This is a genomic window from Citrobacter freundii complex sp. CFNIH9 (assembly GCF_002903305.1).
Lineage (GTDB): Bacteria > Pseudomonadota > Gammaproteobacteria > Enterobacterales > Enterobacteriaceae > Citrobacter > Citrobacter portucalensis.
Genome location: NZ_CP026242.1, coordinates 111,601 through 168,083 on the forward strand (window position 1 = coordinate 111,601; position 56,483 = coordinate 168,083).

Sequence of the window (56,483 nt, forward strand, 5' to 3'; positions counted from 1 at the left end):
CCGTTGAATCCGTAGGGACGGATCGGTGGCTGCCCATGTGGCAAGCTTGCGTTGCATTTCGCTGATTATCAAAGGTCTTCACCTCGTTAGGTCAGTTAATTCACGTCGCAAACACATTCAAACTGCTTCCCTTCGCCATGTAATGGGCTTTCCCCATCGCGGACTACTACGGAAGCTCCGCCAGCCAGCGCGTCATCGGAGCCATGCCCCCTTAACATCCGTCGCTGACCTTCCCCGGTTTACCTGCCTGGACTCAGGCATACTGAGGAGGCTGCCCGTCGCACTCTTTATCCTTGCTTGCCGCAAGTTGGCAGAAGTCAGCATCGCAAGCGTGATAGACGCTGCTGCCCCGGTGTTTCGCATACATGTCAAAACACCTTCGACCGGCAGTGCTTACGTATCACTGCCAGTTCCTCCTGCACGGCCTGTCAGATCACGTAGGCCGTGGTGACGTTTTCAACCCACAGAGGCGGATTAACGGGTTCATGTTCTTCAGCCTTTCAGTACTTAACCTTGAGGATCATCTCGGCTTAGTGATCTCGCCTCAATCCCCGTTGTCAGCGGGTTACATCACCCTGCGGGCATGCCGCAGGTCACTGCCGCTCAGGTTCTCCACCGTCACACCCGGTGGGATTGTTGGGTTTCTCATCGTGAGTTACCGGTTCAATATTCCAGACAGACTCGCGGTTCATTTAAGCATCCATGCCCGCCCTGAACTCCGGGCACACTATAAGTAATATCGGTGACCCAGACCTGGGTGGCCCGGACAACGGTGAACTGCCGCTGCACGAGATTAGGAGCAACGACTGAAGGCCTGCCAGCGATACGACGTGGCGCTTTATAGCCGCGCACAGCTTTAATCCGGTCCAGTTGCATGATCCGACCCACCCGGTTTCTACCACAGGTTTCCCCGATTTCGTTCAGATCGCCATGAACCCGCCGGTAACCGTATACGCCTCCGCTCAGGGAATATGAGTCGCGGATAAGCATCAGCAGGCGCTGGTTATCTTTATCACGCGCCGAGACAGGGTTATGCAGCCACGCATAGAACCCGGCCCGGGCGACATTCAGTACCCGACACATCGTCATCACACCCCATACAGTTCGGTGCTCATTGATAAAGCGGTACTTCAGTCGGGCTCCTTTGCAAAGTACCGCGCGGCCTTTTTCAGGATATCCCGTTCTTCTTCGGTGCGTTTTAGCTGCGCCCGGAGTTTCAGGATCTCGCTTTTAGCTTCCAGTAAATCCCGGGCATGCTGCTCGCTGTTATCAGGTTTGATAGCCCGTAGCCACTTGTAGAGGCGGTGTGCAGAGACGCCCAGACGCTCAGATACTTAGGCGACGGAATAACCGCGTTCCGTTATCTGACGGACGGCTTCTTCCTTAAATTCAGGTGTAAATCGTGGTGTGCCCATACGCTCCTCCTATACTCAAACTATAGGGCAGGATCGTCTACCGGGGCGGGGTCAGTCCAGGGAGCCGTTAACGACCTGATGGCGGTTGTTCTGGAAAGCTATCTTCGGGAGGAATTCCCCGATACGGGCAAACGAAATGAGTCGCAGAAGAGGTCAATCGACGACACCATTTCGATAGTCCGCTCCTATCTCCGTTAACTCTGCCAGGCAGATGTCTGATGGGGTCTAAAACTGTAATGAAAGGAAATGACATATGAAATCACGTGCATTATTCATCTGTATTTTTTAATTGGTACCCGAAACCGCCTGAGTGTCGCCATCAGCTGGGTCTGGAACCACAGCGTCGCGTACCGGGGAGCCCGCATTATCACGGGAGCCAAATCTCCGGTCCCGGGTACGCCGCCAGCCAGTTCTCATACAGAAGGCGGATCCGCAGGGTACCGCTGAAACTTCAGCGGTGTCCCACATGGTACCACCGGGCCCAGCTTCAGCAATCTGTTTCCAGTCACACAAACGCTTTTTTCGACGGGCTTTCTGATCGAGCGGTCCGGCACACCAGATACCGTCACAAGAGGTGGCCTTATTAAGAGCGGACACACCTAGCACAGGAAATTCTATGGCAAAGAAACTTTTCGGTTATCATCCCATCCTGACTGACGACAACAATTCAGTTGTGATTCGCGGTGCTCGCGAGAACAACCTTAAAGAGGTGGATGTTTCCATTCCGCGCAACGCATTGGTTGTTTTTTCGGGTGTGTCAGGCTCGGGTAAGTCTTCACTGGCCTTTGGCACCATTTATGCTGAGGCGCAACGGCGCTACTTTGAATCGGTTGCCCCCTACGCTCGTCGCCTCATTGATCAGGTCGGGGTTCCGGATGTGGATGCCATTGACGGACTGCCGCCAGCCGTTGCGCTTCAGCAACAACGCGGTGCCAGTAACGCGCGCTCCTCTGTCGGCAGCGTGACCACCTTATCCAGTCTGGTGCGAATGATGTACTCACGGGCGGGCGCTTATCCTGCCGGACAACCGATGCTGTATGCCGAGGATTTTTCTCCCAACACGCCGCAGGGGGCATGCCCTTCTTGCCATGGTCTGGGCCATATCTATGAGGTAACTGAAACACTGATGGTGCCCGATCCCTCACTTAGTATCCGTGAAAAGGCTATTGCTTCCTGGCCCCCGGCCTGGCACGGACAGAATCTGCGGGATATTCTGGTGACGCTGGGGTATGACATCGACACTCCCTGGAAAAATCTGCCAGCGGAAGACCGTCAGTGGATCCTTTTTACCGAAGACACCCCCACTGTACCGGTTTTCCCGGGACTGAGTCCGGAAGATACGCGCGAAGCCGTCAGGAAAAAAATGACGCCGGGTTATATGGGGACCTTCACCGGGGCACGTCGTTATGTGCTACATACCTTCGCCAGCACGCAAAGCGCGTTGATGAGAAAACGAGTCTCCCGTTTTATGGAAGGCAAGCTGTGTCCGGTCTGTCACGGGAAAAGACTGAAGTCAGAATCATTGTCCGTCACCTTTGCCGGTGTGGACATTGGTGAATTTATGCAGATGCCCTTAGACCAGCTGGCGGAATTGCTCCTTCCAATCTCCCGGGGGGATTTCAGTGCCCACCACGCCGGCGCAGATGCCGACAGGGATATCACCCGTCGGGATCTGACAGAGCGTGCTGCATCCGGAAAAGCGGTCCATTCCGATAACGCCGATGTCTGCCGGACATCGGCGTTATCGGAAGAGAAACGACTGGCGGCACAACGGCTGACCGGTGGTGTCATGGCCCGGTTGTATCAGTTGCAGAAGCTGGGGCTGGGTTATCTTACGCTGGACAGAGCAACCCCAACTCTATCTGCAGGAGAGCTTCAGCGACTGCGTCTTGCCACGCAACTCAGTTCGATGCTGTTTGGTGTGGTCTATGTTCTTGATGAACCGTCTGCGGGTCTGCACCCCTCAGACAGTAAAGCGCTTTACGATGCGCTTGAGAACCTTCGTGATGCCGGCAACTCGGTGTTTGTCGTTGAACATGATCTTAACCTGATGCGACGGGCGCAATGGCTTGTTGATGTGGGACCGTCGGCTGGTGAACAGGGAGGACATGTTCTCTACAGTGGTATTCCTGAAGATCTGAAAGCCGTCACCCAATCTCGTACCGCGCGTTATTTATTTGATGAAGTCCGGCCACCACAATCTTTTGCCCGTATCCCATCCGGGTGGCTGAAACTGCAGGGGATCCATCGCCACAATCTTAAGTGGATCGATGTTGATATTCCTCTGGGTGTGCTGACAGCCGTGACGGGAGTCTCTGGCTCCGGTAAATCCAGTCTGATTGCCCAGGCCTTACCGGAACTGGTGCTTTCTTCACTTGGCGGTGAGCCAGAAGACGTGCTTTCCGAAGCCAGCGACGCTGAGGGGCCATCCGTAACGGAGAAAACGTACGGTACCCTGACCGGTGATACCGGACTGGTAAAGCGTCTGGTTCAGGTTGACCAGAAACCGATAGGCAGGACCCCCCGTTCAAACCTGGCGACATATACCGGGTTGTTTGATCCTGTTCGTAAGCTCTTTGCCGGAACGACTGACGCCAAACTCCATCATTACGATGCGGGTCAATTCTCTTTCAATGTGGCAAAAGGCCGCTGTGCAACCTGTGAAGGTGAAGGATTCGTCAGCGTGGAGCTGTTGTTTATGCCGAGCGTGTATGCACCGTGCCCGACCTGCCATGGCGCGCGGTATAACCGGGATACTCTCAGGATCTGCTGGCAGGACAAAAATATCGCGGAGGTCCTGCATATGACGGTGGATGAAGCCAGTCAGTTCTTTGCGACTGAAGAACCAGTGGCTCGTCCCCTCCGTCTGCTGAGTGAAATTGGTCTGGGCTACCTGCGTCTGGGACAACCAGCAACCGAGTTATCCGGAGGGGAGGCGCAAAGGATCAAGCTGGCAACCGAACTACAACGTAGCCAACGTGGCCACACGTTGTATATCCTAGATGAACCGACAACCGGCCTGCATGCTTCAGACGCCGACCGCCTCCTTGTGCAGCTGCAGCGGCTTGTTGATGCAGAAAATACGGTGATAATGATTGAACACGATATGCGGGCGGTTACTCAGGCAGACCAGGTTATCGACATCGGTCCTGGAGCGGGACATGAGGGAGGACGCCTGGTTGCCGCAGGAACTCCCGAACAGGTATCGCAGGTCAAAGAAAGCCGTACCGCACAGTATATTGCCAGGGAACTCTCACGGAACGGTTAAAAAGGGCTGTGTCGTCATTGCGTCAATGGCGGCACATTCCCGGCGTGTTCTGTATCAGTAATCTCCCGCAGGTATAATTTCAGCGCATCCCACTGGTTCAGCGCGTACGCGAACGCCTTCGACAGCTCCGAGTGCCGTGACAGCGTTTTCTGCTTTTCACGCAGCCAGCCCTCCAGCGCGGTCAGCAGCGGTACCGCTTTTTCCTGCCGAATGGCCAGCCGTTCCGCCGCGCTTTTGCCCCGGATGCCCGCCTCGATGCCATACAGCTCGCCGATACGGCACAGCGCTTCGGTCGTGGTGTCAGAGGGCGTCCGCACGTGCACGTCCGCCTGCAACACCCCGCTGAACCCCGCAAGATGCGACTGCGGATGTGTAACGCTGGCGTGATAGAAATTTTAAGTCAGTCATCAGGTGTCCACCTAATTAGGGGTCAGTTTGGATATCGAAAATTATTGTACGTCAAGGTTATTTTTTGACCTCTCTACTTTAGCGGGCCTCAGCCGACGAAACTTATCGGAAGCCGGTACCGGCCAGTCTGACTGAAGATGGAAGCAAAATTAATGCTGTGGGCTACCATACCTTCTTTAACAGGTGATTTGTGAACTGCAACTTCTCGGAACGGGAGTTTGCGCAAGGACCGGAAGTCCGCTTCACGCCCTGAGACATTCGACAAGCTTTTTATGGCTTCAGTAAGGGCGAGTGGCGCGCTTCGAGAGCCAGCAAATATTTTGCTTCATCGTACTGGGTTCTGGCCTTCCAGCAGCGGTAAATGATCCTTATCCATTTGAACGCCAGTGCCCGGATCGCAGACTGATGAGATTTGCCCTTCTCTCTGAGGCCCTGATAATACAGTCTGGCCCAGTATGATGAATTAACCGTCTTGGCAGCCCATTCAACAAAGGTTTGCCTGACGAACTTGGCACACTGCCATCGCCAGTGAACCCAGGATTTCTGGCCACTTCGTTCTGTCACCGGTGCAATACCTGCGTAGTTTTGAATTTCTTCAGCGCTGTTAAACCGGTCACGGTTATCACCAAGTGCAGCAAGCATTCGTGGGCCCATACACGGCCCCATGCCCGGAAGTGATTTGAACAGCTCCGCATCTGGCAATGTGTCAAACAACGCTTCGATTCGTTCGTCATAGGTTTTGATGATTTCACTCACGACTTTAATTTGTGTCGCCAGTGCTGTTGCCATCAAAGCATTAGCCTCTATAACGCTCGGGTCTGTAGTCAATGGGATCGCGTTATCAATACTCGCAACACGTTGCTCGGTAAGAGCCATTGCGCGGCCACCTTTGGCATTCAGAAAGTTGCGGATCGTGTCGCGCCTCGCTCGTTTCAGTTGTTGCAGACTGGGCCACCGGATAATCAGCTCACACAATAGTAAGCTACCCCGATGTGAGAACCACTCCAGTGGCTGAGGATAATACTGTTTAAGTGTGTTGATTATCCGGTTCACAAAACGGCGTTTATCTTCAACCAGCTGACGGCGCTGCTCAACCAGTTGCTGGAGTAACCGGATATCCGCATTGTCGGGTTCAATGGCTTTTATCTTTTGGGGATAACGCAGCATTAACTCTAATGCCAGCTCGGCATCCTGCGGGTCATCTTTAGCGCCGCTGGGCGAGAAGGCCTGCCGGTAACGAGCCAGGGACAAAGCGTGGACGGGGAAAACGGTGATAAATGGATATTTCTGAAGAGCATACACCACGGGACCTTTCTTCAGCTCAACGGCGATAGCGATCCTGCCTTTTACCTTCTGGTGTAACTCGGTAAGCCAGACATCAAGTGCTTCCGGCGTATGTTCAATCACATGGAATGTGCGTTCACCGTTTTTAAACTGAACACAGACATCGTGCTTTTTATCTGCCCAGTCCAGACCAACGTGCGCAGCAAATTGATTAGTCGCAGTCATCACCAACTCCTTTTTATCGGGGATTGGTATGCATTCCACGCTCTTCGAAAGAAATATAGCCAGCAGTTTATCTGCATGCCCTGAGTATTCGTTAGCGAACGTGGAGCACCCACTGGCTCGAAAGAAAAGCGGCGATCATCACGTGATTCTCGCTCAATATTCGTAACCAGTAAGCGCATACCCTGAATCACTTAAAGTGTAATTCTCAGGGTGCGAATGACTATATTTCGCTCATAGCGGACCGTTCCTGCGCACATGTCTGCTATGTGGTAGAGGCAGACAATACTTACAGCACAGGGCGTTAATAAATACGGAACAGATCAACCGCAGATGCCTCCTCCTGAATGTATTAATTTTGCTATCTCGTCGGCAAAATCAGGGAACAAGTCTGGATATGGAAGCGCCTGGCAGCTGAAAGTATGAATAATAACGCCCTGACAGGATATTTTATTGCACCCTGTCAAAAGTCATACATTCTTTCCCGGTTTTTGCTTTCTCATACCGGATAACTCTATTTAAGGCTTAAGGATAACCTTCGTCCATCCTTCATCCCGCTCATCGAAGTGCTTATATCCGGCAGGAGCCTCTTCAAGCGAAAGACGATGAGAAATTATTTTGCCCGGACTGGCTTTATCGTGATGGATGAGGCGAGACAGCTGACGGTTATAGGCCTTAACGTTCGCCTGGCCGGTACGGATTGCCTGTCCTTTAAACCAGAAACTCCCAAAATCAAATGGCATCTTACCCTCTCTGGCAAGCTCCGATTCAGCCCCCGGATCCTGAGGAATAAAGACGCCAACCACACCAATTCCCCCGGTTGCTTTCGTCGACGCAACAAGACTGTTCATGGTAACAGAGTTATCTTCATGGCCATGTTTGTTACAGCACTGATAGCCAACACATTCGCAGCCACAATCCGTACCGCGTCCATCCGTCAGGTCGAGAATTTTTTGTACAGCTTCATCGCCAGTAGCATTGATGCCCGTCGCCCCCATTTTTTCAGCCAGAGCCAACCGGTCTGTGTGCGTATCAACCACAAACACCTGTGAAGCACCTTTAATGATCGCCGAATGAGCTGCCATCAAACCGACCGGCCCCGCGCCATAAATGGCCACGCTTTCACCAGGCTTCAATCCGGCAAGTTCTGTTGCATGCCAGCCGGTAGGAAAAATGTCAGAGAGCATCACATAATCATCTTCTTTTTCTGCCGCATCAGGGGGAAGAACAAGGCAGTTAAAGTCGGCAAATGGCACCCGAAGAAGTTCCGCCTGACCTCCCTCCCAGGGACCCATTTCAGCAAAACCATAAGCTGCGCCTGCCGTACCCGGATTGGTAGTGAGACAAAAGCCGGTCAGACCTTTTTCACAGTTTTCGCAAAAACCACATCCCACGTTAAACGGCAGACAAACATAGTCGCCCACCTTAATACGTTCAACGCCTGAGCCAATTTCGACCACTTCACCCAGGTTTTCGTGACCCAGAATCCGTCCCTGTTCAAAGCTGGTCCGGCCCTCATACATGTGCAAGTCCGACCCACAAATGTTGGTGGTGGTGATGCGGACGAGTACATCCGTGGGGCGGACAATTTTCGCATCCGGTACGTCTTTTACTTTTACATCATAAGGACCGTTGTAAATTACTGCTTTCATGATCTTCTCCTTCTTGCGTGCGGAAAGGAAATGCTGCCCCGCGGATTGGGGTATCAATCGAGTTTAGCTGCCATAACAGATCTCGCGATCGGCGAAAGGACGATTAGGATGTTTCTTAACTAAGTGCATTGAAGTCTGTAAGACAGGTACTTACCGATGAAGGCTGCCTGGAAAACGTAAAAACATCACACGTTAATCCGGTTTTTTTAAGCAGGCAAGGGATTACGGACAGCTTTGAGCGAGAAGCGGATAAAGTAAATCTATCTCATTTCTGCATTGTGCCAGAAGTAGACATAGGTGAATTAGGTAACCCTAGAGATGCACTTTGAATCAATGATATGAAATGCTGAAAAGGTAATTAACTAATTCAAAATTTGAATAATCAGTTATCTCTTCCATGCTTAATACGTAACCTTAGCTAAGGAGAAATTATGTTAGACGAATACAAAAAATGCATCGAAGCCTGTTATCTATGTGCAACGGCATGTGATAACTGTGCGGCTTCGTGTCTCGACGAAGAGAATCTGGAGATGATGCGCGAGTGCATAAAACTGGATATGCAGTGTGCAAATATCTGCCGTCTTGCAGCTCAATTCATGACACTAAATAGCGGGTCTGCCCAGGATCTTTGCCGTCTTTGCGCTGATGTTTGTCAGAAGTGCGGTGACGAGTGTGGAAAGCATGAACATGACCATTGTCAGGATTGCTCAAGCGCTTGTCATCACTGCGCCGAACAATGCAGAAAGATGGCCGCCTGAGAAAAACTCAAATTACCAAACCCGCTTCGGCGGGGTTTTATATTCCCGGTAATAAGTCGTAGAAGGATGAGATAGATGAGTTTAAGAGTACGGGCGGGAAATAGATCTACTCGAAAGTACTAGCCTCAATGACAAATTCTGGCACAGATTATTTGATTGGCTCAATGTCCGTTTTCGCTGACAGCGGACTGCACCCCGCCGGGGTGACCGCTTCGTGCCAGAATTGGACGTTTCCAAAATCTGCATGCACTAATCGGTGGAGAGCAGATCTCACTGCATAGCCATGCAGACGCGCAGAAATCATCAGGGGCGTTTGAAAGGTGCCGGAAACAGGCGGGAGGCCGCAGAAACGTGCTGAGGGCGCCTGCGGCGGTGCGCCCAAGGGTTGTTATGTTTAATATGGCAGAACTTTCCTGTCGCTATCATTTTGACGCCCGCTTCACGCCCTGAGACATTCGACAAGCTTTTTATGGCTTCAGTAAGGGCGAGTGGCGCGCTTCGAGAGCCAGCAAATATTTTGCTTCATCGTACTGGGTTCTGGCCTTCCAGCAGCGGTAAATGATCCTTATCCATTTGAACGCCAGTGCCCGGATCGCAGACTGATGAGATTTGCCCTTCTCTCTGAGGCCCTGATAATACAGTCTGGCCCAGTATGATGAATTAACCGTCTTGGCAGCCCATTCAACAAAGGTTTGCCTGACGAACTTGGCACACTGCCATCGCCAGTGAACCCAGGATTTCTGGCCACTTCGTTCTGTCACCGGTGCAATACCTGCGTAGTTTTGAATTTCTTCAGCGCTGTTAAACCGGTCACGGTTATCACCAAGTGCAGCAAGCATTCGTGGGCCCATACACGGCCCCATGCCCGGAAGTGATTTGAACAGCTCCGCATCTGGCAATGTGTCAAACAACGCTTCGATTCGTTCGTCATAGGTTTTGATGATTTCACTCACGACTTTAATTTGTGTCGCCAGTGCTGTTGCCATCAAAGCATTAGCCTCTATAACGCTCGGGTCTGTAGTCAATGGGATCGCGTTATCAATACTCGCAACACGTTGCTCGGTAAGAGCCATTGCGCGGCCACCTTTGGCATTCAGAAAGTTGCGGATCGTGTCGCGCCTCGCTCGTTTCAGTTGTTGCAGACTGGGCCACCGGATAATCAGCTCACACAATAGTAAGCTACCCCGATGTGAGAACCACTCCAGTGGCTGAGGATAATACTGTTTAAGTGTGTTGATTATCCGGTTCACAAAACGGCGTTTATCTTCAACCAGCTGACGGCGCTGCTCAACCAGTTGCTGGAGTAACCGGATATCCGCATTGTCGGGTTCAATGGCTTTTATCTTTTGGGGATAACGCAGCATTAACTCTAATGCCAGCTCGGCATCCTGCGGGTCATCTTTAGCGCCGCTGGGCGAGAAGGCCTGCCGGTAACGAGCCAGGGACAAAGCGTGGACGGGGAAAACGGTGATAAATGGATATTTCTGAAGAGCATACACCACGGGACCTTTCTTCAGCTCAACGGCGATAGCGATCCTGCCTTTTACCTTCTGGTGTAACTCGGTAAGCCAGACATCAAGTGCTTCCGGCGTATGTTCAATCACATGGAATGTGCGTTCACCGTTTTTAAACTGAACACAGACATCGTGCTTTTTATCTGCCCAGTCCAGACCAACGTGCGCAGCAAATTGATTAGTCGCAGTCATCACCAACTCCTTTTTATCGGGGATTGGTATGCATTCCACGCTCTTCGAAAGAAATATAGCCAGCAGTTTATCTGCATGCCCTGAGTATTCGTTAGCGAACGTGGAGCACCCACTGGCTCGAAAGAAAAGCGGCGATCATCACGTGATTCTCGCTCAATATTCGTAACCAGTAAGCGCATACCCTGAATCACTTAAAGTGTAATTCTCAGGGTGCGAATGACTATAATTCGCTCATAGATATGCCTGTCGCGTTTGCGGCTTTACTTGTTATACCCAACCTGCCTGATTTTTATCGCCAGCATCCCGGAATTGAAATTATCCTGAGCAGCTCAGACCGCCGACGGAATATGCTGCATGATGGCCTGGACTGCATACTGAGGGTGGGGGAGCTGGACGATGGCGACTATATCGCAAAGGAGGTGGGAACCGTTAAAATGACGACCTGCGCCAGTCCTGCGTATCTTGATCAACACGGCACCCCGGAAACAATGGACGAGTTGCAGCAGCATCAGGCCGTCAACTGGATTAACAGCAGCAACAGACAAGTTATGCCCTGGACATTCGGGACGTCAGAGGGCTCCACCGAAATTGAACTTCCAGGCAGGCTTGTCGTGGATAACTCAGAAGCCTACATTGCAGCAGGCCTGGCGGGGCTGGGAATACTACAGGGCATGAATATTTTTTTGCAGCCTTATCTCGATCGCGGGCTGTTGGTAGAGGTTCTGCCAGATAATACGTCCCCGAATCGCAAACTGTAACTTCTGTATCCGCACCGCCATCTCTCCCGAAAAGTACGGGCGTTTACCGACTGGCTGGAAAGTTTATTGTAAACGCCTGGGGGCCTGCAGCCTGCTGGTACGTGCGCTGCCTTTTATCGGCCCGCCAGCTTCTGTATGGCTTCACGGACAGGAGCATCGCCAGACGTCAGCTCAATGATGACGCGGCTGACGGCAGGTTGCTCAATGAGTTCAGCCAGCGTAGCCGCCACGTCATCACGGGGCACGTTACCATACGGGATGGCCAGGCCGGCACGTACATAACCCGTACCAGTCTTATCCTGCAGCGCGCCGGGGCGCAGGATCACCCAGTCAAGCTCGCTTTGTGCTAGTTCCACATCGGCCATTTTTTTAACACGCATATAATTTTCGAATGATTCAGAAGTGGTTTCTCCCCGTGCGGACTCCGGGAATGCAGAAACGAGCAGAAAGCGAGACACACCGGCACTGAGGGCGGCAGCTACCGACTTTTTCAGCCCTTCGCCGTCGACCGCATTGGTCATCTCCTGTCCCCCCTTACCGCCGGCACCGGCAGTAAACACCACTGTATCACTACCTGCAAAGTGCATCGCCAGCGCAGCTGCATCCAGCTCTGTCAGGCTCCCACTGACGGGCTCAGCACCCAGCTCGCCTAGCAATGCCTGCTGCTCTGGCTTACGGTAGAGGGCACGAACAGCATGCCCCCTACCTGAAAGGATCCTGCACAGACGCTGGCCGATTTTGCCTGCACCACCGATAATGAAAACATGAACCACAGTTGTCTCCTTCTGGGGTTATGATGTGTCCGAAATTATAACCTGACATCAGGTCAGTTCCTTTGAGCCTGACCGATTGCACTGCATGCTGCTGCCAGCACCAGACAGCTGGTCAGATACTCAGTTGTTCTTATAGCTGAGAACAACAGCCGTACCGATTTAGCTCTCCCGTCACGATGAGAACTCCTGAACCGGTTACACGCAATGCCGGCCAATATCTTCCGTTATATTCGAAAGATCCACGCAAGTTACTGAAGTGCGAGGGACGCAATGTGTACCTTGAACGAACTGAAGTCAGCGGAACCCTGAAGGTTCGATTCCATAGCGTTCAGAAAACTGCTTGCTGAAGCTCGATAGTGAATTGTAACCCACCCGCCCCGCGACCGTTTTTACCGGCAGCGTCGATGTCATCAGCAGGCGGAGAGCCTCCGCGATACGTGCATCGGCGATAACTGAGCGTAAGCTGGTTGACTCACTGGCCAGGTGGCGCCGAAGCGTGGGGCCACTGAGTCCCGTCAGATCTTCAATTTCAGCAGCACTCCAGGGATGAGCCGGTTTGTCCGCTACCATCTGACGGATTTTCATGGCCAGACTTGGCTGCCGGGCTCGCAGCAAAGCATGGTATCCCATGCCATAAAGCCAGAGCACCACTTCAACCATGGCGTGCAGGGAAAGCGGACGCTTCCCTTCCCGCATTGCGGCTGTCCAGCGGTTAAGGGGTGAAAGAAGAGCTGATACGGAAATGGCTGCGATGCTGCCGGTGTCCTGTGGTGGTGGTGCGGCAAGTAACAGCCTGGCTGCTTCAAGCTGTTCCTCCGCGAGCACCACGCTCAGGGCAACAAACTCACCACTTTGTTCTGAAGGGGCATATTCTATATCGATGCTACGGGCATTCGGGACGACCATAATCTCGCCCGGGATCACCCGGTGCCATTTCTCATTTTCACGATACCGGAATTCTCCTTCCAGCGGGAAGGAAAGGGTCGCACCTTCCACCTCGAACTTCTTTACCTGATGCGTCTGTTCTGCGCGAAGGCAATCGCAGGGAAGTGGAAAACGGGAGCGTGCCAGGGTAAGAAGCTCAGCGAGGAGATCATCAACGGGAGAATCGGAAAAGCTGACTGTTTGCATATTCATCCGGAATTTGACTTTGACCGCTATTATACGTCGCCATATACAAAAGCATACAGCGACGCGTGCGGTTGTCTATTCCCGGATGACAAAAATCAGGCCGATTATAGTTATTGCCATACCCACAAGCATGGGCAATGTAATGGCCTCTCCAAACAGCAACCACGCTTCAGCTGCCGTGAGAATGGGAACCAGGTAAAAGTAAGTAGCGACTTTGGTTGCTTCACCGCTTCGTATCATAAAAATCAGCAACATAATCGCCAGAACCGATACGCCAATAACCAGCCAGCCCAGACCCAGCGCAAATGATAAGCTCCACTGCGTCGGAGCAGATTCGAACATCAGGCTAATTGCACCCATCGATATTGTCAAAGTGACGTACTGTAAAAACGTGTTCGCAAAGATATGTCCATCTCCCTGAGCACGGCGCTGATAAAGCGCTCCGATCGTTACGCCAAATAACCCCAGCATGACCGACCCAAAAGCCACAGGATCCAGTGCAAAACTATGCTGGCCTGGCGAGAGCACCAGGAAAACGCCCGCAAAGCCAATCGCAATACCCAGCCATTTCCGGGGATGCAGGGACTGACGGTGCATGAGTGAAACCAGTATTGCAGTCAGTACCGGCTGCAGGCCGGTGATGAGCGCCACAATGCCTGACGGCATGCCACGATGGATGGCATAAAAGCATCCGCCCAGAAAGAAGCTCTGCAGGAAAAGTCCGACAATCAGGTTGCGAACCATTCCTCTGCCGGACGGAAAACGGGCCCTGAACCCCAGTGTAAGCAGCAGAAGGACCAGACAGGAAAATGCGCCACGCAGGAATAAAAGATGAAACGGCGCGCTGTACTGCACGGTAAATTTGGCTGCGACAAACCCTGACTCCAGAGGAATACAAAAAGCCAGGGCGCAAGAGTAATGAGCCATTTTTTTGTGAGGCAGTGATATTCATAGTATTGCAGGTGGGTTCTTGTCGGGCGATATGAAAGGGGATCTTCCCGGTCACTATTGTGTGCACCGGGAAGGAAGGTGATCAGACTGCGGGTGACCACAGGTCGTAATTCAGTGCGAAGCTGTTACCTTCACGGATAACCTTACCGGTAGTAGGCAGGTTGAAGTGCATACCACTGACAGCCAGGTTATCGCTCGCTGCGCGGTCAAGCACTTTGCTACGGATGGCCGCCGCCGCCGCAGGATCGCTGTCGAACGCGATAGTAACGTCAGGCTGAGCAACCTGAATGTGCGGGAAGTGAACAATATCACCCCAGATGAGCAGCGACTCTTTTTCATCACCCAGCAGATAACCGGTATGTCCTGGTGTATGGCCGAACAGCGGTACAGTCTGAATACCTGGTAAAATCGCTTCCTCGCGGAATGGCACCAGTTTGTCGTCATAAGCGCTGAAGGCGTTCCTTGCTACTTCAAAGAACGGCTTGAATGCGTCAGGCGCGCCAGCGGAAATGGTTTCATCACGCCAGAAAGCGAGTTCTTTCTCATGCACAAACAACTGCTGAACATTGCGGAAAACGGGAGTCTGCAGGGGGCCTGCAAGCCCGCCGATATGGTCAGGATGCGCGTGAGTCAGGAGAAGGGTATCAATCTGAAGCGGGTCAATGCCTGCCGCGGCCAGGGCTACCTGAAGCCGACCGCCCCAGCCATTGATACCTCCGGCACCACTGTCAATCAGGATGGTTCGCTCAGGCGTCTGGATAACGTAGACGTTGATATTAATACGGGGTACTGCTGGCACACCGCGCTTCTGCAGTAAATCCTCGGCACGTGAGCCGTCAATACCAGACAGCAGCTCAAAAGATACGTCCAGATAGCCATCACTCAGCATGGTCACAGTCATGTCACCTACTTTTTTGCGATTGATAGCCGGGGCCTGCCAGTTCAGTTGTGAAGTCATATTGGTCTCCGTTACGATTAGAGGTCATCAGGTTTTACTTTAGCAATAGTAACGAAATTTCTGGTTCGAACTGCTCATCCTGCTACGTAAACCGCTCATTCTTAAAATCCGGAGCACAGCAGGTTATATTGCTTTTGCCTTTCTCATGTAAGGTGTCGGTATTATCTTTACCGGAGCCTGTAATGGACATTATTGGAATTATCATGTCGGCGGGAAAAGCCTCTGACCAGTCCTCAAGCACCCGACAATAGTGTCCCGCCTCAATCCCCGCCAGGGCAGAAGACTCCGGCAGGTAGGCCAGGCCGTAGCCATCTTTTACTGCCTGAAGCATTGGATAAATGCTTGAAAAAGTAAGCTGCCCGTCCACTTTTTTCACAATCTCCCCCTGCCTGACAAATTCCCAGCCATACAGCGGGCCTGTGGGTGACAGACGTATATTGATGCAGTCATGTTTTTCCAGCTGAGAGGGATGTAGCGGCAGACCTCTTTCTGCAAGATAGGTGGACGATCCAATGACGACAAACCGTATGTCCGGTGCGATTCGGACGGCCACCATATCCTTTAATATGTCATCACCAATTCGGACTCCGGCATCAAAATTGCCCTCAACAATGTCGACAAAACCGTTCTGCTGCGACATTTCCACCTTGATATCCGAATATTTTTTTAGTAACGGTGATAATCGTGGCCAGAGACATTCATGAATCATGTGATCTGATACCGTAAGTCTGACCAGCCCAGCCGGTGTATGGCGCAGTCTCTGAAGAGCTGTCACGCCCGCTTCAATGCGCGCAAGACCGGGTTCAAGCGTCAGTAATAATTGTTTACCGGCTTCGGTGACAGCCACCCGCCTGGTTGTACGCATAAGTAACGGCATGCCAACGCGCTCCTCGAGACGACGTATCGTGTGTGAAAGCGTGGATGCCGAGATCCCGAGGCGGACAGCAGCCCGTGAAAAACTGCACTCCTGTGCTACTGCCATGAATGCAACATAGTCATTAAAATCGTGACGCATACCGTTCCCGTTCAGGATCTCCGATAACATTATCAGAACCATTTAGGTTCATGATGCCGATTCTGTGAGCCATCAGGCAACCCCCCCGTTCCGCTCATCCGATCATAATTTTTATAAATCTAGATATTGGTAAATCTCAATATGTGGAATAAAGTGTCGTGGTTCTGCGGCTACATCGGCCGAACGACGACATGCCAGGTCGTAAATGCTGAGACATGGCGTTTCAGTGATATTGAAAATTCGCTATATCAGGATATGTAATGAAGACGAAAAACCTGTTCTCTCCCACCAGACTAGGTCCCTACACCCTGAAGAATCGTGTTGTACTTCCGCCTTTAACCCGCTCACGGAGCTCACAACCGGGTGATATTCCGAACGAACTGATGGCTGAATATTACGCACAGCGCAGCAGTGCCGGGTTTATGGTGACCGAAGGAACACAAATCGAACCTCGTGGGCAGGGTTATGCGTGGACCCCGGGGATCTACAGCTCACGGCAAGTGGAAGGCTGGAAGAAAGTGACGCGGGCAGTGCATGAAAAAGAAGGCATCATTTTTGCCCAGCTCTGGCATGTCGGAAGAGTATCCCATAACTCCCTGCAGCCATGTAACGCCTCGCCTGTCGCTCCGTCGGCGATACCGGCAGGGGAAAACGTTAAGGTATTCATCGAAACCGGGCCGGGAGAGGGTGCGCTGGCTACCGCTTCCTGCCCCCGCGCACTGGAAAAAGAGGAAATTAGTGAGATTGTCAGGATGTACGCCGGGGCAGCTCAGAACGCCCTTGATGCCGGTTTTGACGGTGTGGAAATTCACTGTGCAAATGGATACCTGGTTAACCAGTTCATGTCATCCCATAGCAACAAAAGAGAGGATGAATATGGTGGCTCATTACATAACCGGCTGCGGTTTCTGCGCGAAGTGACGCAGGCTGTCGCTGATGTGGTCGGTAAAGACCGTGTGGGAGTCCGTTTTGCTCCGCTCTTTCAGACCACGGATGAAGTAAGGGTCTATCTTGGCCTGGTGGAAGATGATCCCCATGAAACCTATACCGAAGCCGTTAAAATTCTTGAAGAAATCGGAATAGCCTATATTTCTCTTGCTGAAGCCGACTGGGATGATGCTCCCGAATTGCCTGAAGCATTCAGAGCTGAAGTCCGTAAGTTATTCAGCGGTGTAATTATGTATGCCGGGCGATATACGCAAGAAAAAGCCGAACGGATTATCGGTGCTGGCTGGGGAGACATTATCGGATTTGGCCGCCCGTTCATAGCTAATCCGGATTTACCGCAGCGCCTTTATCATGAATGGCCACTGAATCCGGTCGATCCAACAACCATGTATGGTGGAACGGCAAAAGGCTACACAGATTATCCCGCCTTTGGCTAACCATTCTTATGAGCATCAGCTTTTCAAAAGCTGATGCTTAACGTAGAGAAGTATCGTAACATTGCAATTCCTCAATGCGACAAGTGACAGAGTTTATGCCTGATATTGATTTGAATGACGTGATTAAGGCGCTGGGAAACCCTGTTAGAAGAAAAATTCTGCATATGCTCAAGGAACCGAAAATACACTTCCATCAGCCTTATGCTGATGCGGACGAGTTCGGTGTGTGTGTCAGTATCATTCAGGAAAAGGTCGGGCTCTCACAGTCTACCGTTTCTCTTTACCTCTCAGCTCTTCAACGGGCACAACTTGTTACTTCTCAGCGCATCGGTCCCTGGACGTACTACAAACGTGACAATGATAAAATAAGGGTTGTTCTTGAGTTGCTGAAAAATACAATCTGATACAGGACTGAGCACATTCAGTGTAACAGTACCGGGGGTTCGTACTTGCGATCCCGGCAGGCATTCCATGAAAGCGCACTAATTCCTCAATATCAGGCTGCAGACCGGTCATAAGAGGCTAATAGTTTTGCAAAATATCCACCAGTTTGGGTCAAATCACTCTGTCGGTTGGTGTGCATACTCGGTGCAAGGACCTGCAGATATTTAAGATGGCGGATAGCTTGTTACAGTGCCGCTGATGACATTCCGACCCTGTTGCCGTCCGGGTAAGATAATACCTCTGACAGCGGTCATAAAAGCCCAACATAATTGTCTTTCGAGCCATATATTAATCGCTCATCGCGCTCTCTTTTTCGAAGAGGTGTCACTTAATCATGATCGGTCAGTACAAAAAGACAGTGCTTTTCCAAATTCCGGACGGTTGTATGCGAAAACGGTGAAGCTCAACAAATGGTGTCATCGCTGTGCAATGCTCTGCGGGCTCATTCTTTCAGTTAACTGTTTGGTTACAGCTTCAATGAAGTATTTCAGTTAATTCACAGCGAGGGTTTGAGGAAACCACGCTGTGATTACCCAACGCTCATCCGGAGCATCCGGATTGAACTGTCGCTGGAGCTTGTTGGGCGACACGATACTGGCCTCGCCTTTACATGCCCTCGGGCTCCGGTATCCGACCTGAGCCTTTATCCCGACACGTTTCATCAGTCGCCAGACTCTGTTCACTCCGCACTGTTGCCCGCTGTCCCGCAGATCCAGATGGATTTTGCGATAACCATAGACGCATCCCGATTCCAGCCAGAACTGTTTAATCTGTCCTGTCAGTCTCAGGTCTGCCTGATGGCGTTGTGAATGCGGCTGCTGAAGCCAGGCGTAAAAACCACTGGGATGTTCATCCAGCACCCGACAGAGCAGGCGAACAGGCCAGCAATAGGTGTTGTCACGAATAAAGGCGTACCTCAGTCGGACAGCTTTGCGAAGTACGCCGCGGCTTTTTTTAATATGTCCCGTTCGTCGGTAACCCGCTTCAGCTCTTTCTGAAGACGGCGGATCTCGGCCTGAGCATCTGACTGTTCTTTATTAGTGGAAGAATCCGGACCGTAGTTCTTTATCCAGGCGTAAAGGCTGTGGGTGGTGATATCGAGACGCGTTGCAACGCTGGCAACAGAATAACCGCGATCAACAACCTGTTTGACTGCTTCAATTTTAAACTCTTCAGGATAACGCTTACCGCTCATGGGCACCTCTCTTTAAGTCATCTTAAATGACTCTGAGGTGTCTGTTAAACCTGTGGCGATTCACCTCGCGTCCTTCCGTTCAGTATAGCCTCAGTCCCTGACACCACCCGAGAACGGAATGACGTCCCCTTTCTCCCTCCCGGTGTTGCGTTCAAGCTCCCTGACATACTGCTGTAAAAGTATAAGGTTATGTAACAGCTCTACATTTTCAGCCATCATCTTTTTGATTTCTTCCCTCAGCTCATTTCTCTGACGGCGATACTTTTCTTTCAGCTTGATCTGCTGCTCAATGCCCTGCTCATCAACCGGCGCGGTGCCCTGGCACGTTTTTTTCAGACTGCGGATAGCCTCCCTGACCTGCCTGTACTCAGGACAGTTATAATTCAGGGTGCCGTTTGCCAGCCCCGCTCGTTTTTCCACAGCATACTGGCTGATACGCTCCCCTGATAACATCAGTTCCCTCAGGGCCTGCTCTGCTCTTGCCTGTGTTTTTTTAACCCCCGACTGTTCGTTCGTCATGCTCTATTCATCCTTTTCAAAAAAACGGACAGCATCTGCATAAAAATCTCTCTCAAGCATCAGAAAATCCCTGTCAGCCTGAGGAGCATTATTTCGCACGGCAATCTCCAGAAGGTTGTCATAATGAGCCATCCTGCGTTTCCACACGGGAACAGAATCAGCTCCGGCCAGCATGTTCTCACATCCCGGATTGCAGGACGCTGACTGAACAACCGCCTTAAACTCGCAGTCATGGCCATTCATGCAATAAAAACCGTTTCCAAGAGATACCAGTTTTTGCCCGCCTCGTTTAGCCATGCTCATCGCTTTTTTCAGTGTAGGAAACGTCATCTGATGTAAGTGCCCACCTCTCTGGGACATCAGTAACTTCCCGCCTTCGCCATAAAGCAGGCCTTCATGCTGATAAGAAACAGCCCTGGAAGCTGAGAGTTCGGTATCAACCCTCTCAATCTCGGCAGCGAATGCCTGAGGGATCGCCCGGCTAAAATGCGAAGCGTTGAGTGCACCGGACATATACCACTCCGTCATGCCTCTGATTAAGTGCTTAAACTGCCGGATAAGATCATTAGTAGAAATCAGATCAAGACGCCTGAGGTGTACAGCAAGTGAACGGCGAAACTGATGGGTTCGCAATGGCCAGAAAGCCCCCTCCCGAATCTCCATCGCAACGCGTTCATCATCACGTATGTTTGGATTTAAAAGCCTGAACTCATCAATATGGTCACGTCGGATGAACAGATGGTGTCTTTTCACAAATTTCTTTGCCCACTCAGTCTGGCGCTGCGTCCCCATAAAAGAGAGTTTTTGCTCCGAGAACCACGACCTGATATTTAAAGACAATGGAACATTGTCCAGCGTCTTCCCGTCCAGGCCTGTCATGATTTGATTAATTCTGCGTAAATGCTGAAAAGGCTTTTCCACATAGCGACAAACAACCCAGTCTTCGTGACTTCCACCTTCCGGGGCGAACTTATGCAACACCGAACGAAGTCCCAGGATATCACCATCATAAATCAGTGAACCGTGCATCACGCCAAGCACTTCGCTGTGTCTCATCCCCGACATGGCCTGTATCACATTCATGACTTTTAACGTCAGCTCAAAATGCCAGGTGTTCAGCTTTATGTGATCAACGCCAATAAAATCAGATCTCCAGCGCTTATTTTTATGTACCGAGAACCAGCCCTGCATCCCGGGGCCAAGTGTCGCGAAAAGCGCCCGAATTTCCCCGGCAACAATATTGTAGTAATACGCGGCCCGGTAATCCGGTATGCTTTTTGCTGTCCCTCTTTTACGGGCTTCCAGCATCGACGTATAGTAAGGCGAATCATAAAAACCGTTTATGATAGCGCACAGCCGGGAAAACCCGTCAAAATCGAAATCACTGATTTCAGCATCCAGTTCAGTAATCAGCCCTTCCCAGACAGACATCATAAGACTGAAAGGCATACAATATGTCTGGTTTGAATCATCCACACTGTTGTAACTGTCGAAGCTAATATCAGGAAAGTAACCGTATTTTCGAAGACGGGTATGACCTGTCAGCGAGATATCCGCCAGGTCCATAAAGTAATTACGTAATGTTCTTTCAGAACGCTTCCTGCCGTGCTCATCCTCCTCCTTCATCTTTACAATGAAAGCATTCCGGACAAGCGGAAAACGAAGCTGAAACAGACTGCGATACCCCATAGACTCAATAATACGGGCTCCCGCCACAATGTTTGCACATTTCCGGATCAGGGACTGCGTCTTCGCGGTCCTGCCGACAATCCAGAGCAGGCTGGCTGAGATGATTTTGGCTTCAAGACGCAGTTCAGGATCCCGTATGCCTGAAAAATTAACGGTTCTTAACGTTTCACCAATATGGGTTCTGACATAGCGATTGGTCCAGACATCATCCCTGAAATAAATATTCAGCGTCTCCTCATTGATAAAACGCATATCATGTTCATCTGAGCTGGCGATAACCAGGCAGTTATTCAGACGTTCAAAGCTTTTGTTTTCTAGTGCCTCACAGATGATATCCTCAGTCGGAAACTCATCCCCTGAACGAAGCGGCGTTCCGGCAGGAAACTCCGCCATTCGACTACGGCTTACCTCTTTTTTCTTCAAATCTGCCATACCGGAGCCACACCTTCTCGCTGAAGTTTAACGCGCGCTTTTTTCAGGATCGCCTCATCTACCAGCCCAAGCCGTAAATCAATCTTCAGGAGTAACGTTTCATAACGCTCCACAGCATTGACCGAACCGATGTACAACGGTTTTCCATACTCGATAGCATGCCTGAATGACAGCAGGAGCCATACAGACTCCAGCGTTTCCACAACGCAACTTTTTGAACATTCGACACAATGAGAAAAATCCGCACAAGCCTTTGGTGTCCGGCCAAATCGTTTTTGCTTTTTTATAAAGCGCAATTCAATATCTGTAGGCGGCTCCTGCGATCGACATCCCAGGCCATTCAATAAAAGATCCACACCCTCATCGCTTCCACGCAGATCGATCCCCAGCTCATCAGCAACTTTTACCCGCTCGGATAACGCACGTGTCGCAATCCCCTGATTCATAAGCGTATCAAGTGCAGCACTGAAGTTTTCCTTCGCCCCCTGTGGGTTACCTGCAGCATAATTCCGCCTGTAAGTGCCCCAGTTATGCTGTGCTTTTTCCGCCGTAATCAGACCATTCTTTAATGTTCTGTCCGTATACTGCTCAGACGTTTTGCGCAAGCCAGAAACGGTAATTGATGGAAGCGAGGGATTAAGCTGCCGCATCGTGGCCCACGCCCCCTCAGAGTTAGAAAATTTAGTCAGATGACTGGGATTAAGAGAATAAAGCTTATGGAATTTCACCTGCGGCTCACTCAGAAACAGCGCCTGTACCGGAGGGAAGTTATCTGCGGAAACCAGATAGTTAACGATGTCGTCCCTGAGCCTGATAAAAGACAGAAACCAGTAATAGCCCGCACGTTTGGTCACATACTCCGATTTACCTATCGTCAGACGTATATACTTATTCGCTCTCCCCTTATAAACATAATCAGTGCTGATACCCTTTTCATCCAGATGTATATCATCCCGCGTCAGACCCAGAACCTGAGAGGTGTTTCCCCATGTGTGGTAACAGAACAGAAAAAAAGAAGTAAGAAAGTAATTTTCCAGAACGTCCCTGATGATGATCTCTGCCCTGCTGACCCCGTTCTCTCCCGGATACCGGAAATACGCTTCATAAACAGGTGCCAGCAAAGACGGTGAGAAATGCCGCACCCCTTTTTCCGATTTAGCGATATGCTCCCGGATACATCCCGCAAGGAACTCATTCATGGATGACAACTGCCTCAGGATCTCGGAAAGTTCATTCCTGGTATAGCTATCCCTTCCCTGCTGCTGATACGTTCCTTTCGGTAAGAATTCATATTCATACCGCCTCTGAATCTGCCCGCCCGTAAGCAAAAACCGGTTGACCACGGACAAGTAGTGTCTTGCCATCCTGACTGAAATTTTTCGCCGACGAATATCGTTCATGAGATGTTTAATATACATTTCAACGCCTTCAGCCGTGCCATAGTCATACTGATTGACTGACTGCCATATAAAAAACATATTGAGATAACGGAAAATGGTTAACCTTCCGGCGGGACGGTAAGACAGAAGAAATCGTTTCAGAGAGGCAATAAAATCGCGTTTTTCAGGGCGGGCAAGATGCGAATGTTCACTAAACCATCCGGGGAGCAACACATAATCTGAAAAATGAGCCTGAAGATAAACGTCAAGTAAATAATATCGGTTCAGATCCCGCTGAGTGATGTGTCCGCTGACCGTCTCCCATGACAGCACATTTTCGGCCATCCACGTTATCTGCGTTTCACTCCGGCTCATATATGGCTCCATCGCGACCTGCAGCACCGTCAATCAATGCGTCCATGACCCCGGCGACTGCATCAGAAATCTGGTTTTGCTGAAGAAAGACGATGTATTTCATCGTCGTATTTTCGCTTTTATGGCCCATCCAGTATTTTACTGTACCCAGCGCATTTGCGGCCTGATCGGGATAGCAACTCAGTGCCGAGCGTAAAAAATGGGTCGCAAACGTTGCCCGCAAATCATGGGGTTTATGTCTGAACACATTTCCCGGAGCAGACCGGGCCAGGCGATGGCGAAAACTGTACCAGCGGGAGTAAAAGGCTTTTTCAGACATCCGTTTCCCGTTTGCCATTAAAAATAAAGGCTCGTGCCGCCCTTCCCCACCCTGTCGTGCACGCCATTTTTGGATCTTCTTTTCATACTCCTCATCCGCCAGATAATCCAGAACCTGCTCGTACAATCGTCTGGTGATGAAGAGTTCTCGCGTCATCCCAAACTTCGTATGAACTCCGCATCTCGGACCAATATGAAGCCCCCTGATGGTCAACTCAGATACAGGGACACTGGCAAGGTACTCTTCAGTAAAGAGTGACGACGGCAGGGTCAGCATTTCATCCAGCCGTAACCCACAATTTTTCATCAGCACAATCATTAAACTGAACAACCCGGACTCAGATTTCAGTGCCTCATCCAGGATATGAACCTCTGCATCATTCAGTGGGTTGATTGTCCTTTTTGTTGTGCTGGTTATCCTGATGGCAAGATCCGAACTTATCACCTTGCGTCGCCCGTCAACGACTTTTTCGACCAACGTAAAAAATGAGCTGGCAGCCAGCTCACCACACTTGCCCAGAAATACGTAAAACCGTCGGATAACGCTGATGTACACCGCCGCGGTGGATGAGGCGATGCGCCCCTGCCTTACGGCCCCCAGAAGATACTCCCTGAAGCCATATGTAGGGCTTTGGTATTTCAACGTTCCCGGGGTGAAAGGGTCAAGTCCGTTATCCTCCAGCCACCTTATCCAGCGTAAAAATGCCCGGGCTAAAGGCTTTAAATCCCTGGCCTGCAGGATAGCTTTATCCATAAGATAAAAGTGTACATATCGGCTCAGTTTTCGATTCTGGATGCCGCTAATATAAGGTATTTCAGCATACAGAAATCCGGGTTCAAATTTCAGTTTCGGCTCTGTTGCATCCAGTTTGCTGACACGCCCATAACGCGCATGAATGTTAGTGATTATCCTCACAGTCTGTCGCCCTGAAACGCCACCTCATGCCTACACTATAAATCCGGAAGAAGAAAAAACAAACAACCAGGTTGCCGGGAGTGAATATGCAAATCAGGAGGAAAGTAAAAGATGTAACGACACCATCACGATGCAATACATTGACCTCAACACGTTACCCGGACCATACGTGATAAACATCACAAATCCTTTGAGTGAAGAACTTAAGATGTGATTTTCATTTCCCGGCACAAACCGTGCCCTTAAAAAACAGGCAACGGATACATCTTAATGCCAGAAGTAAACCTTAATTGATTGAATACAGCCTGAGTCCATTGCAAAAATAACACACAGGGTAAATTCGCATATACAGAACCCAACGAAAAGCAAAAGAAACCTGTAACACATTTCGTTTACCTGTCACTTTCAATTGTAAAAGCCAGCAGAAAAAGCGCATATAACTATATTTATCCCTGCGGGGACTTTTGTTTGTGCTATATATTTTTTACAGAGAACCGCAACGCGTCCAAACACAAGAATATATTTACCTCTGGAAAATGGTCTGACTCCCTTTCACGTGGTTGTAGTGACCTGTTCTGTGATTCATGTAATGTCTTTTCTGGATGAGGAAAATATGTCATCACTGATATTTTATACAGACGAAGCACAAGCACTGATTGTAACAGATACCCTTGCCGTCACCGATAATGGGGAGCCGTTATCTTTTGTTTCCAAAGCAGGTTACATCCCCCAGCTAAGAACCATCATAGCAGGTACGGGGGCAGGTGGATTTTCTAACACCTGGTTGCTTGAAGCATCAACCAGAATGGTCGTATCAGGTATACAAAATCTCAATTATCATACATCGGCCTGTCTAAGGAGGCTGTGGAAACAATACAAGCATGACCATGCAATTCCCTCTTCTTCAACGGTGACAACCAGTGTTTATCAGTTCGCAATTTGCGAGGAAACAGGAAATATCGTTTCGTTCGCCTATCGCTCAGTCCATGATTTCGAATCAGAGCAATTACAATACGGAACAGGAGTAAAACCTGAGTGCCAAATCCTGGATGGGGATTTGTTGCAGACAATTCCTGTAATGATGAATGAACAAAGGGCTATACAGGCGACATACTCACACCCGGAACGGATCCATATTGGCGGTGAGATGATTGCGCATTATCTGACATCATCTATGTATCAATGCTTTAAGATTGGGGAATTTGAGGATTTCAGAACTCAGGGAGAGTATATATTGAGCAGGATTTAGGCAAAACGCGGTTCAGATAAAGTGCTTTTAACAGGCTTGCTGAACATTAAAAGGATATCTCTCAATTACGATGAATAGCTTGAATTCTAAAAATAGAAAAGTAGAGTTTAACTCTAAATACATAAAAACAAGAGTAAGCGAGCATCCATAGCGAGCGCCGCAGGCAGAAGACCGGGCCGTGTATTTCTCCGGCGTCCAGATACATTCCCCGGTCGCGTCTTTGTAAAGCGTGGCGAGGCTGAAGTTGTCCGGCAAAAAGCTTGGCAGCGGAAATCGCGCCAGCGAACCACAGGCCATCAGAAATGACCAGATATCCTGTGTCCGCCACTCTTTCACCGGGTACAGTTCGCCGCCGAGCTCCGTGAGCGAGACGCTGTCCGACTGCCCGCCCATTCTGAGGATGTTGCCTGCCCGACGGGCGCTCTCATCATCGCGGGAACCCAGCATCAGGCACACTTTGTTGCGGACGGAAGCTGGTGCATTTTTTAAATAACGGGCTTTGGCCTGGCGCAGTGGAGAGCGTTTGAGATCTGTAGAGCATTGACGCGTATTGGAATTTGTCCAGGTCGGAAGTCCGCGCCCGGTCAGAATGCGTCCGACCCAGCTCTGGGTCATGGACGGGTGGGCCACCAGGACGGTCACGGGCAGTTGCTGTTCGGCAATAAAGGCTCGGAGCTGGCTGAGAACCTGCGTGGACTGATGATGCATCTCAGGGTTTTCAATCAGGGTGTTGGAGATCTGAATGAAGTGGTGCTGGCTGACGTTCGACCCGTTCCGTACGGCACGGATCAGGGCCATGAGGAACAGGTGCAGTAGCGAGTGGGAGTCTTTCCCGCCGCTGTAGCCGACGCACATGGTCCAGCCTTCGGTAATCGCATGATAAATGGCACTGGTTGCCGTCGTCACGCGCGATGCGAGACTGACCGGCTCACCGGCATCGGTATAATTCAGATCCGCATCGGTCTTCAGTGTTTGCCAGACATCGCCCCATTTATCCTGCGTCAGAATGGCAGCGTTAGCCGCCTCAGAAAATTGAATTTCTGAGGGTAATTCAAGGAATGTTTCTTTTATTTCGATATACATATTATTTCCTGAATTTTGGCTTTCGCTGCATTATCGCGTTATTTATTAAACCCATCTAATATCTTCAGTGCAATATGTGAAGATAAATTTAGTTAAATTGGAATTATGCCAATTTAACTAAATAGCACTGAATAAATAGAATTACGCGGCAATAAATATATTATCTTTACCACGCTCTCACGAATACTGCTGGGTAATTAAAACCGTCGTATTTGATTCCAGCTCTGCCAACGGAATTCTGGGGGTATTGAGCATCATGTCATCACCGCAATGGCGGGGTACAGCCGTCAGTTGAAATGATTCTTTCATGACCCGGATGGAAGTTGTTTCCGTGCGAGAGGACGGCATGACGTCCCGGAGCATGGTTTCCTGCCCGTTACTGTCACTTTCAATAAATGCAGCCTTCGCCATGAGTTCCTCAATGTCCTCTTCCGATGTTTCGGACCAGAGGCAGTCATAGAAGAAAAACTCTGCAACGTACAAATCATTCTCTTTCACGTATGCCGCCAGTTCACGGATACGCTGAGCCAGCGATGTATCAATGGAAAAGAAGACGCTTTGCGGGACTTCACTCGCAAATTCATTGATGCAGCTAGCGGACGCAATCAAAAGTTTATTGAACATTTCAGCTCTCCATGCCACCGGCTGTCCCGGTGGCAATCTAGGGTTATCAGGCAGTCACGGGGCACAATACGTCCAGCGAAGGCAGCAATTTGCTCAGGCTGTCGTACACGACGGGCGTCAGTTCGGTGACGCTGTGAAGCGCCATGCTGGTGTTGTCTTCTTCGCTGAGAATGATGACTCCATCCTCATCAGGATCGTCAGAAGTACTCTCGTCCGAGGCCAGGCGGTGGCGTGCAACGTCATAAGGCGATTCAGACGCTTTGCAGCTCATCAGATAGCATTCTGTGTATGTGTTTTCGTGGTTATACTGGTTCACTTTCACCAACGCATACTGAACACCGGCATCATGGGCTTCGTTCATCAGGCGGGAAAAATTAAAGCCTTCCTCATAGTGGTGTGTATCTTTAGTCACCACGATTGTCGCACCGCCGAACTCGTTTTCGCGTGGTCGGTCGCAGACGAAAGCGGCATTGATTGTGACCATTTCAGGCAGGTTAAACACCGACAACACGGCAGTTGTTACCGCGATTGCGTGGTCGAGGTTAATGCTTTCATCATGGCTGATTGCCAGACCGCTACCGGTGATTTCCGCTTTGAGTTCCAGCTCGTAATTGTCTTCTGGTGACTCCGGCTGACCAAAAGTCGGCTCAAACGGATCGCACTCCGGGTGGTTCTGAATAATACCCAGGACCAGCAGTTCAGTGAGGGAACACTCTGAAGCAGGTTTAGACAGCAGGTGATCACCTTCCGACACATCCGTGTCCGTAACATACGCAATCGCGTCCAGAGCCATCTGAGCCTGTTCCTGTGAACAGAGAATTGTGAAGGATGCCTGAGTGTAATTATTTGCCATTGCATAACTCCTTATTTAATTAAGTGTGATTGCTGTCTGTGAATAGATAATATCAAAACAGATACCCGCACCTAATAACCCGAAATGAAATATTTTCGAAGTTTTTATAGAGAAGACAGGCGCCATATTTATTAATCCAGCCATTATTTAGAGGGCGGCATTAAGTAATTATGCGGAAAAAATAAAAAACCGCCACAAGGGCGGCATTTATTAAATGGGAAAGATTCAGTTATAAGGTATGTGTCAGGGCGGAAACAATGATCCGGTCTGGTAACAGTGATTGAAGGGACGCCGACGAAATGACAAGTGCCTTTTCAATGTGTGCCTCTCTGTCGGCGATATGTCGCCGGAATGCCGCTTCTGCTTCACCGGAGGAGTCGGCTTCAACCAGCATCACTTCTTCCTCATCATCAAACATCATGCGGCCTGAGATAATATACAGTCGGCTTAAGTCCGGGAGATTTACAGCGTTGCCCTGTTTGTTAATCATCATTTTTCTCCGTCTGCAATTTTTAAATTTGTCAGTTCTGCTACGGGTAAAATACACCATCAGCCCTGTAAACCCGGACAGGTATCAACGTAGCTCATCGGTTTGCCAATCGCGGCGCTTAGGCGAAGGATTTCGCCGATGGAGACGTACCGCAGCATTTCAGAACGCCCGTGTTTCTGGTATTCATCCACCGACATGGTGCGCCAGTCCTTGTGCGGTGTGTTTTTGCACAACTGCCAGTTGTCGACAGTGGTCGGGCGACGCAGGACATACACACCCAGCGAAGGCGTGAGGCCTAAGCCAAATGACTGCTGCACCACAATACGCACTTCAGAGCCGTCGGGGCGTTTCAGTGTCTGAGTAATTTTAGTGATGAGCTGTTCGGATTCCATACTATTAACCTCGACCGTCAGTTGGGTTGCTGTAGGGATATTTTAGCAAAGTCGGTTCACTGGCTAATAAGTACAAAGCGAAATTTTTAAAAATAGAGGAATAAAACAGGAAGAGAACAAATCTGGAAACAGCAAAATCACATTATCCGATTGCAATTCATTTCACATTTGACATATTCGGAATTAAGTACGCAACGAACCTGCATCGTCTGGTATAAAAGTATATTTCAAATATTCAGGTTATTATCTGAAGTAAAATACTCTCTGCCCCGGTTGCAATACCAGACGGAACACAAGACGTTATGAAGAGCCTGTCCCGGTTCAAAAGCTGCGGCTAATTTTTTCTGACCCACTTAACGAGAATGCCAGCCAGAGTCACAGTCAGCATCAATGCCCATACTGAAGAAATAAAGTTAAGCAATGGAATACGCTCAGAATAATCACAGGTACTGGATGGGTCACTGGCAAATTTACAGATAAATTCGGGATCAAGCCCCCAGTAAACGAAAGAAAATAACACAACGAGCGATACACTGATTTTAAAGATTTTTTCGCTTGTCATCATTTATCATCTCAATCCAGGAGGTTATATAAACCTGAAACTATTTCAGCCGTGTGTCGTACTGGTAAGGAATTTTCTGGACGGTTTTCATCAGATCAAAAATCGCCGGATGAGCCGGATTTAAAAGGTAGTTAAACTCCACCGGAGATAATGCACTGGGAATACGCAGGGCAACAGAAGAGCCACTTTCAGCCCAGTTATCGCCATACAGGGCAAGTTCTGCGGGCGCATCTTCACTTGCCCAGCCCGGCGGCAGCAGGTTCAAGTCAAAGGCCTGGATCTGGTCATCCGGGACATCAATGCTCAGCAGCGTGTAAGCGTCCAGAAGCTGCGGGGCATTGATATGCACCAGCGTCTCCAGCATGGTCAGAGAGGCCGTCTCGGACAGATAGACAAGTGCTGTGCCGACACTGTTCCAGCGGCCTCCCGCTTCTTTCGCACCTAATCCCGACCATGCAGTCGTAATATAGCGGGTCTTGGTCATCCGATACAGGATCACGAATAGACTCCGTGTTCAATACGGGTGATCAGGCGCATCACTTCGAGTGCGCCGGTTTCCGAAGAGACAACATCTGCCGGAGTCTTCCAGCTCAAGCCACGGTTTGGCTCGTTCATCCATTTCTGTGCTGCCTCTTTGTCGCCTTCGAACAGCTCTACAGCCCGTTCAATGACGCGAATAATACGCACCAGACGTTCGCTCTGATCCGCAGTGAAACGGGCTTTTACGCTGCGATTGAAGGTGGTGTTCGGAATGCCGGACATTTTGCGCAGTTCCGACGGCGTGATGTTCGCCCATTCAGAAATGGAATGAGCGACTTTACCTTCCAGTCCGTGGCTAATTTTGTCCATCAGCGCAATGCCGTCATTATCCAGACCCACCACCTGCCATAAGCCGTGCGGGTTCATTTTGGATAAATCTGGAGAAAAAACTTTCATAGTCATAACCGACCCTCCCATTTGGTATGTCAATTATACCATATGGGTGACTACTGGCAATATTTTCACCTTTCTCATAACGTCAGTTCGTCACCCGGCTGACTCTGGCATGGGCATTGCCCTGAATGTTCCAGTACAGCCCAGCCGGAAGCTCTGCGGCCCAGGTTGCCCCCCGTTCCGACATTTGTTCGGGCGTTTCCAGCCATCCACGCGGAATAGTACCGGTGGTGTCACCGATAACCCGCGAGACGCAGGCGGCAACGCGGACGCCGCCGGGGACATCACAGCCGGATTCAACGATGTGCATCACTTCCATTAATGCGCCGTACGCTTCAACACGGTCGCCCTTTTGCAGTTCAATGGGGGAAACCTGTTCAGTCAAATTCTTCATGCTCACACTCCCTTCAGTGATTAAAATTGTCGCCGTCGTTTTTAAGGCATCCGGGAGAAGAATCCTGGTGGCCATTACGCCGGTATGTTGCTGAATCATTTTCTGTCAGCGCCGTCGCCGCAGGACATCCCCGCTGGCGTCACTTCCGGCTGCTGGCCAGGCTAAACCGCCCAGCTCATCCCCCTTCCCGCAGTTCATCACGGTAAAGGGCAACCAGGTCATCGAGTATCGGGCTGCTCTGGTATCCCGGCATTTCTGTAAACAGGCTGCGCGAGATCCCGAGCCATTCCATTATTTTGTCCGTTGCATACCAACGTCTGCCGAGCCGCTCAGCGGCAACCGGTACTTTGTGCAGACCGGCAAATGGCTCAACTACCAGATCACCAGGCCTGGTGAGGAACTCGATCAGGAATGCGGCGAGTCGAGTGGGTGACGTTGCACCGTGCAGCGGAAACCCCAGTTCGCGGGCGATGCGATGGCAGAGCCGCGTATCCGGGCAGGCATTGCCAAACATAAGCGTATTTTTGGAGATAGTCCCTTCTGTCTTATTGCCGAAGGCGCCATTTTTAAGCTGGTAAGCGCCATCCCCGTAAAATGTAGTGCGGTTTTCGCCGCCGGACGCCTGCAATTTCTGATGCTGCTCTGAATGAGGCTGGAGAACGCGCATGTTGTTCGAACGAACCTTTTGCGCGTCATTAGTAAACCACAGCACCGGCTCGTAAGACGAACAGAGCTGAACACGCTGTTTACACGCCCAGTGAGTCGGCGACGGGGGTTTCGCTCGGTTCACCCAGTTCAGTCTGTCCATCAGCTCAAGACCCAGCTTATCGCACAGCGCCAGTGTCAGTCTTTCCAGATACAGAGAGCGCGATGGCCTGCCTGGATTAAAGCTGTCCTGCGTCACATTGAGCGCCACGCTGCCCCCCGGCACGAGCTGCTTCACGATAGGCTCAAGAATCCGCAGCAGCCAGTCAATATACGCCTGCTCACCGCGTCCGCCGCCGTGCCCGTAATTTCGGGCATTACGCAGCAGGAACGGGGGCGACGTAAGGCAGAGATGGATTTGCTCATTGATGTTGCTGAAGAACGCGTACGCATTCCCGAAGACCGATGCCCCGAGCGAAGTTGAGAAGCCAACGACGCACAGTTTGTCCCAGGACTCATGCAGCTTCTTGTCATTTTTGAAGGCATAGCGCCAGACGCCCCGCTTTTCCGGGACACGCTCGATCACCCCGGCCTGCCGCAGCGTCTGCTGATACCAGCGAACCTGATGCTTGACGCCGCTGGTTCGCATTTTGTCCGAGCCGAACGCCTTCATTTTCTGTAGTTCTGCATCCGACATCCCCGTTTCGCGTTGTACCTCGCGATACAGCTCTTCGTTCGTTAACGGGGTGTCTGACGCGGCATAGATCCGCGCAATCAAATCGCTGTTAAGGTTGCTCATCAGCCATCCTTGAAAAACGGACCAGGGCGGCTTCACACTGCTCTTTACCCCACGAGTCCTGCCAGTCGCACAGGTGGAGATATTTGCGTTCGAGTGCTTCCATTTCATCGAGATTTGAACTCGATAATCCCGCCCAGACGTCGTGCCAGCACACATCGTAAGTAACGCCTGCCGGTGGGCAGTATTCCAGAGCATCCGCATGGATGATTTCAACACGGGGATCGTGGGCAAAGGCCTCGGCAACTAGGTTAATCACATCCTGCGACTTCTCAATGACAGTCACGTTGTTAACTTCCGGCTTCTGAAGAATGGCGTGCAGCACCATCCCCAGCCCCAGTCCGTTGATCAGGACGTGCCCTGTCGCTCGCTTTATGAACTCCTGACAGAGTTGGATTTCGTATGGCAAATTGGTCATCACCACATTTCTGCCATTTGAAAGGCGGCGATAGTTACCGGGCTGTAAAACCGCGTCGATATCCTCCGTAGCGGCACGGAGGAAAAGGCTAACCGCCTTATCTTTGGAGATTTCGAAGCTGTCCAGTGTCCAGGCACCGGATGTTCCATCTTTAACAGGTAAATTAGAAAAGCAACTCTTCATCAGTCATCCTTAAAATGGATTCAGTTCAACGTAAGTGGGCGCAGGAAGACGGTGAAGCAGGTCACTTCCCTTTCTGCATCAGGGACTCCAGTGACGATTCCAGCGCCGCGAAACGAATCAGGGCAGCTTCACACTGCTCTTTACCCCACGAGTCCTGCCAGTCGCACAGGTGGAGATATTTGCGTTCGAGCGCTTCCATTTCATCAAGATTTGATCTCGAAAAATCTGGCCAGATATCATGCCAGCACACATTGAAGGTAACGCCTGCCGGTGGGCAGTATTTCAGAGCATCCGCAAGGATAATTTCAACGCGGGGATCGTGAGCAAATGCTTTGGAAACCAGGTTCATCACATCCTGAGACTTCTCAATGACGGTCACGTGGGTCACGTCAGGCTTCTGAAGAATGGCGTGCAGCACCATTCCCAGCCCCAGTCCGTTAATCAGGATGCGTCCAGTTGCTCGCTCAATGAAAGCTTCACAGGTACGGATCTCCATCGGCGTATTGGACATCACCACTTCGTTATCACAGGACAAACGCCGGTAGACGCCTGCCGGGATATATTCATCCTGATCCTTTGTATATTCGGCGCGAAGCTTCAGGGTCTGCGCTTTTTCTGGCGTAATCACAAAGGAGTCCAGCGTCCAGTTACCGGATTTCCCGTTTTTCACCGGCAGCTCAGCAAATTTACTTTTCATACTGATAACCTTAATTTCGAATCATTCTGTTGCCGGGAAATTACCACATAACCCTCGGGCTGGGCAGGCAAGATCGCGTTACAACGGACGGCGGCTGACGCAACCGTCCACGGGTTCACAGGTAACGAAGTAGGATCTCCGCATCCTCCGGTGGCAGCTGTTGGCAGCTCTTCACTTGATAGAAGAATTCCCCGCCAAGATCATACACTCCGCCGTCTTCAAAACTCAGTGCTTCGACCTCGTCGCGACACTCATTCAGTAATGCCGTCTGGCTGGCGTTTGCCTCAGTATCGCTGGCGACAAGCTTCACGCTGGAATGCTCATACTCGCCATTCCGGCATACAATTTTGACAATGAAGTTTTTTTCAGGCATCTGCGCCTCCCGGCTGGTTAGGGGTTTATTCAGCGTTGCCCCGGCGTCCGGGGCAAGACTCAATCAACCCTTGATGAAACTCTGGCCGAAAGAAGGATTGGCTTTAAACTGGTGCTCCTTTATGATTTTTTTCATCATCTGAGAGCATTTCTTGATCGATTTGGTGCTGGCATCCGTGACTTCAGCCATCTTGCGGATAAAGCGATTCACCTGATACTGCGCCTCAGCATCTTGGCTGAGGGCTTCACTGTGGATGCGGTCTTCATGCTGCGCAATCAACAGCACATAGCAGCGGAGACCTGTGGCGGTGCTCACGCGCTGGCTGATCGTGATTTCCGCCGAGCGGGTAGACTGGACGACAGAGAGAGAGACTCTCGATAATTCGCCGTCCCGGAAAATAGCCGGAGTAAGACCATTAATATCCTCGCGGGAATAATTCAGAGAGTCCAGAATGGAAAATAAATCACAGGTGGTAAAATCGAATTCCTGAATGCTCATATCGCCTCCGACGCTTCATTATTTGTTGGCATTGCCTGTAGATATATAATACCAGGTTGGGTTCAAAACCTAATAACCCGGAAGAGAATATTTTGAAGAAAATCTCAGGCATCCATGCCGTGAATTAAGCTGGCACTATTCTGAAATAATATCACCAAGGCTGGTGGTAAATTCTCTTTTGACGGATTCAGTAAACGGCACTCGCTCAATATATTTATAATTCGTGGCATAGGTGTTGGTGTCTAAAGTCCGGGAGATCTCATCATCAATCGGGTCTTCAAACATATCAATGCGCACATCGATATGCTGCGTGCCTTCTGCGGTAGGATGTGACAGGCTGCACGACACTTCGATATAGCGATCTTTCTGCTCCGCGACAAACGTCCAGAAACCTGCATTAAAGTCGGTTGATGCACCGTGACGTTTAAATACAACATCAGATACGGAATAACCGACAGCATTAAGAAGGGAAATGAAATTAAGCTGACTGGAAATGATATCTAATTTATTCATGATGTCTCCTGTTGGTATGTGGCAATTATACCAGGACGCGCTCGACGGCTAATAACCTGCGGCAAAATTTTTCCGAATAGTTGATGATGTGATTGATAGCTTTAAAAATTAGGAGGATTGTTTATAAGAAGGAATATAACCAGAGGATTTGAAATTTAATACACCATGCCGACTGACCACGTCTAATTTTTCAAAAGTTACTTTTCCCGGCTGCCCTGATCCCACGTCGCTAAGACCCGGTATACTCAGGCATTCTGCCCGGAAGGCAATTGGCTTCGGTGATCGGGTATTAAAATAGGGCCAGTCTGTTTTTCTGCGAGTTTCGCGCTCTGTTGATGGCGTGAAATCACCTTTTCCGGATGCCCTCCCTGGCTGTCCGGTGCGCTGGCGCTACGCCCAGCGGTATGGGGTAAAATAGGTCTCGTTAACTTCAAGAAATTCGGTCAGGGAATTCATCGCTCTCGTGTCGTATGCAGTCACAATAAAACGGTAACCGTCCACCGTTTCGATGTAACTGATCCCCCGTGGCGTGCTGCTGGCATTCACCACTTCCGCCGTCATCATAAACTGGCCTTGCGGGAATTCCTGTGACAGGTAGATAAATCCGGTGGTTGCTGATGACGGGGTGGCATTCATCAGCACACCGTTAAATTGCTGGCCGTGTCGCGCCGGGATCAATGTGCTGTCCGCCGTCGCCTGATTCAGCAGCTGCCGGATCAGGGTTTCCTCTTTATATGAGCTGTAAGCGCGGACATCGTCTTCAGCCCCGGAGCGTGAGCAAACACCTACATGTGCAAGCCGCCGGTATTCGTTACGCATGTAGGCATGACAGGATGCACCCGCTCGCCCCTGAAGGGTGACACCAAAATCTTCACACAGCATCAGAACCTGGCGCAGATTGTTGTCATATACCGTCGCAGTAAGGGCCAGGTTATAACTGACGAATGTCAGCTCAAAAACCCGTGTATGCATGTCACTAACGTGTGCCTCCATCCGGATCAGCGGCTTTTCAGTCAGCGGATATGGAGTGCCGTTCACGCAGTACGGGGTAACGCCGCTAAAACACTCGCCGATCACGCTTGCAATGACTACGTCGGCGTCAATGACAGCCGGTGCCGGGACATAGATCTGAAACTGTCCTTCCGTGCCAGATTGGGTAAGGACGGGGAACAAACGCGGGGAATTAAGCTGCTCAAGGTCAGCATTGATCAGTTCTGTCCAGCTGGGTTTCCCGGTGGGTGCATCGAGGCGCAGGCCCAGGTTATCGCAGAAGTCGACGATCTGCCGGGAGTGTTCCACCATCACTGCCCCGGAGAGAGTCAGACCGTGCGTCGTCATCTTCAGCTCACTCGTCCGTGTCTGGGTATTCTGGGACCAGGGCTGTAAAGAAAGTGTCGTCCGGCTTAGTGAAGGTATAATTGTTTCATTCAGTGGGTCGATCAGTTGGCAATGCGCATTCAGCCGGGGGACAAGGGCATCAAATATGAAGCTTGCCTGTTGTTTAGTGCTGGTCTGAATATAAAACATCGCATCCGTGCCTGCATCCCTGGATAAAATACCGAAAAGTTTCATTTTTTACCTTAATGGATTAGCGATTTATAATCATGCGCCGACAGGTGAACGTTATGTACGCCATCATTCCACACAAAGAATAACCGATATTTTGAATTAACTCGAATGGAAGAGTACCGGTTTGCGGTCATCCTTAAGCGTTCGTAACGCAAACTACTTGATAACAATTCGCGTTCGTTTTTTACATTATTTAACGTTTTCAGTCTGCATGAAATCGCATTTAACAGATCAGCAGGAATACCTGCTGTGGACTTTCCATTACGGAAAAAGCTTTCCAGCCGTCTGTCTTTAAATGAATGGATCATATCTTCCTCCGTAATGGAATGAGTAAAATTAAATAAGAATTATAAAAGCCTGAAGCTGATTTATTAAATCCCGAGAATTCTGGCTGCGACCGTTAGTTGTTTATCACTTAATGGATATTTCCGTGATAACGTTGATTTCAGACTGTTCAGAAAGCTGTTCTCCCCGTCTTGCTGTGTGATGGCGTCAACCAGTTCCTGATTGCTCTTACACCACAGATTGAACGCGGAAGTCTTTGATTGTACAGCACGCTGACGCACTACTGCCTGAGCTGCTGAAATCTTGCGTGCCGCTTCCGGGTATGTGCGATATAACGCGGAAAGGGTGTAACATGTACGGGTTGTGACCAGGCTATAGCCCGTACCATTACATGCCATGCAGCGGCTCCTATAAAAGTGTTTACGCTCACCACGGCCTTTGCATTTATTGCAAGTGACCCGATAAATATATTCCCCGGTGCCTTTTACTGAATCAATACACTGAATCTTAGCGTTGTCGATTTCAATTCCGCTCTGGTCAAAGTATTTATCCATTTTTGATTCCTCAGGTTTGGTCTGAAGTAATCATGACAGATTGGTCTCGCTGGCTAATAACCTGAATGAAAGATTTTTAAAAATAATTTTGCAGCACTGCTAAAGGCAGTTTATATATGCAGGATTCAATTTTACTGAGAAATATTTTCGGAATTGTCTGTTTACAAATACCAAAAAAAAACCAATGAGGTCTTAATTACATCCTTAATGGGCATGGTTATTTTACATCCTTATGAGTAGCAATGCTTATGTGTTAATTTAAAAACACCATATGCGTCTAAGGAACTTCCTATCCGCCTTCATGAAGCTTTTTTCCGGTTACCAGTAAGGGCCATATGACTGGCAAATATTCCGCTCGCGGTATACCGAAGTTCCGAGAGGATGGCGAAACGGCAGAATGCTACAGTAAAGGAGAAATGTTAGCTATAAAACGGTGGCACAGGGTCGGGATACTCGCGGGCTGAAATGGCAGATTCAGTTTGTCTTCCGGCTGTAGCGTCCCTTCCCCACTCACAAGACCCATCTTAACCGAAGGTGTCGCAGCCTTTCTCCCAGACGCTCGACGATTCCTGGGTTTAAGGTCACGAAACAATGGTCATGCACACCGGCTTTCAACTGGCACAAATGTGATTACGAAACACTCGTTAATGCCCTCCCGGTAAGCCTTTAGAAAAGTTACTTTTCTGAGATTAAAATGGACTATTTTAATTATAGTTTGGATATGAATTTTTAAAAAAATAAATGCCTTCAACTTATTTGGAAAATAAGCCGGAATGTTAGAGTGTTCTCATTCAAAAAAGAGGAGAACCAACCATGCCAAAATGTCTATTACCTGCCGAGCTTGCGGAAATTGTCTGTGGATTACTGGTGCAACCCACATTAATGAATGAATTAAAAACACCGGAGTCGCATAAAGCATTTATGCAGGATATCGCTGAGCTGGTGGCGAAACATTGCGGAGGAGAGATTGACGGTGTGATCATGCCGGTGGATCGCGATGAATCAAGCCAGGCCGATTATCTGACCTCTCCGGATGTAACCCCTTATCTCGTCGTATCTCCCGGCGCGGACATGCACTCCCTCACCGATAATGTCTGGCGTCACCATGCCCGAGATGGCTGGCTTGACCATATCAAAGGCAGCGACGAAGAAAGCCCTGATGAATTGCCGACGCATAAAGAGTGCTCAGTTCGCCGCTACGCCCTCCAGCGGATGCTCCTTCAGACACAAACCAACCATGCTAATCTTCCCTCGCAGGTGGTACGAATGCGTGATTACTGCAACCTCGACGACGAACAGCCCGGGTCTTCAGCAGAGTTTATCGTTACTATGGCGCTCGGCGGTCATGCCCAGCTGGCAGTACAGGATGTGGAATCACGCCTGGTAATGGCCCTGACGTTGTTAATTGAAAATGGTGTTCCCTCGGTCCATGTAAACGCGGGTGACACTGATCCTTCAGTTCTGCACGTCCAGGCTGCTCACGGCGGCATGGTCCTTTCAACTGACTCCCTGAATCATGAATTCGGTATTTCGCCGCCTGACAGGTATACCAACGGTCGCCCTGGCTTATTAGTTAAAGCAGCCTCCTGATTCATTAATTACAAATTTGTCCTTTTTTAATTCCATTGTTCGCTCTTTGTTTAAAGGGCGAATATATTTTTAAAAAACTTCACGCCGGGTTATTAGCCAGCAAACCGAAACTGTTAGAATTAACACATCAGATGAAAGGATGACTATCATGGCTAAATTAATTTCAACTCGTGAACTGGCAACAATTATTACTGCATTACTGGTAAAACCGGAATTATTGGGCGAGCTGGATTCTCCAGAAAAACATCGCGCACTGATGGAGGATCTGGGGCGTGTTGTGGCAGAGCATTGCGGCGGCAATGTCACGGAAATCGCATTGCCGGAAACCGATGGTACGGCAGTTGATGAAGCTTTGCTGGATGGCCAGCCTGTCCGCTATCTGGAAACAAAAGAAAGCTCCCCATATCTCATCGTACACCCTGACGACTCACTACCGTCTCTGACGCATAACGTTTGGATGCACGCTGATCCTGATGGCTGGGAAGAACATTTCGATGGCGAGGACAATCCCCTGATGGAGGAGTTGAGCCAGCAGTTCCGCCAGCAGGTGTATGCGCTTCTGACGCCGGAATCGCAGGCAACGCCTTCAGAGATTATCCGGACGTTACAGGACTGGCAACTGGGTGAAACCCAGCTGCCAGAAGAAGACTGTCAGTCCTATCAGGTGAAGGTGTTGTTAGAAGAGAAAAACATTCAGTGTGAAGTGGTGAATGAATCCGGCACGACTTGTTTCGGCCTCATTTTTGAGATCGATCGGGGTGTACCGACGCTGCACATCGACACGGGCAGTGATTCACTGCTGCATATTCACGCGGCACATGACGGCCTTGTTCTGACACCAGATGCGCCGAACCACGGATTTGAAGATGCTCCAGTAGACCGCTTTTCTTATAACAGCCCGTCCCTGTTGGTGCCAGGGGTGTAACCTGGCAAACAACACAGCGGTATTTTGGCCCCGAGTGAAATAATTCAGGACAGGAGTCAGGCAGATGGGCGATGTTGCCACACTACCACCGAAAATTAACGATGGCGTACTTCGACGCTGGAATGCTCAGCGCGGGCAACGAAATGGCCGAGGCGGAAGGTATAAGCGCCTTCCGTCACAAAGCAACCTAAGTAACTGGGTTGTAAGACGTCTGATTGAAGAAATCATAATGGAGGACCGACGAAGAGCAGCATCAGGTTGAGCAGTATGTTGATCAAGTTACCACTACTGGCGCAGGAGAAGTGGAAGGTATGACCCGCGTCCCGGTAGTTCCCACGATGGAACAGCTAATTGCAGGCCGGAAGCAGATAACTTCGGCCACTGGAAAAATGTCTCGATTAATGAGCCAGCGTCTTGCAGATGTTTACCGTGCAATGGTCGCAACTGCAAAGGGGGAGTGAGATGCGTGAATTACTTGGAAAGACAGGGGCAGAACATCAAGCCTCCGTAATGTATCAAACGTTTGGACACCTCGATGCGAAGCCAGGCGAAAAGCATAAAGGTCACTTCGTTTTTATCAACGGTCAGCACGGCGATCTGTGTGTTGTGCATAGTGAATTTTCATCCTTTGACGAAGGTCCTGGCTATTTCAGTGACCGTGCCGATTTCATCTGGGAATTGGTTAAAGACGGAGGACCCTGCTCTAAGGTCGGCATCTACCGGTTTGACGGCGAATACTCGCTTCCTAAACGCCGGAACGGGAAAAGGTTTTCGGGAAGCGTGACGTGCCTTCAATCATTCTAATTTCGTAGTGCATGAGCACCGACAGGTTATCAGTAAAACGGGGAGCGCCACAGTTCGCGTGCAACCTTCCCTATCCATCAACTCGAATGAGTACATAATAATGACGAACGCTGACGCATCTAACGTTAAGACCAGTCCAGAATTACCAACTCTCGAACGTGTCTATGCTCTGCTCAAGGACAACTATAAACCCGCAAGATTTGCTGATCGGGATGGGGAAATCTGGGGGCATGAGTATTCATGGAATCTGGCAAAATCAAGCCTGCAAGACCTGGAGAAGTACGGGAAATCGTATGTATCGAAGCATTCCGACCGGATGGGCGATGGATTCAGTTTTGGTCCTGACCTGGTCATTATTCGCTGACATGCGCACGGAAGTGAGTAAGATGGCTGGCTGCACCGGAGGACAAGAGTGATGAAGGGTAAAAATATCGTGGCTCGTGTCGTGCGGGAAGCGACCTATAAGTGGGAAACCCGCCACAAGTTAACGCCAGAACAATGCTCTGAAATTAATCAACTGATGCGTCGGCTTTCAGAACACCTTGCCTGCCCCGTTTGCAAAGCAATGTCCTTAAAGCAACTCAGGCACGCAGAATACATTTTGAAATGCGGAACGTGCGGTGAAGAGTTTCTTATCAATAAACGTAAAGAATCGGCTCACGCGAGTTAAGCGCGGTGAATGAGCACAACAGTAAGGTGACAACCATGAAAGAACTGATTTCGGTAGCTCAGGCGGCTCTGGACTATATCGATGCCTTACCCAGCGACATGGTGGCATCACTCCATACGATGCCTGGCTTTGATCGCGATTGGGCAACAGAAGTCATTGCCGATGCTATCGTCGAAAGTAACGAGTCCCGGGAACAGATACAGCAGCAGTCGCAGGCAATTCAGTTGCCCGAGACCTGTTTCTTTGATGGCCCGGGCAACACAACAGAAACGTATTTCCTGGCAGACGATGTCAGAGAGTTACTCCGGTCAGCGGGCGTCCAATTTAGCGAGTGATACGGGTAAAGTTCCCAGGCAGTCCGGTCTCACATCGGTATTACGCCAGACGCTGTCAACATTAATTCGATTCAGGGCATGACAATGGAAAACACAGTAATACCGACGGTAACAGAAAACGAGATGGAAGAGGTGATCACCCGTCACACGGCATACGGGCAGGTATCGGTAAGCCGCACGACAACGACGGGGCAGCGCTTGTATGCCTCCGACCTCATTCATAAAGAGGTGATTACGCTGACCTTCAGTGAATCAGAGCAGGTTGAGCGCGATGGAGTGATCCGTCATCGGCTGGCGGAAGGCAGACGCCGTTCCCCACTTCTGAAAGTCAGTCTGTCTCCGGCTCAGTGGGCCTCAATGATCACATCGTTCGGAATGAGTGACGGCGTGCCGTGTACCATTAACAGTTTGATTCGCGGCGACTATGAGCGCCAGCCGGAGATTGGCTATATTGAGTCGACACGCGAACGTTATGAGCGTCAGATCCGGGAAGCCTCTGAGCGCGAGATGGCGAAAGTGAATGAAAAGCTGAAAGCACTGGCTTTGCTGGTGGCAAAAGGCAAGGCAGGAAAGCGCGAGCTTGAAGAAGTATATCAGTCTCTGTCCGGCGCAATCGCCAACCTGCCGGTTAATCTGGCCTTCAGCACCCAGTTGATGCAGGAATCCATGGACAAAATCGTCTCACACGGCAAGGCCGAACTCGAAGCCTCCGCCATGGGCGTGGCCGCTCGTCTCGGTATGAAAGAAATTAGCCGCTTGGCCTCGTTGGAAGACAAGAAGTAACCGGTACGATCACCCATAAGCATACCTGCTGCACACATAAGCGGCACAAAGCTCAGTGGCCAATTCATAGCGTGTTGACATAAACCGTACACACAAATGTGCTTCGTCGTGGCGGGTGCCTGATATGCGGTTCCCGACGCGGCCCCCTTCTCTCTTTAGCGGTCCACAGGACTCCAGGTAATGCCGGTGGGCTGTATCCAGGACGTTTTCCAGTAGCCGACAGTGGTCGGCGTCATACCCCTTAAGAAGGTGTTCCAGTTCTGCCATGGCGAGTGCGGGTGGTAACCAGGTGACGCCAAGACGCAAAAATTGGAGCTGCATTTGAATTTGATGGCGATCGGGCGTGAGACCCTGCACCCGGGGAGCGCGATAGCAAATTCTCTCCAGTGGAGCGAAATGCGTGATAAACGTTTTCTCAGCAATCTCTGACATTCGACTAAATCAGCCTGTTCCGTTTCTTTCTGGCTACGTTAAGACACCATGAAAAGGCCCCGTATGACGGGGCCGGTTCTGTGGTGTTTATTGGATTTGCGGCAGCTCGATCATGAAGCGGGATTCGCCAACTTTGCCGCTGGTGGCCGGGAAGATCGGGATCAGGATGCCATCCCCTTGACCGAAGTCTATTGTGATGTCTTTCGAATCTCCGGGAATGACAGTCGCCCCATTCATACTGACCGCAAAGGCCGCATCTTTACGGACCGTCAGCGTGCCGGTCTGCACTCCTGTGATCAGCGAACCATCTTTCTTCCGGATGCTGTTGGTCCGCAGATACGCCAGTGGCTGGTTATCTGATGTCTTCAGCCCCATGCCCACAGCCAGCGTCTTGATGGTATTAAATTCAATCAGGTTGTTCGGTACGTAGCGGAACCGGCTGCTCTTTGTGGTGCTGTTTCCGGCTTCATCCATTGCTATGGCAGTCAGCACGTAGGAATCTGCATCATCTGTTGCGGGGAAGATACGCGGGTATCAATGCTGAAGGAGTAGCTGGTTGTGGCCACGACATTCGACTTATTGTCGAGGGTTTCGGATTTAAGGGCAAAAGTCCCCTCGCCCAGTACCGGCAGTGCCATGGATTTGCCGTAGTACTCACTACCATCAGCGGCAGTGATCCTGTCGGCCACTGTCACCAGGCCGGTGACACTCTGGAACATCTGCACATTATCTGATGATCGTGTCACGGTAACGCGCTCGTAGCGGTCGAGACCAGATATCAAGTTCAGCGTAATTGCGCTACCTGGGTTGAGATACGCTCTGGAGGGTTCAGCATTCACTTTCGTACCACGTGTGTCGGTGTACGAATAGTTGTACAGCTGAGCCTGGCCGCAAAGTGGGAACAGCAGTGCCGCATAGACGGCGGCGATCAACGGACCTCTGTAAAATTTCATTTATGTTCTCCTGGTTGGCCAGGAAATTTTACCCGAAACGTTTTCATCACCCGGGTGATAAGAGGTGTAATTATTCAGTAAAACAACGCCCGTTTGTGCGCCTTTTGCCAGGCCAGCGAAAGTGACAATATCCGCTGATTAACGGCCCAGAAATACTCTGCTTAACGAAAAAGTGCCGGAGGTGAATCGTTTAAAATAACGACAAAACAATAGGGGAATACTGAATGAAATATCAGACTATAACTTTGGCTATGGTTTTGCTCGGCGTCTCAGTTCCGGTAACAGCTCAGATTTATGAATCCAGCTTTACAGATACCAATGGCATTGAAGTACACGCGCCTTCAACCCGGATGCTACTCAATCCGGCTTCTACCGTAACGCTGACGCTTATTTCTGGATTGGATCGCTTTGTAAACGTTAAAGTGACCCGGGAAACCGGGGCGCAGTTGTACAATACCACCACTACCCGTACCGGTGTGGCTGATCGGCTAAAAGCAGCCGACGGCAGTGAATTTTACGGGAAGAAAGTAACTTTACCCGCTCTCGGGGAAGGAAAACTGATCGTCCAGGTCAACATTTTGGATCTGAATCAGTCAGTGGTAGCTACGTATAACTACAACTGGACAATAGACACCACACCTCCGGCTGCAAATGCCCTTACAGCAACCACATCACTGGGCACTGGAACTGGAGCGGTATTTAAATTAGGTCTTGAAGCTGTGGCGCAATACAGCTTTTTATCAACGGGCATCGCTGATGCGGTTGGAATAGATAAAGGCATATTTGAAATCTATCGCGCTAATGGAACCCTTTTCAGCTCAACGCCAATGAAATACAACGTCGGTGACAAGACGATGTACCTGCCCTACACCTTCGCAAGTGTGAAGCAACCGGGCATCCCTGATAGCAACCTTGACGAAGAATTTCAGGCAAAAGCCAAAATTTACGACACCGCCGGGAATATCCGCACGTTACCGACCCAAAAATTTCGGTTTGATAATACAATTGGTGAGATATCCCTTTTCGCTGTTCATGATCCAAATGATGCAACCAGCGTCGTTCCCGGCGTGAAAAACTACCCGGCCTATAAAGCCGGTATGGTGGTTAACGAAAACCCTATCAGGCTGGTGTATAAAATCCCGAGATCTAACTACCGGGCATATGCAGAGGGTGGACTGGAATTTATTAACCTTTATTCGGCTGCAAAAGAAATCGCTTCTGATGCCACCTACAGCTATGTCGAAATGACGCTGCCATTTGGTGCCTTCAATGGGGATATGGCTCGTATGGCCAACTTTGGACAGTGGGCAGGATACTTCCCGACCTACACGATGACGCTCAACCCGAACGCAAACAAGACGCCTGCTTTTACTGGCACCTGGGAGGATTTTCAGGATAGCAATGGCACCTGGTATAAGTCGAAGGACTTCGAGACAGTTCTGTCTTCCAGATTGCCGATTAAAATCGTCCGGGCAAGATTTAATGTAGAAGCCAGACCGTTTGAGCAGGAAGTTGGGGGACGCCTAACCTGCCGCATTCCGGTTGGCCAGACAAGTTGCGAAGCTCCTGAGAATTTTGATATGGCGGTAGGGACTCAGGGTTATAACCGTACACTTTATTATGTACGCAGTGTCGCGAACCCTATTCTTCGTTCCGAGCAGTGGGTTATGACACGCTGGAACAATCAAATCGTCCCAGAAATTGGTGAGATCACCTACAGCCCGACATCTAAGATACTGACTGTTGAAGCTCATCTCAACAGAGATAATGATTGGTTCGACGGATTCAGACTCCTCGGATTCTATCTTACCGATAAGAACTCCAAACAGCGCATGACGCCTGTGGGAGTCGAAAAGTCCAGAAACGCGGGTAACTACACGATTGAGTATGACCTTTCCCGGCAGTCTGAAGGGCAATACAACGTTGAAGTGAATATTCAGGATCGTTTCGGTAACCAGACAAACAAAACCTATGGCGTGATAGCTCTCGATGCCACACCCCCAACGGTTGCTATTACCTTCGAAGGGAAGCCGGTAAAGGATGACACCGTCGTCTATGGTCTGGAAAATCTGCGCATTGCACTGAGCGATAACCTGACCACACCTCGCATTACTCGTCTCCAGCTAACTGGCGGACCGACATCAGACAATGTTGAACTCAGTTGGTCACCTGCTGGTAAAGACATATACTCGCCGGAATATCCGCGCATATTCCCGAATTTCGAGCCCTCTGAAAACTATGCTCTCAGTGTGACAGTGTCGGACAGCCAGTCCAACACAAAAACTTACACACAGAAGTTCAGTTATCTCCCGAATAACTTGGTACAGCTGCATAACCTTCGAACCCTTGCAGTAAAGTCGGCGCTCAAAACCTCTGATAACGTGCCACTTGCCTATCTGTCTACAAACATGCTCCGCAAGACTAACGGTGAAATAGCCAAAGGCTTACAGAACGCGACCCTCTCAGTACGTAAGGATGCCAACTTCGGGATAGTGTTTAATGGAGCGGAGGCAGCTCCTGGGGAGTCTGTAAATGTTAATATCGACATGGGTATGGGTGATAATCTTCTCATGCCGGTTTATCCATCAGAGAACGGCAAGACCGGAGCCGCTGAGTTTATGATCCAAATTGATGAGCTGAAGTAACCATAAAAAGCCGTCAGTCACTCTGGCGGCTTTTTTTCGTGACGCCATTTCCTGCATTTTCTCCGCTCTCTCTCCTCATAACTCTGTAGCCGCTTGCGTCAAAAAAGTAACTTTTTCTACAAGGGAAGAAGTGTGCTAGTGCGGTTCTTAGAACGGATCGGAATTTACTCACATTTCGATCGTAATGCTTCATGACGTCTCTGTGCATAGTTATCAACAGGATAGAATAATAATAAAGATCAATATAGGATCAATAGCAGATCAAAAAGGAATAACGATCCTCGCAGGCCAGTAATATCGGGGCTCTCAGCGGATCGCCATCCACTGTACAGGGGGCGAAATACACTATGTCGGGTAATCCATCCACTATACAGGGTGCATAATCCACTATACCGGGTGGATTCGATACACTATACCGGGTAGGATGTAGATCTTATGCACAAAACGGATCTTTCTATATGTCTAGTAATAACAACAAGTTATCTCTTGTCATTGAAGAGTCCCTAAAAGATTCCGGGGAAGTTATCCAACTGCTTCCCACGCTAAGACAGACCATTCAGCCGAAAGTTTTACTCCGTCTGGGTGTGTTTGTGCCAACACTGAAATCCACGGATAAGGGTGGCCGGAAGAGTCACCGCATCGATGCCACCGAACCCCTTTCGAGACTATCCATTGTCGAGGGTGAAGGCTACAGCCAGATCCAAATTTATGGCCCGCGCCTCGACATGGACTCTGACTTCAAATCATGGTGTGGGATCGTTTATGCATTGTCTAACCGTCCGCTCGACTCGGAAGGTCAGCTGGAGCTGAATTTCCCGGAGTTTGCTAAGTTCTGCGGTTTTGACACTAAGCGCATTGATAGGCAATTGAAAGAGCGTTTTGATGCTTCATTGACGCGTATTGCCCGAACCAGTATCTCGTTCATTAAGAAAATACCCGGTACAGACGATCAGATAACGATAAACATGCACCTCGTGGAATCCACGTACTACGACAGTTCCACCGGGAAAATCGTCATCAAGCCAAATTCGAAGCTCAATACGCTGTATCGCGTCGACGGTAAAACCCGACTCTACCTGAAGACGTTGCAGAAACTGGCCCGTAAGGAGTCCGCACAGGCCCTGTATCTGTATCTGGCTGAGTTACCGAGCACCTTTTACCGTATCGGATTTGACCGGCTGCGTGAACGCCTGCAACTGTCCTCACATCTTGGCAACCAGAATGCCACAGTTAAAAAGGCGCTGGGCCAGCTTAAAGAGATCGGTTTTCTGGAATACTCCATAGACAAAGAAAACGGCGATTATGTACTGAATATTCTGAAAAGAAACATGAAGCCATGATAGATGCCGGATAATGCAGCTGCCTGCCGCGTGGGTGGCTGCATTACCCGGAATAGTGGATATTCTTCTCCTTTCCGCTCTGTTTTTACCCGGTACAGTGGATCTCCACTACACCGGGTAATGTCAGCCCTAAAACTCCGATGCAGCCCTTTCTCTTCAGCCTTACCCTGACGATTCTGTGTGTTTTTCAACCAAAATGTGAACTATACCCGGTACAGTGGAGCCACGAAAATGTGATCCATACCCGGTATAGTGGATAAGGCCCCTTGCGAACCAGGCACCGGAAATGTGGCGGCACTGGTTGGCAAGTTTTACCCGGTATAGTGGAGCCCGTTACTGCCTCCGCCCCGGATGGCGTGATGTCACGGGAAGGAAGATATACCCGATAAAGTGGTTCGTGAAGGGTGAACGGCCCTGATAGCACGATGAGGCTGAAGTGGAAACTGTACCCGGTATAGTGGAGCCACTAAGATTGCGTACCCGGTGGCTGAGAGGGGAATCTTTTCCCGCCACAGTGGAGTAGCTGATATCGTCGAAAATGTCTTAACCACAATACGGCCATTCTGTTGCTGCACTAAAGAAATGCATCATCGAGTCTCAGGTGTTTTAAGTTGGTAAACCCCCTTCCACCAGGTGTCGAAAGAGACGCTATCATCGCAGCGCATAAACATGCCGTTATGCCTTGCGACAACGCTGAGAGAACCTTTATTTTTACCGCAGGTCTTCTCAAAAGACTCTGTAGCTTTAATAAAAGTTTCACCATCCGTGATGGTCGGGGAATCCAGTTCCTTCGCCAGCCATGACGGATAGCTGTCAGCATTAACCCATACAAGGCGTTCCACAACTGAAAAGAGTACGCCGACAAGGCCAACCGCCCAGAGCGTAATAACCAGTAAACGTAAAATTCGCAGGACTATGAATTTTGAATGCTGTAAAGGCGAGACAAGAAATGGCAACGATATCATGACTGTGAGCATGACTGATGACGCCAGCAACGTGTATAACAATGCCCATGATTTCACATAGGCCGAAAACGCGATCATCAAGCCAATAAGAACAAAGAGCGGTGCAGCGCTTTTCAGACTACCCATGTTTATTTTCATTATTTTGATGCTCCATTTTGTACGAGTTTAGAGATACTACGTTTAAAATCATCTACGGCCTCAAAAAAGGTTCGTGGATGACGTTATTGGTTTTTTATATTGTACCATTGGTGAGCGTTTACCTTTTTACCCTTTAATTAAGGCACCAGGATTCGCCCCTGAAAAAGCGAATTCCATGAGGTTAATGTATGTCACACAATATTTTTATAGCTGAGTTTGATGATGGACTTCGGATGTACGGTATCAATGACGGTACAGCCTGCCATATGCATGCTTTTTTGTTTCAGACCCAGGCGCAAGTAGAACACTGGCTGGGAAGCGGTGATCGTGATACCCGCAAGTTACCTGTAATGCCAGAAAACGCCTCATTGACGGAGGAAAACGTCACTATCGGCCCTGACGAAACATGGGCTTTTCGCTCCCGAGCTTCACGCACCGCACAATGGATCACCGGCCCCCTTGAACATGACAGTGAGTCATGGGAAGACCAGTCTGTATATGGCCACAGCACGTGAACTTCACGCCTCCAGTCCTGCTGACCGACATAGGCAGGACAGGGGTTTACAGTACCCGGTACAGTGTATCGCCTTGCTGAACCCGTGTTTGCTGCTGCTGGCCCAGCGGACGGATGCTGGGAAAGTCAAAGATGATCAGTTTTAGATCCGCGTTCGCGGGGATAATTATTCCTACTGGAATGTTAGCTACAGCGTTAGAATCCATTTTGTTGCCTCACCTTACAAGGGCGATTAACCGTCTTAATGGCAGCATTCGCCCGATCAGGCCGCAGGGGTAACAACTTGTGGTCTTTTTCGTACACAAGGAGTGTTTATGCCTTACATCCCCGAAACACTGGAAGGAACGTTTTTCCGCAAGACTATTGAAACATCACCGGAAGGTGAAAGCCTGTACTGGTTTCGCCGTGCAGATGGCATAGAATTCGCCGTCATTGAGTCGGCTCGCTACCCAGGCAATGATGCCGTGGTAATTTGCGGGGACGGGCGCCCAACAGGCAACACGATTTCAGAATCGCTTTTTGTCATTACTGATGACATGCGGGCGCTTCCCCGTGGCGTGTATGAACAGGAGGCGCATGATGCCTAACCAGATCCCGAACAACCCTACACTTCCGAAGAATTTCGACATTACGCCTAACGAGAAGCGCAGCAAGGCCCAGCTCGATGCCTGGTGGGATCATCCTTACTGCGTCACCCATAACGAGAAATTTCACGTGTACTGTCTGAACGGCGGGGCGTGGGATAGGCCGACATGGCTGGCTCAGGCTGACACGTATGATGAGGCCTGTGAACTGGCAGAACGGAAACAAGCTGAGTGGGTGGCACGCCGGGAACAGCCTATTTACTATATGACCTTTGAGCCGCCTTTTCAGATGGTGCGACAGCCGCAACGCCCTGATCATGATGCTGTAGTAGTTGTGTCGTTCGAAACGAAGGAAGAACTGGACGCCTGGAGCGCAGCGCAGCAATAAAAAATGTCCGCAGTCAAGCGATTGTTGAAATCAGCCTGATGGCCGGAAGTCTATATGGGGTGCGGGTTTGGCTCTACTTCGGGCCGCCTTGCGGGGCTGTGGCGTTGTGGGCTGGGAGCCACATAGGAGCTTCGCGGTAGAAAGCCCGAGCGTGCTGCATCGGGGGCGGTTGCCTGCAGGCGGTAGCCGCGTTTGGTCTTCATAGCCCAATCGGTCGCCGTCCTCCAGAATGAAGAACGCGCAGCCTTGGGCTGCGCGTTTGAGGGATGGCCGCCAGCGGAAACCGGCATCATCAGCTTGGCTTCGGCGGCGCGGCCTTGCCCGCGCCTCCCTTCCTGAATCCCCGATCTCCGACCATGAAGGCTTCTAGCATGTGCGGAATTAGCACCGTGGCATCGACCGCCTCGCCGTAGGTCTGCGCGTGCAGCGTAGCGTAGCGGTCGAGGTCGGCTTTCAGGCTGGCCGGGCAAGCAAAAGTCAGCTTCGTGGATTCCGTTTTCGGCAGCGGCCCGAGCCGTAGCTTGCGCGTCGTCATCGCGAAGTCCCCCTGTTGAAGAAAAGTGGCTGGTACGGCCGCAGCACCAGATCGCGGTTGACGATGATGCGAACCGGCAAGCCGGGGCGCTCCGTCAAGGTGGGCTGGATGTTGAGGTTGCGCCGGGTCATCTCCTGACCGACCTGATTGATGCTGTCCTGGGCGCTATCGCGGCCGGCGATGATGACGCGATCACCGTCCTGCCGGTTCTCCGGCGCAGCCAGTTCGGCACCGATGCCCAGTAGCGTCGTCAGTGCCGCACCGGCAAAGACGCGATCCCAATGCCAATCCACATCATCTTCCAAGCCGGCGTAGCCGGCCGGATCGGTGCCGGCCAAGTTGTCGAGCTTGAGCGAAGACGTGTCGGGCAGGATGATCCGGTTCCACACCACTTGCACGCGGCTCTGCCCGTAGCTGACCTGGCTGTTGTATTTGCCCAGGATGCGTGACCCCTGCGGGATCAGCAGGAACTTGCCGGTAGCCGTGTCATAGACCGGCTCCGTCACTGTGGCGATCACATCGCCCGGCAAGTCCGACTTGATGCCCGTCACCAGCGCCCCGGCGACCACCGTTCCGGCCATGACCTGATACGGCGACGCCGGCAGCGTCAGGTTGCCGGAATCACGGGCTTCCGTGGTTCCGGCTTTCTGGAATGCCTCTTTCTGGTCTTGCCGGTTCTGCACGGCGGTCGGGTCGGCGGGCTGGGCCGCCGTCGACGCAGGCCCGGCCGCCAGCGGGTCGAAGGCCGCATTGGCGGTGAAGCCCGGCGCAGCGGCTACCTGTGTCTGCGCCACCGGCGCGGCCTTCTGCGAACCAGAGCGGAAGAACACCGCCGATGCCGCTGCTGCTTCGGCTTCCTTGCGCAACGCGTCGTTGGGGTCGTTGCCGGGGGCCGCGTAGGCGGCCGTCACCGGCTGCTGCGACTTCACAATGGCCGGGCCAAGATCGCCTGGCAGCGGCGGCCCCAACTCCGGCACGGATGCCGCCAAGGGGGGCGGCAGCTTCGAGTAGTCCGCCGGCAGCGCGTCCAACCCTTCGGACTTCGAGACGCGATCGACGTTGTAAAGCTCGGTCTGCTCGCCTGCACCGCGCCGCTGCGGTTGCAGCGACCACATCAGCGCGCCGAGCACAGCGACCGAGAGACCGCCGACGAGGATGGCCAGCGTGCGCCGGTTCAGGCGCGTGACCGGGCGCGGTTGGGCGCGCAGCGCAACTGCCTCGGGTGCCACCTTGCCCGCATGCGGCGTGGCGAGGTCGGGAGTGTCGTCCTGGCTCATGGTCAGTTCCTCCGCGCCAAGCCATCCGTGCGTTCGATACGCACCACGTCACCCTTGTCGCCGCCCAGGCGCAGTTCGGCCGCGCCGAACAGCCGATCCACGATGTAGTAAGGCGAGCGAAAACGGTAATTCACCAGTTGTCCGTCGCCCTGCGCGCCGATGACGAACAGCGGTGGCAGCTCGCCTTGGGCGATTCCCGGCGGGAACTGGATATAGACCTTCTCGCCATCGTCGAAGGCGCGCAGCGGCTTCCACGGCGGATTGCTGCCTGAGACGGAATATCGGAAGCGGATCTTCTCCAGCGACAGTCCGGTATCGACCGGTGCGGCGGCGCTAGCCGCCTGCGACTGGCGCTGCAAGGCCAACATCCGGTCTTTTGGGTAGTCCCAGGACACCGACGCCATCCATGCCTTTTCCGTCGAGGTCAGTTCCAGCAGGTATGTTCTGCGACTGGTGGTGATGACCAAATTCGTCTTGAGGCCTGAGCGGATGGGCTTGACCAGCACATTGATGCGCATCGCGTCGCCGCTGCCGCTGGACGTGTCACCGACGATCCAGCGCACGGTATCGCCGGCTGCGACCGTCACTAGTTCCTCGCCCGGCTGCAAGGAAACCACGGTCACGCGTCCCGGCGCGGCATAGACTTGGTAGAGCGCACCATCGGTGAAGGGCCACACCTGAATCGCATTGACGTAGCCCTCGCGCGTGGGCGCGATGCGCGCCTCGGCATTGGCACGGGAAACGCGCACCTTCTCATCGGCCGGCTCCGGCTTAGCCGGGGCCGCGTCCAACTCGTGCAGCGGCTTCAACTGCGCTGGCAGCGCCAGCGGCTCGGGCATGGCGACGACTTCCACTGGAGCAGGCGGCTCCGGCAGCGGCTGTGCCTGCACCGGCTCATCGAGCGAAATGGACGGAGGCGGCTTGCCCTGCGAAGCGCAGCCCGACAGGGCCACCACGGTCAGCGCGAAAGCGTATAAGCGGAAAGACAGGTTCATGGCTTGGCTCCTTCAGAAGAATCCAGTTCGCGGCTCCACGACAGGCCGTTGACGTAGATACCCAGCGGGTTCTTGCGCAGGCGCTGTTCGGTGCGCGGGGTTTGCAGGACGGTGGAAAGCACCGCGTTCCATCGCTCGGTCCCGGCGGGGGCACCGTTGATGAACCGTTGCTCCGTCCAACGGACGTTGAACGAGGCATCGCTGGCGCGTACCACGCTGGTGATCTGCACCGTCACCGACTCGCGGCCAACACGGGCGAAAGGATCGTTCTTGCTGGCGTAGTCGTTGAGCACCGCCGCGCCTTTGTCGGTGGTGTAGTCGTAGGCGTCCAGCCAGTTTTGCCGCACCACGATGGGATCGATAGACAGCGAGCGCACCAGCGTCACGAAGCGCGCCAGGTGGTGCGCGATCTGCGCATCGGCGGGCCGGTACGGCGTGGCGGCTTCGCCGACGGCGCGCACCTGCCCCGACTGATCGACCTCGATGACGTAAGGGGTGACGATGGACTGCGCCGAGCGCCACACCAGGCCACCGGCCATCAGCAGCGCAAGCGTGAGGCAGCCGAAGGCCATAAAACGCCAGTTCTTGGCCTGGACGCGGGCCGAGCCGATGCGCTCGTCCCACACCTGCGCGGCGGATTGGTACGGGGTGGCAGGCTGCGGCGTGTCGGCATAGCGCACCTGCGGGCGTTTGAATCGCATAGGGTTCTCCTTGGTGGTCAGGTATCGGGTCACGCATCGGGGCGCAGGCTTGGGCCTTGCCCTGAGCCGCCGCCGTCGCCACTGCGCAGCGTGTGGGCTGCGGTGGTTGCGGCATGGGTGATCTGCTGGCGGCGGTGCATCCGCTTTGCCCAGGCGGGTTGCTCTTGCTTCGGCGCGCTGGCTGCGCCTTCGCCTGCGGCGGCCTGGCCGGAACCGGCAGCGCCGACATCCGCACCGTTCCATCCTGCCCGGAAGGAGTCGGCCACCTTCTGACCGGCAGCGGAAGCGCCCGATGCAGCTCGGCGGCCTGCCGCTTGCGCGCCGGTCTTGGCGACATTGCCGAGGCCCGCAGCCGCGCCTTTAGCCCCGCCGCCCGCAGCGGCGGAACCGGCCTGGAATGCGGACTTGGCGCTGCTGGCCGCCGACGTGGCGGCGCGTGCGCCGCTCCCGGCCAGCTTTGCGGCGGCCGGGGCCATGCGTGCGCCCGCCATGACGGCACCGCCCACGCCGGTCGCGGCGGCACCGATGGCAACACCCGTGCCTACCGCGCCGACGGCAGCGCCCGCCATCGCACCCGCGCCGAGCTGCGGCGCACCGGACACAAGGCCCGTGGCGATGCCGGGGCCGAAGATGCCCAGCGCCAGCAAGGCAAGCGAAGCCAGCATCACGACAAGCGCATGGTCGATGGAAGGCTCGTCGGGATGAACCTGGAACTCCGCGAACAGGCCCGAGCCGATGCCGACGATTACCGCCAGCACCAAGACCTTGATGCCTGACGAAACCACATTGCCGAGCACCTTTTCCGCGAGGAACGAGGTTTTGTTCCAGAGCGCAAACGGGATCAAGACGAAGCCGGCAAGCGTGGTCAGCTTGAACTCGATCAACGTGATGAAAAGCTGAACCGCGAGCACGAAGAAACAGAGGATCACCACCAGCCAAGCGATGAACAGCACCACGATGGGGTCGAGGTTCACGAACACTTCGGGGAAGCCGGCCATGTCACCGATCTGGTCGAGGATCGGCGCAGCGGCGTCGATGCCGGTCTTGGCAAGCCGACCCGGCTGCAAGAAGTTCTCCATCGTTATGGCCGAGCCAGTGGCGGTGATGCCTAGCCCGGCGAACGAGCGGAACACGATGCTCGACAGCCAATTGAAGTTACCGATGATGTAGGCGAAGGCACCGACGTAAAGCACCTTGCGCAGCAGCTTGGCGATCACGTCCTCGCCCTGGCCGGTCGCATGGCTCATGGCCCAATACAGACCGGCAATGGTCATGTCGATGACAATGAGAGTGGCCGTCAGGAACGCGACTTCGCCTTGCAGCAGACCGAAACCGGAGTCGATGTAGCGCGAGAAGGTATCGAGGAATCTGTCGATGATCGTTACGTCGTTCATGGCGTGTCCTCCGCAGCGGCGAGCGACGCATCACCTTCCGGCGCGTCGTCGGTTGGCGTGTCGAAACTCGCCGGAATCGGCGGCAGTTCTGCCAGCGTCCGGTATTCGTCCGGCCCAGTCTGGCCGGTGAAGAAGCGCCGCCGGAAGGCTTCGGCAGCGGCGCGACAGGTGTCTTCGCCTGCGGTTTGCCGGTCGGCTGCGCATTGGGCGCGCAGCGCCTTGAGCCGCACGGGATCGGCGGCCAAGGTGGCGGTCAGGTCTTCAGCCGGCTGCTGGCCGCATGCGGTCAGCAGCACGGCCAGCAGGACAGGAACGCATCGCATGGCCGCCTCCCGTCAGTTGTTGTAGAAGTTGACGGACTGCGGTGTGTACGGCGTGCCGGTGCCCAGGAAGCGCCGCCGCACTTCGCGGGCGCGCTCGGTGGCCGCTGCCTGCCGCGCCAGCTCCAGCGAG

The 56,483-nt window shown here is 51.6% G+C and carries 59 protein-coding genes and 6 pseudogenes (2 of these 65 only partly in view); 20 read left to right on the forward strand and 45 right to left on the reverse strand.

The features are described from left to right. Positions 1–57, reverse strand: partial view of a group II intron reverse transcriptase/maturase gene (gene ltrA, locus C2U43_RS27890; protein WP_001189111.1) — the 5' portion only. 1,452 nt of this gene lie to the left of the window's left edge; only the first 57 of its 1,509 coding nucleotides appear in the window; it begins with the start codon at positions 55–57; the stop codon falls past the left edge of the window. Positions 58–729: 672 nt separating this feature from the next. Beyond that, positions 730–1,415 (reverse strand): annotated as a pseudogene (locus C2U43_RS27900) (IS3 family transposase); the annotation flags it as partial. A 51-nt stretch (positions 1,416–1,466) separates the two neighbouring features. On the opposite strand from C2U43_RS27900, the pseudogene C2U43_RS30150 reads away from it, so the two are divergent. The 3 genes and pseudogenes from C2U43_RS30150 to C2U43_RS27915 form a co-directional block, all read left to right on the forward strand. Further along, a pseudogene (locus C2U43_RS30150) lies at positions 1,467–1,613 on the forward strand (regulator); the annotation flags it as partial. A 69-nt stretch (positions 1,614–1,682) separates the two neighbouring features. Then, positions 1,683–1,862, forward strand: a pseudogene (locus C2U43_RS30290) (hypothetical protein); the annotation flags it as partial. 169 nt (positions 1,863–2,031) lie between these two features. Next, positions 2,032–4,683 carry an excinuclease ABC subunit UvrA gene (locus C2U43_RS27915; protein WP_012561117.1) on the forward strand — a complete coding sequence of 884 codons (2,652 nt, stop codon included), beginning with the start codon at positions 2,032–2,034 and terminating at the stop codon, positions 4,681–4,683. 71 nt (positions 4,684–4,754) lie between these two features. Here the strand turns inward: C2U43_RS27915 and C2U43_RS27920 are convergent. From C2U43_RS27920 to C2U43_RS27930, 3 genes and pseudogenes are all read right to left on the reverse strand, one after another. Then, positions 4,755–5,054, reverse strand: a pseudogene (locus tag C2U43_RS27920) (IS66 family transposase); the annotation flags it as partial. Positions 5,055–5,361: 307 nt separating this feature from the next. Continuing rightward, on the reverse strand, positions 5,362–6,600 hold the full coding sequence (locus C2U43_RS27925; protein WP_003030308.1) for an IS110 family transposase: 1,239 nt from the start codon (positions 6,598–6,600) through the stop codon (positions 5,362–5,364). A gap of 515 nt (positions 6,601–7,115) precedes the next feature. After that, the gene (locus C2U43_RS27930; protein WP_022651297.1) at positions 7,116–8,249 is read right to left on the reverse strand and encodes a glutathione-independent formaldehyde dehydrogenase; all 1,134 of its coding nucleotides are present in this window, start codon (positions 8,247–8,249) and stop codon (positions 7,116–7,118) included. A 431-nt stretch (positions 8,250–8,680) separates the two neighbouring features. Here C2U43_RS27930 and C2U43_RS27935 point away from each other — a divergent pair, with 431 nt between their 5' ends. Then, positions 8,681–9,007 (forward strand): four-helix bundle copper-binding protein, encoded by a 327-nt coding sequence (locus tag C2U43_RS27935; RefSeq protein WP_022649401.1) that lies wholly within the window; start codon positions 8,681–8,683, stop codon positions 9,005–9,007. A gap of 467 nt (positions 9,008–9,474) precedes the next feature. On the opposite strand, the gene C2U43_RS27945 is transcribed toward C2U43_RS27935, so the two are convergent. Further along, positions 9,475–10,713 (reverse strand): IS110 family transposase, encoded by a 1,239-nt coding sequence (locus tag C2U43_RS27945; RefSeq protein ID WP_003030308.1) that lies wholly within the window; start codon positions 10,711–10,713, stop codon positions 9,475–9,477. A 233-nt stretch (positions 10,714–10,946) separates the two neighbouring features. Here C2U43_RS27945 and C2U43_RS27950 point away from each other — a divergent pair. Then, positions 10,947–11,543: pseudogene (locus C2U43_RS27950) on the forward strand (LysR substrate-binding domain-containing protein); the annotation flags it as partial. A 41-nt stretch (positions 11,544–11,584) separates the two neighbouring features. On the opposite strand, the gene C2U43_RS27955 reads toward C2U43_RS27950, so the two are convergent. The 5 genes from C2U43_RS27955 to C2U43_RS27975 all read right to left on the reverse strand — a co-directional run bounded on the left by C2U43_RS27955 (position 11,585) and on the right by C2U43_RS27975 (position 16,299). Continuing rightward, positions 11,585–12,244, reverse strand: coding sequence for an SDR family oxidoreductase (locus tag C2U43_RS27955; RefSeq protein WP_007897903.1), 660 nt, complete (start codon positions 12,242–12,244; stop codon positions 11,585–11,587). 294 nt (positions 12,245–12,538) lie between these two features. Next, a complete protein-coding gene (locus C2U43_RS27960; RefSeq protein WP_023279881.1) occupies positions 12,539–13,375 on the reverse strand; it encodes a helix-turn-helix transcriptional regulator in 837 nt (278 codons plus the stop codon). A 75-nt stretch (positions 13,376–13,450) separates the two neighbouring features. Continuing rightward, positions 13,451–14,302, reverse strand: coding sequence for a DMT family transporter (locus C2U43_RS27965; protein ID WP_023279882.1), 852 nt, complete (start codon positions 14,300–14,302; stop codon positions 13,451–13,453). A 106-nt stretch (positions 14,303–14,408) separates the two neighbouring features. Further along, positions 14,409–15,284 carry an MBL fold metallo-hydrolase gene (locus C2U43_RS27970; RefSeq protein WP_017384065.1) on the reverse strand — a complete coding sequence of 292 codons (876 nt, stop codon included), beginning with the start codon at positions 15,282–15,284 and terminating at the stop codon, positions 14,409–14,411. 82 nt (positions 15,285–15,366) lie between these two features. Then, positions 15,367–16,299, reverse strand: a complete 933-nt coding sequence (locus C2U43_RS27975) for a LysR family transcriptional regulator (protein ID WP_158002126.1) — start codon at positions 16,297–16,299, stop codon at positions 15,367–15,369. Between the two features lie 260 nt (positions 16,300–16,559). On the opposite strand from C2U43_RS27975, the gene C2U43_RS27980 reads away from it, so the two are divergent. Beyond that, positions 16,560–17,684, forward strand: a complete 1,125-nt coding sequence (locus tag C2U43_RS27980) for an alkene reductase (RefSeq protein WP_023279877.1) — start codon at positions 16,560–16,562, stop codon at positions 17,682–17,684. Between the two features lie 95 nt (positions 17,685–17,779). Continuing rightward, complete coding sequence (locus C2U43_RS27985; RefSeq protein WP_032415288.1) at positions 17,780–18,088, forward strand: ArsR/SmtB family transcription factor; 309 nt, start codon at positions 17,780–17,782, stop codon at positions 18,086–18,088. Between the two features lie 546 nt (positions 18,089–18,634). Here C2U43_RS27985 and C2U43_RS27990 read toward each other — a convergent pair. From C2U43_RS27990 to C2U43_RS28010, 5 genes and pseudogenes are all read right to left on the reverse strand, one after another. Beyond that, positions 18,635–19,323: pseudogene (locus tag C2U43_RS27990) on the reverse strand (IS3 family transposase); the annotation flags it as partial. A gap of 90 nt (positions 19,324–19,413) precedes the next feature. After that, entirely contained in the window at positions 19,414–19,842 is a 429-nt protein-coding gene (locus tag C2U43_RS27995; RefSeq protein WP_017384060.1) for a hypothetical protein, read from the reverse strand. A gap of 3 nt (positions 19,843–19,845) precedes the next feature. Continuing rightward, complete coding sequence (locus tag C2U43_RS28000; RefSeq protein WP_017384059.1) at positions 19,846–21,963, reverse strand: hypothetical protein; 2,118 nt, start codon at positions 21,961–21,963, stop codon at positions 19,846–19,848. Further along, entirely contained in the window at positions 21,951–23,687 is a 1,737-nt protein-coding gene (locus tag C2U43_RS28005) for a hypothetical protein (protein ID WP_233899739.1), read from the reverse strand. The genes C2U43_RS28000 and C2U43_RS28005 overlap by 13 nt, the downstream gene beginning before the upstream one ends. Positions 23,688–23,703: 16 nt before the next feature. Beyond that, the gene (locus C2U43_RS28010) at positions 23,704–24,951 is read right to left on the reverse strand and encodes a tyrosine-type recombinase/integrase (protein ID WP_007897923.1); all 1,248 of its coding nucleotides are present in this window, start codon (positions 24,949–24,951) and stop codon (positions 23,704–23,706) included. Between the two features lie 613 nt (positions 24,952–25,564). Between C2U43_RS28010 and C2U43_RS28015 the strand changes: the two genes are divergently transcribed. Next, positions 25,565–26,200, forward strand: a complete 636-nt coding sequence (locus C2U43_RS28015) for a hypothetical protein (RefSeq protein ID WP_023279901.1) — start codon at positions 25,565–25,567, stop codon at positions 26,198–26,200. A gap of 27 nt (positions 26,201–26,227) precedes the next feature. Here the strand turns inward: C2U43_RS28015 and C2U43_RS28020 are convergent, their stop codons facing one another. The 18 genes from C2U43_RS28020 to C2U43_RS28105 form a co-directional block, all read right to left on the reverse strand. Beyond that, positions 26,228–27,283 (reverse strand): phosphoadenosine phosphosulfate reductase domain-containing protein, encoded by a 1,056-nt coding sequence (locus C2U43_RS28020; protein WP_022652116.1) that lies wholly within the window; start codon positions 27,281–27,283, stop codon positions 26,228–26,230. A gap of 177 nt (positions 27,284–27,460) precedes the next feature. Then, positions 27,461–27,907 carry a hypothetical protein gene (locus tag C2U43_RS28025; RefSeq protein ID WP_015063027.1) on the reverse strand — a complete coding sequence of 149 codons (447 nt, stop codon included), beginning with the start codon at positions 27,905–27,907 and terminating at the stop codon, positions 27,461–27,463. A 46-nt stretch (positions 27,908–27,953) separates the two neighbouring features. Then, entirely contained in the window at positions 27,954–28,760 is an 807-nt protein-coding gene (locus tag C2U43_RS28030; protein ID WP_015063028.1) for a hypothetical protein, read from the reverse strand. 229 nt (positions 28,761–28,989) lie between these two features. Beyond that, the gene (locus tag C2U43_RS28035) at positions 28,990–29,253 is read right to left on the reverse strand and encodes a hypothetical protein (protein WP_032610382.1); all 264 of its coding nucleotides are present in this window, start codon (positions 29,251–29,253) and stop codon (positions 28,990–28,992) included. Between the two features lie 56 nt (positions 29,254–29,309). Beyond that, entirely contained in the window at positions 29,310–29,642 is a 333-nt protein-coding gene (locus tag C2U43_RS28040) for a hypothetical protein (protein ID WP_022652118.1), read from the reverse strand. A gap of 334 nt (positions 29,643–29,976) precedes the next feature. After that, positions 29,977–30,207: a hypothetical protein gene (locus tag C2U43_RS29960; protein WP_022652119.1), complete on the reverse strand. Its 231-nt coding sequence runs from the start codon at positions 30,205–30,207 to the stop codon at positions 29,977–29,979. 37 nt (positions 30,208–30,244) lie between these two features. Continuing rightward, complete coding sequence (locus C2U43_RS28050; protein WP_022652120.1) at positions 30,245–30,703, reverse strand: RES family NAD+ phosphorylase; 459 nt, start codon at positions 30,701–30,703, stop codon at positions 30,245–30,247. After that, positions 30,700–31,140: a type II RES/Xre toxin-antitoxin system antitoxin gene (parS, locus tag C2U43_RS28055; protein WP_032610495.1), complete on the reverse strand. Its 441-nt coding sequence runs from the start codon at positions 31,138–31,140 to the stop codon at positions 30,700–30,702. The genes C2U43_RS28050 and parS overlap by 4 nt, the downstream gene beginning before the upstream one ends. A gap of 82 nt (positions 31,141–31,222) precedes the next feature. Further along, positions 31,223–31,531 (reverse strand): hypothetical protein, encoded by a 309-nt coding sequence (locus C2U43_RS28060; RefSeq protein ID WP_022652122.1) that lies wholly within the window; start codon positions 31,529–31,531, stop codon positions 31,223–31,225. Between the two features lie 175 nt (positions 31,532–31,706). Next, positions 31,707–32,975, reverse strand: a complete 1,269-nt coding sequence (locus C2U43_RS28065; RefSeq protein WP_022652123.1) for a DNA methyltransferase — start codon at positions 32,973–32,975, stop codon at positions 31,707–31,709. Continuing rightward, positions 32,962–33,573 (reverse strand): hypothetical protein, encoded by a 612-nt coding sequence (locus tag C2U43_RS28070; protein WP_022652124.1) that lies wholly within the window; start codon positions 33,571–33,573, stop codon positions 32,962–32,964. Before C2U43_RS28070 ends, C2U43_RS28065 begins: the two co-directional genes overlap by 14 nt. A 61-nt stretch (positions 33,574–33,634) precedes the next feature. Next, complete coding sequence (locus C2U43_RS28075; protein ID WP_022652125.1) at positions 33,635–34,270, reverse strand: hypothetical protein; 636 nt, start codon at positions 34,268–34,270, stop codon at positions 33,635–33,637. A 115-nt stretch (positions 34,271–34,385) separates the two neighbouring features. After that, on the reverse strand, positions 34,386–34,706 hold the full coding sequence (locus tag C2U43_RS28080; protein ID WP_077258061.1) for a hypothetical protein: 321 nt from the start codon (positions 34,704–34,706) through the stop codon (positions 34,386–34,388). Beyond that, complete coding sequence (locus C2U43_RS28085; protein ID WP_015063073.1) at positions 34,707–35,141, reverse strand: hypothetical protein; 435 nt, start codon at positions 35,139–35,141, stop codon at positions 34,707–34,709. It lies immediately after the preceding gene. 135 nt (positions 35,142–35,276) lie between these two features. Further along, positions 35,277–35,654, reverse strand: coding sequence for a hypothetical protein (locus C2U43_RS28090; protein ID WP_015063074.1), 378 nt, complete (start codon positions 35,652–35,654; stop codon positions 35,277–35,279). Positions 35,655–36,044: 390 nt separating this feature from the next. Beyond that, a complete protein-coding gene (locus C2U43_RS28095; RefSeq protein WP_022652127.1) occupies positions 36,045–37,226 on the reverse strand; it encodes a hypothetical protein in 1,182 nt (393 codons plus the stop codon). Positions 37,227–37,234: 8 nt separating this feature from the next. Then, positions 37,235–37,531 (reverse strand): type II toxin-antitoxin system RelE/ParE family toxin, encoded by a 297-nt coding sequence (locus C2U43_RS28100; RefSeq protein ID WP_015063076.1) that lies wholly within the window; start codon positions 37,529–37,531, stop codon positions 37,235–37,237. 63 nt (positions 37,532–37,594) lie between these two features. Beyond that, positions 37,595–38,062 (reverse strand): hypothetical protein, encoded by a 468-nt coding sequence (locus tag C2U43_RS28105; RefSeq protein WP_022652128.1) that lies wholly within the window; start codon positions 38,060–38,062, stop codon positions 37,595–37,597. A gap of 813 nt (positions 38,063–38,875) precedes the next feature. Between C2U43_RS28105 and C2U43_RS28110 the strand changes: the two genes are divergently transcribed. From C2U43_RS28110 to C2U43_RS28145, 7 genes are all read left to right on the forward strand, one after another. Next, complete coding sequence (locus tag C2U43_RS28110; RefSeq protein ID WP_022652129.1) at positions 38,876–39,652, forward strand: hypothetical protein; 777 nt, start codon at positions 38,876–38,878, stop codon at positions 39,650–39,652. Positions 39,653–39,800: 148 nt separating this feature from the next. Further along, entirely contained in the window at positions 39,801–40,577 is a 777-nt protein-coding gene (locus tag C2U43_RS28115; RefSeq protein WP_022652130.1) for a hypothetical protein, read from the forward strand. A gap of 462 nt (positions 40,578–41,039) precedes the next feature. After that, positions 41,040–41,381 (forward strand): hypothetical protein, encoded by a 342-nt coding sequence (locus C2U43_RS28125; protein WP_032610383.1) that lies wholly within the window; start codon positions 41,040–41,042, stop codon positions 41,379–41,381. A 100-nt stretch (positions 41,382–41,481) separates the two neighbouring features. Continuing rightward, positions 41,482–41,745 carry a hypothetical protein gene (locus C2U43_RS28130; RefSeq protein ID WP_022652132.1) on the forward strand — a complete coding sequence of 88 codons (264 nt, stop codon included), beginning with the start codon at positions 41,482–41,484 and terminating at the stop codon, positions 41,743–41,745. Between the two features lie 48 nt (positions 41,746–41,793). Continuing rightward, entirely contained in the window at positions 41,794–42,051 is a 258-nt protein-coding gene (locus tag C2U43_RS28135) for a hypothetical protein (RefSeq protein ID WP_125362998.1), read from the forward strand. A gap of 35 nt (positions 42,052–42,086) precedes the next feature. Then, positions 42,087–42,386, forward strand: coding sequence for a hypothetical protein (locus tag C2U43_RS28140; protein ID WP_032610385.1), 300 nt, complete (start codon positions 42,087–42,089; stop codon positions 42,384–42,386). Positions 42,387–42,470: 84 nt separating this feature from the next. Beyond that, positions 42,471–43,169 carry a hypothetical protein gene (locus tag C2U43_RS28145; RefSeq protein WP_022652135.1) on the forward strand — a complete coding sequence of 233 codons (699 nt, stop codon included), beginning with the start codon at positions 42,471–42,473 and terminating at the stop codon, positions 43,167–43,169. A 519-nt stretch (positions 43,170–43,688) separates the two neighbouring features. Here the strand turns inward: C2U43_RS28145 and C2U43_RS29965 are convergent. Together C2U43_RS29965 and C2U43_RS29970 are read right to left on the reverse strand one after the other, a co-directional pair. Beyond that, on the reverse strand, positions 43,689–44,093 hold the full coding sequence (locus C2U43_RS29965) for an Ig-like domain-containing protein (RefSeq protein ID WP_071787996.1): 405 nt from the start codon (positions 44,091–44,093) through the stop codon (positions 43,689–43,691). Then, positions 44,087–44,554: a DUF4165 domain-containing protein gene (locus C2U43_RS29970; RefSeq protein WP_015063083.1), complete on the reverse strand. Its 468-nt coding sequence runs from the start codon at positions 44,552–44,554 to the stop codon at positions 44,087–44,089. The genes C2U43_RS29965 and C2U43_RS29970 overlap by 7 nt, the downstream gene beginning before the upstream one ends. A gap of 224 nt (positions 44,555–44,778) precedes the next feature. Between C2U43_RS29970 and C2U43_RS28160 the strand changes: the two genes are divergently transcribed. Together C2U43_RS28160 and C2U43_RS28165 are read left to right on the forward strand one after the other, a co-directional pair. Then, positions 44,779–47,199, forward strand: a complete 2,421-nt coding sequence (locus C2U43_RS28160; protein WP_015063084.1) for an Ig-like domain-containing protein — start codon at positions 44,779–44,781, stop codon at positions 47,197–47,199. Between the two features lie 458 nt (positions 47,200–47,657). After that, on the forward strand, positions 47,658–48,539 hold the full coding sequence (locus tag C2U43_RS28165) for a RepB family plasmid replication initiator protein (RefSeq protein WP_015063085.1): 882 nt from the start codon (positions 47,658–47,660) through the stop codon (positions 48,537–48,539). Positions 48,540–49,126: 587 nt separating this feature from the next. Here C2U43_RS28165 and C2U43_RS28170 read toward each other — a convergent pair. Then, positions 49,127–49,642, reverse strand: a complete 516-nt coding sequence (locus tag C2U43_RS28170; RefSeq protein WP_015063086.1) for a hypothetical protein — start codon at positions 49,640–49,642, stop codon at positions 49,127–49,129. A gap of 188 nt (positions 49,643–49,830) precedes the next feature. Between C2U43_RS28170 and C2U43_RS29665 the strand changes: the two genes are divergently transcribed. Next, entirely contained in the window at positions 49,831–50,157 is a 327-nt protein-coding gene (locus C2U43_RS29665; RefSeq protein WP_015063087.1) for a hypothetical protein, read from the forward strand. A 46-nt stretch (positions 50,158–50,203) separates the two neighbouring features. Here C2U43_RS29665 and C2U43_RS29520 read toward each other — a convergent pair whose 3' ends face one another. Further along, positions 50,204–50,362, reverse strand: coding sequence for a hypothetical protein (locus C2U43_RS29520; protein WP_022652137.1), 159 nt, complete (start codon positions 50,360–50,362; stop codon positions 50,204–50,206). 108 nt (positions 50,363–50,470) lie between these two features. Between C2U43_RS29520 and C2U43_RS28175 the strand changes: the two genes are divergently transcribed. Both C2U43_RS28175 and C2U43_RS28180 read left to right on the forward strand, forming a co-directional pair. Continuing rightward, positions 50,471–50,743, forward strand: a complete 273-nt coding sequence (locus C2U43_RS28175; RefSeq protein WP_022652138.1) for a hypothetical protein — start codon at positions 50,471–50,473, stop codon at positions 50,741–50,743. Next, entirely contained in the window at positions 50,733–51,128 is a 396-nt protein-coding gene (locus tag C2U43_RS28180) for a DNA-binding protein (RefSeq protein ID WP_223203170.1), read from the forward strand. Before C2U43_RS28175 ends, C2U43_RS28180 begins: the two co-directional genes overlap by 11 nt. A gap of 292 nt (positions 51,129–51,420) precedes the next feature. On the opposite strand, the gene C2U43_RS28185 is transcribed toward C2U43_RS28180, so the two are convergent. The 7 genes in view from C2U43_RS28185 to trbJ are tightly spaced (at most 29 nt apart) and all read right to left on the reverse strand, a layout consistent with a single transcriptional unit that may run on beyond the window. Further along, entirely contained in the window at positions 51,421–51,663 is a 243-nt protein-coding gene (locus C2U43_RS28185) for a DUF2274 domain-containing protein (protein ID WP_004883121.1), read from the reverse strand. Then, complete coding sequence (locus C2U43_RS28190) at positions 51,660–52,940, reverse strand: TrbI/VirB10 family protein (RefSeq protein WP_004883119.1); 1,281 nt, start codon at positions 52,938–52,940, stop codon at positions 51,660–51,662. The genes C2U43_RS28185 and C2U43_RS28190 overlap by 4 nt, the downstream gene beginning before the upstream one ends. A gap of 2 nt (positions 52,941–52,942) precedes the next feature. Next, on the reverse strand, positions 52,943–53,935 hold the full coding sequence (trbG, locus tag C2U43_RS28195; RefSeq protein ID WP_004883112.1) for a P-type conjugative transfer protein TrbG: 993 nt from the start codon (positions 53,933–53,935) through the stop codon (positions 52,943–52,945). Then, entirely contained in the window at positions 53,932–54,636 is a 705-nt protein-coding gene (gene trbF, locus C2U43_RS28200; RefSeq protein ID WP_004883108.1) for a conjugal transfer protein TrbF, read from the reverse strand. The genes trbG and trbF overlap by 4 nt, the downstream gene beginning before the upstream one ends. Positions 54,637–54,665: 29 nt before the next feature. After that, positions 54,666–56,030, reverse strand: coding sequence for a P-type conjugative transfer protein TrbL (gene trbL, locus C2U43_RS28205; protein WP_004883106.1), 1,365 nt, complete (start codon positions 56,028–56,030; stop codon positions 54,666–54,668). Continuing rightward, the gene (locus C2U43_RS28210) at positions 56,027–56,353 is read right to left on the reverse strand and encodes a hypothetical protein (RefSeq protein WP_004883103.1); all 327 of its coding nucleotides are present in this window, start codon (positions 56,351–56,353) and stop codon (positions 56,027–56,029) included. The genes trbL and C2U43_RS28210 overlap by 4 nt, the downstream gene beginning before the upstream one ends. A 12-nt stretch (positions 56,354–56,365) precedes the next feature. After that, a protein-coding gene (trbJ, locus tag C2U43_RS28215) for a P-type conjugative transfer protein TrbJ (protein ID WP_004883101.1) crosses the window boundary here: on the reverse strand, positions 56,366–56,483 show its 3' portion. Its footprint extends 620 nt past the window's final position; the window shows 118 of its 738 coding nt (coding positions 621–738); its start codon lies off the right edge, out of view; it ends in the stop codon at positions 56,366–56,368.

Coding starts and splice junctions, on each gene's coding strand:
- C2U43_RS27915 (WP_012561117.1), top strand. CDS start 2,032: ATGGCAAAGAAACTTTTCGGTTATCATCCCATCCTGACTGACGACAAC.
- C2U43_RS27925 (WP_003030308.1), bottom strand. CDS start 6,600: ATGACTGCGACTAATCAATTTGCTGCGCACGTTGGTCTGGACTGGGCA.
- C2U43_RS27930 (WP_022651297.1), bottom strand. CDS start 8,249: ATGAAAGCAGTAATTTACAACGGTCCTTATGATGTAAAAGTAAAAGAC.
- C2U43_RS27935 (WP_022649401.1), top strand. CDS start 8,681: ATGTTAGACGAATACAAAAAATGCATCGAAGCCTGTTATCTATGTGCA.
- C2U43_RS27945 (WP_003030308.1), bottom strand. CDS start 10,713: ATGACTGCGACTAATCAATTTGCTGCGCACGTTGGTCTGGACTGGGCA.
- C2U43_RS27960 (WP_023279881.1), bottom strand. CDS start 13,375: ATGCAAACAGTCAGCTTTTCCGATTCTCCCGTTGATGATCTCCTCGCT.
- C2U43_RS27965 (WP_023279882.1), bottom strand. CDS start 14,302: ATGGCTCATTACTCTTGCGCCCTGGCTTTTTGTATTCCTCTGGAGTCA.
- C2U43_RS27970 (WP_017384065.1), bottom strand. CDS start 15,284: ATGACTTCACAACTGAACTGGCAGGCCCCGGCTATCAATCGCAAAAAA.
- C2U43_RS27975 (WP_158002126.1), bottom strand. CDS start 16,299: ATGCGTCACGATTTTAATGACTATGTTGCATTCATGGCAGTAGCACAG.
- C2U43_RS27980 (WP_023279877.1), top strand. CDS start 16,560: ATGAAGACGAAAAACCTGTTCTCTCCCACCAGACTAGGTCCCTACACC.
- C2U43_RS27985 (WP_032415288.1), top strand. CDS start 17,780: ATGCCTGATATTGATTTGAATGACGTGATTAAGGCGCTGGGAAACCCT.
- C2U43_RS27995 (WP_017384060.1), bottom strand. CDS start 19,842: ATGACGAACGAACAGTCGGGGGTTAAAAAAACACAGGCAAGAGCAGAG.
- C2U43_RS28000 (WP_017384059.1), bottom strand. CDS start 21,963: ATGGCAGATTTGAAGAAAAAAGAGGTAAGCCGTAGTCGAATGGCGGAG.
- C2U43_RS28005 (WP_233899739.1), bottom strand. CDS start 23,687: ATGGCCGAAAATGTGCTGTCATGGGAGACGGTCAGCGGACACATCACT.
- C2U43_RS28015 (WP_023279901.1), top strand. CDS start 25,565: ATGTCATCACTGATATTTTATACAGACGAAGCACAAGCACTGATTGTA.
- C2U43_RS28020 (WP_022652116.1), bottom strand. CDS start 27,283: ATGTATATCGAAATAAAAGAAACATTCCTTGAATTACCCTCAGAAATT.
- C2U43_RS28025 (WP_015063027.1), bottom strand. CDS start 27,907: ATGTTCAATAAACTTTTGATTGCGTCCGCTAGCTGCATCAATGAATTT.
- C2U43_RS28030 (WP_015063028.1), bottom strand. CDS start 28,760: ATGGCAAATAATTACACTCAGGCATCCTTCACAATTCTCTGTTCACAG.
- C2U43_RS28035 (WP_032610382.1), bottom strand. CDS start 29,253: ATGATGATTAACAAACAGGGCAACGCTGTAAATCTCCCGGACTTAAGC.
- C2U43_RS28040 (WP_022652118.1), bottom strand. CDS start 29,642: ATGGAATCCGAACAGCTCATCACTAAAATTACTCAGACACTGAAACGC.
- C2U43_RS29960 (WP_022652119.1), bottom strand. CDS start 30,207: ATGATGACAAGCGAAAAAATCTTTAAAATCAGTGTATCGCTCGTTGTG.
- parS (WP_032610495.1), bottom strand. CDS start 31,140: ATGAAAGTTTTTTCTCCAGATTTATCCAAAATGAACCCGCACGGCTTA.
- C2U43_RS28060 (WP_022652122.1), bottom strand. CDS start 31,531: ATGAAGAATTTGACTGAACAGGTTTCCCCCATTGAACTGCAAAAGGGC.
- C2U43_RS28065 (WP_022652123.1), bottom strand. CDS start 32,975: ATGAGCAACCTTAACAGCGATTTGATTGCGCGGATCTATGCCGCGTCA.
- C2U43_RS28070 (WP_022652124.1), bottom strand. CDS start 33,573: ATGAAGAGTTGCTTTTCTAATTTACCTGTTAAAGATGGAACATCCGGT.
- C2U43_RS28075 (WP_022652125.1), bottom strand. CDS start 34,270: ATGAAAAGTAAATTTGCTGAGCTGCCGGTGAAAAACGGGAAATCCGGT.
- C2U43_RS28085 (WP_015063073.1), bottom strand. CDS start 35,141: ATGAGCATTCAGGAATTCGATTTTACCACCTGTGATTTATTTTCCATT.
- C2U43_RS28090 (WP_015063074.1), bottom strand. CDS start 35,654: ATGAATAAATTAGATATCATTTCCAGTCAGCTTAATTTCATTTCCCTT.
- C2U43_RS28095 (WP_022652127.1), bottom strand. CDS start 37,226: ATGAAACTTTTCGGTATTTTATCCAGGGATGCAGGCACGGATGCGATG.
- C2U43_RS28100 (WP_015063076.1), bottom strand. CDS start 37,531: ATGATCCATTCATTTAAAGACAGACGGCTGGAAAGCTTTTTCCGTAAT.
- C2U43_RS28105 (WP_022652128.1), bottom strand. CDS start 38,062: ATGGATAAATACTTTGACCAGAGCGGAATTGAAATCGACAACGCTAAG.
- C2U43_RS28110 (WP_022652129.1), top strand. CDS start 38,876: ATGCCAAAATGTCTATTACCTGCCGAGCTTGCGGAAATTGTCTGTGGA.
- C2U43_RS28115 (WP_022652130.1), top strand. CDS start 39,801: ATGGCTAAATTAATTTCAACTCGTGAACTGGCAACAATTATTACTGCA.
- C2U43_RS28125 (WP_032610383.1), top strand. CDS start 41,040: ATGCGTGAATTACTTGGAAAGACAGGGGCAGAACATCAAGCCTCCGTA.
- C2U43_RS28130 (WP_022652132.1), top strand. CDS start 41,482: ATGACGAACGCTGACGCATCTAACGTTAAGACCAGTCCAGAATTACCA.
- C2U43_RS28140 (WP_032610385.1), top strand. CDS start 42,087: ATGAAAGAACTGATTTCGGTAGCTCAGGCGGCTCTGGACTATATCGAT.
- C2U43_RS28145 (WP_022652135.1), top strand. CDS start 42,471: ATGGAAAACACAGTAATACCGACGGTAACAGAAAACGAGATGGAAGAG.
- C2U43_RS29970 (WP_015063083.1), bottom strand. CDS start 44,554: ATGAAATTTTACAGAGGTCCGTTGATCGCCGCCGTCTATGCGGCACTG.
- C2U43_RS28160 (WP_015063084.1), top strand. CDS start 44,779: ATGAAATATCAGACTATAACTTTGGCTATGGTTTTGCTCGGCGTCTCA.
- C2U43_RS28165 (WP_015063085.1), top strand. CDS start 47,658: ATGTCTAGTAATAACAACAAGTTATCTCTTGTCATTGAAGAGTCCCTA.
- C2U43_RS28170 (WP_015063086.1), bottom strand. CDS start 49,642: ATGAAAATAAACATGGGTAGTCTGAAAAGCGCTGCACCGCTCTTTGTT.
- C2U43_RS29665 (WP_015063087.1), top strand. CDS start 49,831: ATGTCACACAATATTTTTATAGCTGAGTTTGATGATGGACTTCGGATG.
- C2U43_RS29520 (WP_022652137.1), bottom strand. CDS start 50,362: ATGGATTCTAACGCTGTAGCTAACATTCCAGTAGGAATAATTATCCCC.
- C2U43_RS28175 (WP_022652138.1), top strand. CDS start 50,471: ATGCCTTACATCCCCGAAACACTGGAAGGAACGTTTTTCCGCAAGACT.
- C2U43_RS28180 (WP_223203170.1), top strand. CDS start 50,733: ATGATGCCTAACCAGATCCCGAACAACCCTACACTTCCGAAGAATTTC.
- C2U43_RS28185 (WP_004883121.1), bottom strand. CDS start 51,663: ATGACGACGCGCAAGCTACGGCTCGGGCCGCTGCCGAAAACGGAATCC.
- C2U43_RS28190 (WP_004883119.1), bottom strand. CDS start 52,940: ATGAGCCAGGACGACACTCCCGACCTCGCCACGCCGCATGCGGGCAAG.
- trbG (WP_004883112.1), bottom strand. CDS start 53,935: ATGAACCTGTCTTTCCGCTTATACGCTTTCGCGCTGACCGTGGTGGCC.
- trbF (WP_004883108.1), bottom strand. CDS start 54,636: ATGCGATTCAAACGCCCGCAGGTGCGCTATGCCGACACGCCGCAGCCT.
- trbL (WP_004883106.1), bottom strand. CDS start 56,030: ATGAACGACGTAACGATCATCGACAGATTCCTCGATACCTTCTCGCGC.
- C2U43_RS28210 (WP_004883103.1), bottom strand. CDS start 56,353: ATGCGATGCGTTCCTGTCCTGCTGGCCGTGCTGCTGACCGCATGCGGC.